This is a genomic window from Streptomyces sp. NPDC006610, assembly GCF_040611575.1.
In the GTDB taxonomy this organism is placed as follows: Bacteria; Actinomycetota; Actinomycetes; order Streptomycetales; family Streptomycetaceae; genus Streptomyces.
The window spans coordinates 1-41,106 of sequence record NZ_JBEXOP010000054.1; the positions used below are offsets into that span (position 1 = coordinate 1).

Annotated in this window: 34 protein-coding genes and 1 pseudogene; 20 read left to right on the plus strand and 15 right to left on the minus strand. The window is 73.3% G+C overall.

All coding sequences use genetic code 11. The features are described 5' to 3' along the window. Positions 1-134: 134 nt before the first annotated feature. The 3 genes from ABZY13_RS30410 to ABZY13_RS30420 are packed head-to-tail and all read right to left on the minus strand — an operon-like array spanning position 135 to position 1,484. A complete protein-coding gene (locus ABZY13_RS30410) occupies positions 135-683 on the minus strand; it encodes a type 1 glutamine amidotransferase domain-containing protein (RefSeq protein ID WP_356636482.1) in 549 nt (182 codons plus the stop codon). An 8-nt stretch (positions 684-691) separates the two neighbouring features. Continuing rightward, positions 692-1,105 (minus strand): CBS domain-containing protein, encoded by a 414-nt coding sequence (locus ABZY13_RS30415; protein ID WP_356636415.1) that lies wholly within the window; start codon positions 1,103-1,105, stop codon positions 692-694. A gap of 10 nt (positions 1,106-1,115) precedes the next feature. Then, positions 1,116-1,484: a DUF2795 domain-containing protein gene (locus ABZY13_RS30420; RefSeq protein ID WP_356636417.1), complete on the minus strand. Its 369-nt coding sequence runs from the start codon at positions 1,482-1,484 to the stop codon at positions 1,116-1,118. A 145-nt stretch (positions 1,485-1,629) separates the two neighbouring features. Here ABZY13_RS30420 and ABZY13_RS30425 point away from each other — a divergent pair, with 145 nt between their 5' ends. Then, positions 1,630-1,767 carry a hypothetical protein gene (locus ABZY13_RS30425; RefSeq protein WP_356636419.1) on the plus strand — a complete coding sequence of 46 codons (138 nt, stop codon included), beginning with the start codon at positions 1,630-1,632 and terminating at the stop codon, positions 1,765-1,767. A 360-nt stretch (positions 1,768-2,127) separates the two neighbouring features. On the opposite strand, the gene ABZY13_RS30430 is transcribed toward ABZY13_RS30425, so the two are convergent. After that, a complete protein-coding gene (locus tag ABZY13_RS30430) occupies positions 2,128-3,939 on the minus strand; it encodes a thiamine pyrophosphate-requiring protein (protein WP_356636421.1) in 1,812 nt (603 codons plus the stop codon). A 253-nt stretch (positions 3,940-4,192) separates the two neighbouring features. Between ABZY13_RS30430 and ABZY13_RS30435 the strand changes: the two genes are divergently transcribed. From ABZY13_RS30435 to ABZY13_RS30450, 4 genes are all read left to right on the plus strand, one after another. Then, the gene (locus tag ABZY13_RS30435; protein WP_356636423.1) at positions 4,193-4,987 is read left to right on the plus strand and encodes an RNA polymerase sigma factor SigF; all 795 of its coding nucleotides are present in this window, start codon (positions 4,193-4,195) and stop codon (positions 4,985-4,987) included. A 156-nt stretch (positions 4,988-5,143) separates the two neighbouring features. Next, positions 5,144-5,743, plus strand: a complete 600-nt coding sequence (locus ABZY13_RS30440) for a hypothetical protein (protein WP_356636425.1) — start codon at positions 5,144-5,146, stop codon at positions 5,741-5,743. Positions 5,744-5,830: 87 nt separating this feature from the next. Next, positions 5,831-7,126: an aminotransferase class I/II-fold pyridoxal phosphate-dependent enzyme gene (locus tag ABZY13_RS30445; RefSeq protein ID WP_356636427.1), complete on the plus strand. Its 1,296-nt coding sequence runs from the start codon at positions 5,831-5,833 to the stop codon at positions 7,124-7,126. After that, positions 7,123-8,184, plus strand: a complete 1,062-nt coding sequence (locus ABZY13_RS30450; protein WP_356636429.1) for an MBL fold metallo-hydrolase — start codon at positions 7,123-7,125, stop codon at positions 8,182-8,184. The genes ABZY13_RS30445 and ABZY13_RS30450 overlap by 4 nt, the downstream gene beginning before the upstream one ends. A gap of 163 nt (positions 8,185-8,347) precedes the next feature. Here the strand turns inward: ABZY13_RS30450 and ABZY13_RS30455 are convergent, their stop codons facing one another. Then, positions 8,348-8,968, minus strand: coding sequence for a VTT domain-containing protein (locus ABZY13_RS30455; protein WP_356636431.1), 621 nt, complete (start codon positions 8,966-8,968; stop codon positions 8,348-8,350). Continuing rightward, positions 8,965-9,738 carry an MBL fold metallo-hydrolase gene (locus ABZY13_RS30460; RefSeq protein ID WP_356636433.1) on the minus strand — a complete coding sequence of 258 codons (774 nt, stop codon included), beginning with the start codon at positions 9,736-9,738 and terminating at the stop codon, positions 8,965-8,967. Before ABZY13_RS30460 ends, ABZY13_RS30455 begins: the two co-directional genes overlap by 4 nt. An 83-nt stretch (positions 9,739-9,821) precedes the next feature. On the opposite strand from ABZY13_RS30460, the gene ABZY13_RS30465 reads away from it, so the two are divergent. The 4 genes from ABZY13_RS30465 to ABZY13_RS30480 all read left to right on the plus strand — a co-directional run bounded on the left by ABZY13_RS30465 (position 9,822) and on the right by ABZY13_RS30480 (position 13,767). Beyond that, positions 9,822-10,235, plus strand: a complete 414-nt coding sequence (locus tag ABZY13_RS30465) for a hypothetical protein (protein ID WP_356636435.1) — start codon at positions 9,822-9,824, stop codon at positions 10,233-10,235. A 79-nt stretch (positions 10,236-10,314) separates the two neighbouring features. Beyond that, positions 10,315-12,414, plus strand: coding sequence for a phage holin family protein (locus ABZY13_RS30470; protein ID WP_356636437.1), 2,100 nt, complete (start codon positions 10,315-10,317; stop codon positions 12,412-12,414). Positions 12,415-12,523: 109 nt separating this feature from the next. Beyond that, positions 12,524-12,952: an OsmC family protein gene (locus tag ABZY13_RS30475; protein ID WP_356636439.1), complete on the plus strand. Its 429-nt coding sequence runs from the start codon at positions 12,524-12,526 to the stop codon at positions 12,950-12,952. A 65-nt stretch (positions 12,953-13,017) separates the two neighbouring features. Further along, on the plus strand, positions 13,018-13,767 hold the full coding sequence (locus ABZY13_RS30480; RefSeq protein WP_356636441.1) for a glycerophosphodiester phosphodiesterase family protein: 750 nt from the start codon (positions 13,018-13,020) through the stop codon (positions 13,765-13,767). A gap of 30 nt (positions 13,768-13,797) precedes the next feature. On the opposite strand, the gene ABZY13_RS30485 is transcribed toward ABZY13_RS30480, so the two are convergent. Together ABZY13_RS30485 and ABZY13_RS30490 are read right to left on the minus strand one after the other, a co-directional pair. Continuing rightward, on the minus strand, positions 13,798-14,616 hold the full coding sequence (locus ABZY13_RS30485; protein ID WP_356636443.1) for an SAM-dependent methyltransferase: 819 nt from the start codon (positions 14,614-14,616) through the stop codon (positions 13,798-13,800). Between the two features lie 59 nt (positions 14,617-14,675). After that, complete coding sequence (locus ABZY13_RS30490) at positions 14,676-15,539, minus strand: helix-turn-helix transcriptional regulator (protein WP_356636445.1); 864 nt, start codon at positions 15,537-15,539, stop codon at positions 14,676-14,678. Between the two features lie 167 nt (positions 15,540-15,706). Here ABZY13_RS30490 and ABZY13_RS30495 point away from each other — a divergent pair, with 167 nt between their 5' ends. Together ABZY13_RS30495 and ABZY13_RS30500 are read left to right on the plus strand one after the other, a co-directional pair. Further along, complete coding sequence (locus tag ABZY13_RS30495) at positions 15,707-16,012, plus strand: 4a-hydroxytetrahydrobiopterin dehydratase (RefSeq protein WP_356636447.1); 306 nt, start codon at positions 15,707-15,709, stop codon at positions 16,010-16,012. 8 nt (positions 16,013-16,020) lie between these two features. Beyond that, positions 16,021-16,761: a class I SAM-dependent methyltransferase gene (locus ABZY13_RS30500; RefSeq protein ID WP_356636449.1), complete on the plus strand. Its 741-nt coding sequence runs from the start codon at positions 16,021-16,023 to the stop codon at positions 16,759-16,761. Positions 16,762-17,046: 285 nt separating this feature from the next. On the opposite strand, the gene ABZY13_RS30505 is transcribed toward ABZY13_RS30500, so the two are convergent. Beyond that, the gene (locus ABZY13_RS30505) at positions 17,047-19,713 is read right to left on the minus strand and encodes a cellulose binding domain-containing protein (RefSeq protein ID WP_356636451.1); all 2,667 of its coding nucleotides are present in this window, start codon (positions 19,711-19,713) and stop codon (positions 17,047-17,049) included. A gap of 152 nt (positions 19,714-19,865) precedes the next feature. Continuing rightward, positions 19,866-22,781: a glycoside hydrolase family 48 protein gene (locus ABZY13_RS30510; protein ID WP_356636453.1), complete on the minus strand. Its 2,916-nt coding sequence runs from the start codon at positions 22,779-22,781 to the stop codon at positions 19,866-19,868. 358 nt (positions 22,782-23,139) lie between these two features. On the opposite strand from ABZY13_RS30510, the gene ABZY13_RS30515 reads away from it, so the two are divergent. Then, a complete protein-coding gene (locus ABZY13_RS30515) occupies positions 23,140-24,891 on the plus strand; it encodes a glycoside hydrolase family 6 protein (RefSeq protein ID WP_356636455.1) in 1,752 nt (583 codons plus the stop codon). A 138-nt stretch (positions 24,892-25,029) separates the two neighbouring features. After that, positions 25,030-25,965, plus strand: coding sequence for a class I SAM-dependent methyltransferase (locus tag ABZY13_RS30520; RefSeq protein WP_356636457.1), 936 nt, complete (start codon positions 25,030-25,032; stop codon positions 25,963-25,965). Here the strand turns inward: ABZY13_RS30520 and ABZY13_RS30525 are convergent. The 5 genes from ABZY13_RS30525 to fdhD all read right to left on the minus strand — a co-directional run bounded on the left by ABZY13_RS30525 (position 25,962) and on the right by fdhD (position 33,088). Then, positions 25,962-26,459 carry a hypothetical protein gene (locus ABZY13_RS30525; protein WP_356636459.1) on the minus strand — a complete coding sequence of 166 codons (498 nt, stop codon included), beginning with the start codon at positions 26,457-26,459 and terminating at the stop codon, positions 25,962-25,964. The genes ABZY13_RS30520 and ABZY13_RS30525 overlap by 4 nt on opposite strands. Before the next feature lie 479 nt (positions 26,460-26,938). Continuing rightward, a complete protein-coding gene (locus ABZY13_RS30530) occupies positions 26,939-27,775 on the minus strand; it encodes an aldo/keto reductase (protein WP_356636461.1) in 837 nt (278 codons plus the stop codon). 96 nt (positions 27,776-27,871) lie between these two features. Next, a complete protein-coding gene (locus tag ABZY13_RS30535; RefSeq protein WP_356636464.1) occupies positions 27,872-29,698 on the minus strand; it encodes an AMP-dependent synthetase/ligase in 1,827 nt (608 codons plus the stop codon). Positions 29,699-30,034: 336 nt separating this feature from the next. After that, on the minus strand, positions 30,035-31,906 hold the full coding sequence (locus tag ABZY13_RS30540) for a sialidase family protein (protein ID WP_356636466.1): 1,872 nt from the start codon (positions 31,904-31,906) through the stop codon (positions 30,035-30,037). A gap of 333 nt (positions 31,907-32,239) precedes the next feature. Further along, the gene (fdhD, locus tag ABZY13_RS30545; RefSeq protein WP_356636468.1) at positions 32,240-33,088 is read right to left on the minus strand and encodes a formate dehydrogenase accessory sulfurtransferase FdhD; all 849 of its coding nucleotides are present in this window, start codon (positions 33,086-33,088) and stop codon (positions 32,240-32,242) included. 339 nt (positions 33,089-33,427) lie between these two features. Between fdhD and ABZY13_RS30550 the strand changes: the two genes are divergently transcribed. The 7 genes and pseudogenes from ABZY13_RS30550 to ABZY13_RS30580 form a co-directional block, all read left to right on the plus strand. Then, positions 33,428-34,375: a beta-ketoacyl-ACP synthase III gene (locus tag ABZY13_RS30550; RefSeq protein WP_356636470.1), complete on the plus strand. Its 948-nt coding sequence runs from the start codon at positions 33,428-33,430 to the stop codon at positions 34,373-34,375. Positions 34,376-34,597: 222 nt separating this feature from the next. Then, entirely contained in the window at positions 34,598-35,779 is a 1,182-nt protein-coding gene (locus ABZY13_RS30555; RefSeq protein WP_356636472.1) for an ROK family transcriptional regulator, read from the plus strand. A 172-nt stretch (positions 35,780-35,951) separates the two neighbouring features. After that, positions 35,952-37,469, plus strand: coding sequence for a sugar ABC transporter ATP-binding protein (locus tag ABZY13_RS30560; RefSeq protein ID WP_356636474.1), 1,518 nt, complete (start codon positions 35,952-35,954; stop codon positions 37,467-37,469). After that, positions 37,466-38,488 carry an ABC transporter permease gene (locus ABZY13_RS30565; protein WP_356636476.1) on the plus strand — a complete coding sequence of 341 codons (1,023 nt, stop codon included), beginning with the start codon at positions 37,466-37,468 and terminating at the stop codon, positions 38,486-38,488. Before ABZY13_RS30560 ends, ABZY13_RS30565 begins: the two co-directional genes overlap by 4 nt. A 17-nt stretch (positions 38,489-38,505) precedes the next feature. After that, on the plus strand, positions 38,506-39,567 hold the full coding sequence (locus ABZY13_RS30570; protein WP_356636478.1) for a substrate-binding domain-containing protein: 1,062 nt from the start codon (positions 38,506-38,508) through the stop codon (positions 39,565-39,567). A 94-nt stretch (positions 39,568-39,661) separates the two neighbouring features. Next, complete coding sequence (locus tag ABZY13_RS30575; protein WP_356636480.1) at positions 39,662-40,891, plus strand: Gfo/Idh/MocA family oxidoreductase; 1,230 nt, start codon at positions 39,662-39,664, stop codon at positions 40,889-40,891. Between the two features lie 27 nt (positions 40,892-40,918). After that, positions 40,919-41,106, plus strand: a pseudogene (locus tag ABZY13_RS30580) (sugar phosphate isomerase/epimerase); the annotation flags it as partial.

Here is a 41,106-nt window from a genome sequence, read left to right on the forward strand (position 1 = left end):
GGGGGGGGGGGGGGGGGGGGGGGGGGGGGGGGGCGGGGGGGGGGCGCGCCCCGGGGGGCGCTGGGGGGCCGCCGGGGGGGGGGGGGCGGCCGGCCCCCCCCCGCCCCGCCCCCCCGCGGCTGTCCGCCCGGCCGCTACGCCGACGCCGTCTCCTGGGCGAACACCTCCAGGAACGTCTCGCAGAACGCCTTCAGGTCGTCCGGCTTGCGGCTGGTGACCAGCTTGTTCGTGCCGTGGTCGCAGACCTTGACCTGCTCGTCCACCCAGGTCCCGCCCGCGTTGCGGATGTCCGTGCGCAGACTGGGCCAGGAGGTCAGCACCCGGCCCCGCACGACGTCCGCCTCGACGAGTGTCCACGGGGCGTGGCAGATCGCCGCGACCGGCCTGCCCCGGGTGAAGAAGTCCCGCACGAAGCCGACCGCCTGTTCGTCGGTGCGCAGGAAGTCGGGGTTGGCGACGCCGCCGGGGAGCACCAGGGCGTCGAAGGAGTCGGCGGACGTCTCGCCGACCACCTCGTCCACGGGGAACGTGTCCGCCTTGTCGAGGTGGTGGAACGCCTGGACCTCGCCCGGCTGCGTCGACACGAGCACCGGCCGGTGACCGGCGTCGGCCGCCGCCTGCCACGGGTCGGTCAGCTCCACCTGCTCGACGCCCTCGGGTGCGGTCAGAAACGCGATGCGCATGGGGTCGTTCACCGTCCCTTCCTGCTGATGTCGGCGAGTGCGCTGTCCGGCTCCTGGGCCATCGCCAGGTCGCCGAGGGTGACGACGCCGACCGGGAGCCCGTCCTCGACCACCGGCAGCCGCCGTATGGCCTTCTCCCGCATCAGCGCCACCGCCGTCGAGACCGGGTCCTCCGGGCGGACCACCAGCGGCTCCGGGGTGCACACCTGCTGTGCGCTCACCGTCAGCGGGTCCAGCCCCTCGGCCACCGCCCGCACGGTGATGTCACGGTCGGTGAGCATGCCGACGACGCGCTGGCCGTCGGCCACCACCACGTCGCCGATGTCCTGGGTGCGCATCAGCTGCGCGGCCTCCACCAGCGACGCGTCCGGGCGGACGGCGACCACGCCCGGGGTCATCACTTCCCTCACGAACTCGGCCATGGCCGCCTCCTCAGCGCTCCTCGCGGGTCAGGTCCCGCGCCAGCTCCTGGACATTGGCATAGCGGGCCGAACGCGGCAGCCGCTTCAGCGGCTCGATCAGCGCGTCCGGCGCGTTCTTGCGGCGCAGTACGCCCATCAGCTCGCCCGGCCCGGCCGGAAACGCGCTGCGGCCGAGGATCCTGCCCAGCTCGAGCCGGACCTCCGGCAGGGAGCCCGGCATGGCCGGCCCGCCCGCGATGCGCGGGTCGTCGTCGGCGGCGGGCTCGGGGTCGTGCCACTCCTCGCTGCGGGTGGGATGGCCCGACCTGAGCAGCCCCTGCAGTTCGTGCTTCATCTCCTCGTCCCGGTGGACGCTCAGCCGGTCACTGCCTCGCTGCATGTTTCGCTCCAGATGTTCGGGGGTGCGCTCCGCGTACCCGAGCCCGGGGAGGCCGACACCGGGTTTGCGGGCCGGAAAGCCGGACACCCGACGCCGGAATCCCACCCCCACCCCCCACGCGGCGATCCGGGGAAGGACAGGCCACATGGCACTGCTGGCTGTGCTCATTCCGTTCCTGTTGCTCGGCGTGATGCTGGCGATGGGGCGTTACGAGGAAACGGTGCTTCCGGGCATCCACGGGACGGATGGGGGCGATCCGGAGATTCGATCGCTGGAGGGCTAGGCGTGGCCGCAGGGCGGACAGTCGGCTCCACCCCCCGCCCCCACCGCTCGTGGAGGCATGGCCTCCCACCCGGCGGTGCTGATCGCCGGCGCGGTGATCAACTGCCTGGGCACGGGCGTGCTGCTGCCCTCGCTGGTCACGGCGGCGATGTCCCGCCTCGACTACGCCGACCGCGGGCGCGGCACCGGGCTGTGGACGGCGGCGTTCCTCCTCGGCGAGTTCGTCTGCCCCGTCGCGCTGATCGGCGTGCCGCCGCCACCGGCAGCCTGGCCGGCGCGGTCGTCGTCCTGGGCGCGGCCTCGGCGGCGACGGCGGCCGGCCTGTGGCTCGCCCGCCGCCGGGCCGCCGCCCCCGCCGAGGTCAGTCCTGCGCGTCCGGGCCCTGCTCCGGCCGTTGGGTCAGAAACTCCTGCATCTTCGACTTGATGCCCTGCTTGAGCACCGAGCCCCGGTCCGCGTCACCGCGCAGCAGCGACGCGGCCGTGGCCTCCATCTGCTCCCAGGTGGCGTGCGGCGGGATCGGCGGCACCGCCGGATCGGTCAGGAACTCGATCACCGCCGGGCCGTCCGCCTCCAGTCCGGCCCGCCAGGCCGCCTCCACGTCCTGCGGCTTCTCCACCCGGATGCCGGTCAGGCCGAGGGAACGGGCGAACGCGGCGTACTGGACGTCCGGCAGCTCCTGCGACGGCAGGAACGACGGCGCCCCGCCCATGGCCCGCAGCTCCCACGTCACCTGGTTCAGGTCCCGGTTGTTCCACACGCCCACCACCAGACGCGGATCCTCCCAGGCGTCCCGGTACTTGGCCGCCGTGATCATCTCCGCGAGCCCGTTCATCTGCATCGCCCCGTCCCCGACCAGCGCCACCACCGGCCGGTCCGGATGGGCGAACTTCGCACCGATCGCGTACGGCACCGCGCAGCCCATCGTCGCCAGCGTCCCGGACAGCGAACCCCGCATCCCCGGCCGCATCGTCAGATGGCGCGCGTACCAGTTGGCGGTCGAACCGGAGTCGGAGGTGACGATCGCGTTCGCCGGCAGCAGCGGGTCCAGGGCGCGGGCCACGTACTCCGGGTTCACCGGGTCGGCCGACAGCTCCGCCCGGCGCTCCATCACCTGCCGCCAGTCCTTGACGTTGTCGCACACCGTCTCGAACCACTCGCGCCCGCGCCCCGACTCGATCATCGGGATCAGCCGCTGGAGCGTCTCGCGCGCGTCGCCGACCAGATTCACCTCGTACGGGTAGCGCATCCCCACCATGTGCGGGTCGAGGTCGATCTGCACGCCCCGCGCCTTGCCGAACTCCGGCAGGAACTGCGAGTACGGGAACGACGACCCGATCGTGAGCAGGGTGTCGCAGTCGCGCATCAGCTCGTACGAGGGACGGGTGCCCAGCAGCCCGATCGAGCCGGTGACGTACGGGAGTTCGTCGCTGAGCACGTCCTTGCCGAGCAGCGCCTTCGCCACGCCCGCGCCGAGCAGGTCGGCGATCGTCTCGACCTCGCGGCGCGCGCCGGCCGCGCCCTGGCCGACCAGGATCGCCACCTTGTCCCCGGTGTTGAGGACCTCCGCCGCCCGCCGCAGGGACTCCTCCGAGGGCACCGCCGTCCAGCCGCTGCGGTCCAGGCTGGAGGGGACCATCTTGAAGTCGTGCGTCGGCGGCGAGTAGTCCAGCTCCTGCACGTCGCCGGGGATGATCACCGCGGTCGGGCAGCGGCGGGCGTACGCCGTGCGGATCGCCCGGTCCAGGACGTTCGGCAGCTGCTCGGGAACCGTCACCGTCTCCAGGAAGTCGGAGGCGACGTCCTTGAACAGCGAGTGCAGGTCCACCTCCTGCTGGTACGAGCCGCCCATCGCCGTGCGGTGTGTCTGGCCGACGATCGCCAGCACCGGCACATGGTCCAGCTTGGCGTCGTACAGGCCGTTCAGCAGATGGATCGCGCCCGGACCCGACGTCGCCGCGCACACGCCGAGCCGGCCGCTGAACTTGGCGTAGCCGACCGCCTGGAGCGCGGACATCTCCTCGTGCCGGGACTGGATGAAGCGCGGCCGGTTCTCCGCGCGGCCCCATGCCGCGAGCAGACCGTTGATGCCGTCGCCGGGGTAGCCGAAGACATGTTCCACCCCCCAGTCGCGCAGCCGCTGCAGGACATGGTCGGAGACCTGGGTGCTCATGGACGTCCTCCCTCTCGGCGCCCGGTGGCGCGACCGTACGAGTCACCCCGCCCGCCGCCCGAAAACCTGCCGTGGAAAAGGCGTGGTTTGGCGCCCGGGGGGTTGGGCAGGCGCACCCCCGTGCTTCGGACCGGAGGCACGTCCGTGGGAAGACCCCCGCCGCGGGGGCCGCCCGCGCACGGCCGCCGGTCGCGCCCGCGCTCCCACGGTGACCGCCCGACCCAGAGCACCCAGCAGGGAGTTGCTGCGCATCATGCGTACCCCAGCGACCGCGAAGCACCACCCTCACGACGACGCCCCCGACACCGCGGACGCCTTCCGCGAACTCGCCGCCCTGCCTCCCGGCCCCCGCCGCGACGCCCTGCGCGCGGAGATCGTCGAGGCCTGGCTGCCCATGGCCGAACGGATCGCCGGACGGTTCCGCAGCCGCGGCGAGTCCTACGAGGACCTGCGCCAGGTCGCCGCCCTCGGCCTGGTCAAGGCCGTCGACCGCTACGACCCCGCCCTCGGCAACGCCTTCGAGAGCTACGCCGTCCCCACCGTCACCGGCGAGATCAAGCGCCACTTCCGCGACCACATGTGGACCCTGCACGTGCCCCGGCGCGTGCAGGAGCTGCGCAACCGGGTGCGGGCGGCCTGCCAGGAACTGGCCGCGACCACCTCCGGGCAGCGTCCGGGCGTGGCCGAGATCGCCGGGCACACCGGCCTGAGCGAGGAGGACGTGAAGGCCGGCCTGGAGGCGCTGGAGTCCTTCAGCGCCCTGTCCCTCGACGCGGAGCTGTCCGGCGCCGAGGGCGGCTCCTCGCTCGGCGACGTGCTCGGCTCTCCGGACCCCGCCCTGGACACGGTGGTGGACCGGGAGGCCGTGCGGCCCCGGCTCGCCGCGCTCTCCGAGCGCGAGCGGACCATTCTGTACCTGCGCTTCTTCGGGGACATGACGCAGAGCCGGATCGCCGAGCAGCTGGGGATCTCGCAGATGCACGTGTCCCGGCTGATCAACCGCTGCTGCGTCCGGCTGCGGGAGCAGGTGCTGCGCGACGCGACGTAACGCCGGTCTGGCGTCACCCGCACGGGGTCCCGGTTGCCGCCAATGGGTGCGGGCCGCGCGCGGGAGGCGCGGGGGAGGGCTGTGATGGCCGTGGGGGCACGGACGGCGTGCTCCCGCCGTCGTCACCGTCGTCCCCGTGCCCCGAGGAGCCCGCCCATGCGTCGCAGCGTCCGTGTCCTGTTCGTCGCCGCCCTGGCGGGTGGCTGCCTGGCCGGCGGTTCCCCGGCCGGCGCCGTCCCCGCGGCGCCTGCGCAACCGGCGGAGCGGGCCCGCCCCGCCGCGGTCTTCGCGGACGCAGGGCCGCCGGACGGGCCGTGTCCCAAGCCGGGGGAGCGGGACCACGGAGATCCCCTCGCGCCGGAGGGGGCGGGGGAGCACGAGGACCCCTTCGCGCCCGGGAAGCCCCATGAACCCCAAGAGCCCGTCGAGCCCGAGGATCCCTTCGAGCCCGACGCGCCGGAGAAGCACGACCCCCCGAAGAAGCACGACGAGCCCGGCGCCCCCCCAAAGCACGACGCCGGAAAGCACGAGCCCGGAGAACACCCCGCCCCGCACGACCCCTGCACCCCCGCCCCGGTCCCTCCCCCCGCCCACACCCGCACCCCCGCCCCCGTCCGGCACGGCGTCCGCGCCGGCACGGGCGGCGCCTTCGGCGGGTCGGCGACCGCCCTGGTGGCCGGCGGTGTGCTGATCGCCGGCGCCCTCGGCGGGGCGGCGTACCGGCTGCGCCGCACGCGTCCGCCCATGAACGGCTGACACCGGGGCAGTCTGGGTACGCAGAGGCACGACAGGCAACCAGCGGCGCCAGCGGCACGCGGCTCGAGCGGCACACCGGAGGTACCCATGCGGCGGACGGAGCCGGCCGGTCACGGACCCGTCCGCTACGGGCCGCCCCTCCCCGAGGACGGGCTCCCGGTCCTGCCCGAACTCTCCGAGGTCCTCGCCGCCGCGGCGACCCGGCCCGGCGGCGAGCCCGTCGGCGGCGGCGCCGCCCTGCTCACCGCGGCCTGCGGCTACTGGGACCGGCGCGGACTCCCGGTCCGCCCCGACCGCGTCGTCGCCGCCTCCGGCGCCCCCGCCCTGCTGCTCGCGCTCACCGCCGCGCTCGGCGGCGACGTCCTGGCGCCCCGGCCCTGCGCCGCCTGGTGGGCGCCGTACGCCCGGTTGCTCGGCAGACCCGTCTTCCACGTCCCGACGCCCGCCGAGTGCGGGGGCGTGCCCGATCCGTACGCCCTGCTGGAGACCGTGCGCCGGGTGCGCGCCGAGGGCGGCGACCCGCGGCTGCTGGTGCTGTCCGTCGCCGACGACCCGACCGCCACCGTCGCGCCCCCCGAGGTGCTGCACGAGGCCGTCGAGGCCGCTGCGGGGGAGGGCCTGCACCTGGTCAGCGACGAGACCTGGCGCGACACCCTGCACGCCCCGCGCGACACCGTGCTCGTCAGCCCCGCCGAGATGCTGCCCGACCGGGTCACCGTCGTCACCGACCTGGCCGGCGCGCTGCTGCCCGCCGGCTGGCCCGCCGCCGTCGCCCGCTTCGCGGTCGGCGAGGACGCCGAGGGGCTGCGCGCCCGTGTGCTGGACGTGCTCACCGCGCTCGACGCCCGCGTCGCCGCCCCGGTCGCCGCCGCTGCCGCGCACGCCCTGGACGAGCCCGAACCGGTGCGCCGCCGCGTCACCGCCACCGTCGCCCTGCACGCCCGCCTCGCCCGCGCCGTGCACGACACCGTGGTGGCCGCCGGCGCCCTGGCCGTGCCCCCGAGGGCGGGCCGCCACCTGTACGCCGACCTCGCCCCGTTCCGGTCCGCGCTCGCCGAGCGGGGCGTGGGGGACGCACAGGAACTGGAGGACTTCCTGGCCGGCCGGCTGGACATGCCCGCGCCCGGCGGCCACCGGTTCGGCGACGACCTGGGCGCGCTGCGCGTCCGCCTGTGCACGGGCCCGCTGCTCGGCACGGGCGACGCCGGGCGCACCACGGGTCTCGACGCGGAGCGCGCGACGGGTCCCGACGCGGAGCGCGCCGCCTGCCTCGACGCGCCCGATCCGCTGGAACTGCCGCGAGTGCGCGGCGCGTTGAGCAGACTCGGGTCGGTCCTCGACCATCTCAGCGACGACGCTCAGCGATGGGAGCCTCCTCGATGACGCAGCAGTCCGAGTCGACCGCGAGCACGTCCCCCCGGGACGCCGACGACCCCGCGGACCCGTCCCGGTCCCCGCTCGCGCCCCCCTTCCCGCCCCTCGCCGAACCGCGCCCGCTGGGGGAGCGCAGGGTGTGGCCGCGCACGTTCCACGACCGGCTCACCGCCCCCCTGCCCGGCCTGAAGGCCACCGCCCGCTTCGCCCGCGAGGGCGCGATACGGCCGGGCCGCGAGGGCCTCGCCGGGGTGCGGGACCTGCCCTTCGAGCCCCGCCCGCTGCCCCGCGTGGACGCCCGCGCCGTCGCCGTCACCTGGGCGGGACACGCCAGTTGGGTGCTGCGTGTCGGCGGCCTCACCGTCCTCACCGACCCGGTCTGGTCCCGCCGCATCCTCGGCACGCCCGCGCGGATCACGCCCGTCGGCGTGCCCTGGCGCGAACTGCCGCCCGTCGACGCGGTGGTGATCAGCCACAACCACTACGACCACCTGGACGCCCCCACCCTGCGCAGACTGCCGCGCGACACCCCGGTGTTCGTGCCGGCCGGCCTCGGCGGCTGGTTCCACCGCCGCCGCTTCACCCGCGTCACCGAGCTGGACTGGTGGGAGGCCGCCGAACTGAACGGCGTCCGCTTCGACTTCGTCCCCGCCCACCACTGGTCCAAGCGCACCCTGACCGACACCTGCCGCTCCCTGTGGGGAGGCTGGGTGCTCACCGACCCGCACGGCCGGCGCGTGTACTTCGCGGGCGACACCGGCTACGGCCACTGGTTCACGCGGATCGGCCGCCGCTACCCCGGCATCGACCTGGCCCTCATGCCCATCGGCGCCTACGACCCGCGCTGGTGGCTCAGCGACGTCCACTGCGACCCGGAGGAGGCGGTGCGGGCGGTGCGCGACCTGGGCGCCCGTCGGATGGCGCCCATGCACTGGGCGACGTTCGTCCTGTCCGCCGAGCCCGTGCTGGAGCCGCTCCGCCGAGTGCGGGCCGCGTGGCGGAAGGCGGGCCTGGACCGCGACGACCTGTGGGACCTGCCGGTGGGCGGCTCGCGCGTACTGGAGTGACCGCCGGCGCGCCGGGCCGGTGCACACCCGCGCCGCCCGGCCTGTCGCGCGCTGTCGGCCCATGATCGCCCGGCCTGTCGCGCACTCCGGCCCACGCCCGCGCGCCCGGCCCGCGCCCTCGACCCACGCCCGCCCCCCCCGGCCCACGCCTCCGCCGCCCGCCCTACGCCCGCGCCGCCCTCCGCAGCCGCCGCCACACCGCCGGGGCCGCGCTGATCAGCAGGGTGAGCGCGACCGCGGCGACCACGCCCTCCCACGGCTCGGGGAACAGCGAGCCGCCGAGGATGCCGATCAGCTGGTAGGTCACCGCCCACGCCAGACAGGCGGGCAGATTGCCGCGGGCGAAGCGGCGCAGCGGCCACTTCGCCAGCAGGCAGGCCAGCATCACCGGCAGCCGCCCCGCCGGCACCAGCCGGGACAGCACCAGCACCGCCACCCCGTGGTCGGCCAGCTTCTCCTGGGCCTGCGCCAGCCGGTCCTCCGGCGCCCGCGCCCGGATCGCCTCCAGCCAGCGCGAGCCGTTCCTCGACCGCATCCCGCGCCGCCCCAGCCAGTACAGCGTGCCGTCCCCGAGGAACGCCGCCAGTGACGCCGTCACGAACACCAGCGCCAGCGAGAACGGGGCGGTCTGGTGGAAGGCGACCACGGCCGCCGAGCTGACGAGGGCGCCGGTCGGCACCACCGGCACCAGCGCGCCGGCCAGCACCAGCAGGAACAGCGTCGGATAGCCGAACGCCTGCTGCGTCGTCTCCGGGTTCGTCGCGGCGGCCGCGAGCCAGGTCACCGGGCGACCTCCAGGCGTACGCCCTCGCCGTGGGCGAGCCGGTGCACCGCCACCTTCGGCGCGCGCACCGCGGCGAGCCGGGCGAACTCCTCGCCGGGCGTGTGGAACTCGTGGGGGCGCACGGCGTCCATCCCGATCGGCCAGTAGGTGCCGTAGTGCACCGGCACCGCGGCGGCCGGCGCCAGCCGCGCCAGCGCCTCGGCCGCCAGCCCGGGATCGAGGTGGCCCTCGCCGAGGTACGGCCCCCAGCCGCCGACCGGCAGCAGCGCCACGTCGACGGGTCCCACCTCGTCCGCCATCGTGTCGAACAGGCCCGTGTCCCCGGCGAAGTAGGTGCGCGCTCCGCCCTCGACGACATACCCGAGCGCGGGGGCGCGGCGCGGGCCGAACGGCAGCCGCCGGCCGTCGTGCAGCGCGGGCACCACCCGGACGTCCAGCGCCCCGATCCGCATCGCGTCCCCGGGGGCCACCTCGGTCACGTCCAGATGCGCGAGCCGGCGCAGCGCCGGCACCGCACGGCGTGCGCCCCGGGGCACGAGCAGGCGCGTGCCCGGCGCGAGCGGCGCGAGCGACGGCACATGCAGATGATCGGCGTGCAGATGCGAGATCAGCACGGCGTCCGCGCGCCGGGCGTCCGGCGGGGGCAACGCGCCCCGGCGGCGGCGCAGATGCGCGAGCCGGCGTGCGAACAGGGGATCGGTGAGCAGGCGTACGTCCGAGTCGGCGACGGTGCAGGTGGCGTGCCCCCACCAGGTGATCTCCACCGGCACTTCTTTGCCTCCTTCGCGCGACTCCCCGAAGCGTACGGGCAGGAGTAGGGTCTGCGGCGAAACCGTGAGGTGAGGGGGACGCCATGGGAGAAGGCGCCGGTCCGGTCCGCGTCACGGCCATCGCCAGCCTGACGCCGCTCGAGGAGCTCGACGCCGACCCCTTCCTGGTGGATTCGCGCAGCCAGCACGCCATGTGCGCCCGCTGGGCCGCCGAGCGCGGCTACGTCGTCACCCGCGAGCTGCTGGTGCGCGGCCTGCGGCCCGACCACGGCATGTTGTGGGAAGGGGTGCGGGCAGGCTCCGACGTGTTCGTCGCGCCCAGCCGCCGGGTGCTGGAACGCGCGCTCTCGTCGGTCGAGGAGTTCGCCGCGGAGTGCGCCCGCCGCGGGGTGCGGGTGGAGACGGTCGGGTGCGCGGAGCCGTCGTACGACGCGCAGATGAAGGCCCGGGTGCACCGCCGGCTGTCCATGCCGACCGCCGGCTACGACGGCCGGTAGCGGGGCCCGGCCGGCACGGTGTGACACGCTGGGTGCGGGCCCGGGCAGCCGGCGGGCCGGGACGTGAGGTGGGCAGGGCGTGCTGGGTGGGCGTGGACGGCGGATCGTCAGCCAGGTCGGGCGGAGCGTCGCGGTGTGGGCGGCGGGCACCGTCACCATGCTGGTGCTCGCCGGCGTCCTGCCGGATTTCCAACTGCGCTCGGCGGACGGCGACAGTGCCACGGACATCGCCGTCACGGCCGCGTTCGGGGCCGGCGCGTTCGGGCTGCTGTCCGCACTCGTGTGGCCGCTGCTGGTCCGCCTGCTGCTGCTGGTGCCCGCGCTGGTCCTCGGACTGCTGGTGTTCTTCCTCAACGGCGCGCTGCTGCTGCTCGCCCTCGATCTCAACCCGGCCGAACGCGGCGCGGCCGAGCCGGAGACGGCGGTCCTGGTCGCCGCCGCCATGTCCGCCGTCGCCTCGGCCACCGGCGGGGCGCTCGCCGTGCGCGACGACGACGCCTACCGGCGCCGGCTCTACCGCCTCGCCGACCGCCGCCGCAGACCCCTGCCGCCCGGCCCGGTCACCCACGGGATCGTGTTCCTCCAGCTCGACGGCGTCGGCCACGACGTGCTGACGTCCGCCGTGGCCAAGGGCCTGATGCCCACCGTCGCCCGCATGCTCGGCCGCGGGACGCCCGGGGACCCCGCCGCCCCCGGCGGCCCCACCCACCGGCTCACCCCCTGGCGCACCGACTGGTCCAGCCAGACCGGCGCCAGCCAGCTCGGCATCCTGCACGGCAGCACCTTCGACGTCCCCGCGTTCCGCTGGTACGAGAAGGACCGCCAGGAGGTGATGGTCAGCAACCGCCCGACCAGCGCCGCCCTGCTGCAGCGCCGCGCCGTGGAACGCACCGGCGACCCCGGACTGCTCGCCGTGGACGGCGCCAGCCGCGGCAACCTCTTCGGCGGCGGCGCCGACGAACAGGCCCTGGTGCTGTCCATCGCCACCCGGCGGCGCGGCACGGAGAACCGGTCCCGCGCGGGCTACTTCGCCTACTTCTCCGACCCCGCCAACGCCGTGCGCACCGCCCTGTCCTTCGTCGCCGAGGCCGGCCGGGAGATAGCCCAGTCCACCGCGGCCCGGCTGCGCGGCGACCGCCCGCGCGTCTCCCGCGGCGGGCTGTATCCCTTCGTCCGCGCCTTCGCCACCGTCGTCGAACGGGACGTCGTGGTCGCCGCCGTGGTGGGCGACCTGCTCGCCGGGCGCACCGCCGTCTACGCCGACCTGGTGGCCTACGACGAGGTGGCGCACCACTCCGGGCCGGCGAGCCGCGACGCCGAGAAGGTGCTCGCCCGGCTCGACCGCTCGCTGGCGCTGATCGAGAAGGTCGCCGAGCACGCCCCGCGCCCCTACCGGATCGTCCTGCTGTCCGACCACGGCCAGAGCCCCGGCGAGACGTTCCGCGCCCGCTACGGGCTCACCCTCGCCGACCTGGTGCGGGCCGGCTGCGGGCTGCCCGTGCCGCGCCGGGCGGGGCGCACCCGCAGCGGCGCGGAGGCCCGGGCGGCGGTCCGCGCGGCGCTGCGCCGGCCCGTGGAGGAGGACGCCGGGCAGGACCGCCCGGCGCGCGGCTCCGAGCCGATCGTGCTGGCCTCCGGCAACCTTGGGCTGATCTCGTTCCCGGACGTGCACCACCGCATGACCAAGGAGGAGATCGACGCCCGTCACCCGGCGCTGCTGCCGACCCTCGCCAACCATCCCGGCATCGGTTTCCTGCTGGTCGCCGACGAGCGGCACGGCGGCGTCGTGCTCGGCGCGTACGGAGCCGAGGCGCCGGTGGACGAGCTGGACGACGAACACCCCGGCCCCCTCGCAGGGTTCGGCCCCGGCGCGGCCGAGGCGGTGCGCCGTACGCACTCCTTCCCGCACGCCGCCGACATCATGGTCAACTCCTTCCACGACCCGGCCGACGGCGAAGTCCTCGCCTTCGAGGAGCAGATCGGCTCGCACGGCGGCCTCGGCGGCGCCCAGTCCAAGCCGTTCCTGATGTCGCCGCTCGCCCTGTCCGCGCCCGCCGCGGAGGGGACGGAGCCGGTCGGCGCCGAACAGGTGCACCGGGTGCTGCGGCGCTGGCTGCGCGAGTGCGCGGGACACCGGGCGCCGCTGCCCGCCCGGCCGGACCGGGAGACGGCGGCCTGACCGACGCCGGCCATCCGCCGTTGGCCGCCCGGCGCGCCGTAATGTGATCGGATAGGGCCCAAGACCCCGGTCCCACGGGGGCCGTCCGCAGCATGCGAAAGGAACAACCGTGGCAACCACCCGCTCCGCGCACACCGTCTGGGAAGGCGACCTGCTCCAGGGCAACGGCGTCGTCACCTTCGACTCCTCCGGCGCCATCGGCGAGCAGCCGGTGACCTGGGCCTCCCGCGCCCAGGAGGCCAACGGCAGGACCAGCCCGGAGGAGCTGATCGCCGCCGCCCACTCCAGCTGCTACTCCATGGCCTTCTCCAACGGCCTCGCCAAGGCGGGCACCCCGCCCACCAAGCTGGTCACCTCCGCCGACGTGACCTTCCAGCCGGGCGAGGGCATCACCGGCATCCACCTCACCGTCGAGGCCACCATCCCCGGCATCGACAACGAGGCGTTCCAGGCGGCCGCCGAGGACGCCAAGGTGAACTGCCCGGTCAGCCAGGCCCTCAAGGCCGTGCCGATCACGCTCGACGCCAAGCTCGTCTGACGCTCGTGACACCCGCTGCGGGCCGTCCCTCCGGGCGGCCCGCGACACCCCCGGAGCCGACCGCCATGCCGCGACGCCCCGCCGTCTCCGCCCACCGCGGCGGGACGGAACGTTTCCCCGCCGCCTCCCGGGAGGCGTACGAGGACGCGCCCCACTCGGGCGCGCGGTACGCCGAGTTCGACGTCCGACGCACCGCCGACGGCGTCTTCGTCGTGCACCACGACGCCCGGGCGGGCCACACCGGACCCCTGGTGTCGGCGATCACCCACGCCGAGCTGAACGCCCGCGCCGGCCGCCCGGTGCCGGTGGTGGACGAGGTCCTGGAGCTGATCGCCGGCCGCATGCTCGGCCACCTGGATCTGAAGGAGACCGGCTACGAACGCGAGCTGACCGCGCGGGCCGTCGCGCTGCTCGGCGCGGACGGATTCGTCGCCACCACCCTCGAGGACCGTTCCGTCGCCGAGATCAAGCGGGCCTTCCCCGGCGTGCGCACCCTGCTGTCGCTGGGCAGGGACCGCAAGGAGATCCCGGCCGGGCGGGTCGCCGCGGTCCGCGCGAGCGAGCTGTTCCCGCTGCGCCGGGTGCGCGCCTGCGGCGCGGACGGCGTCGCCGTGCACCACCGCCTGGCCCGCGCCCACGTGCTGCGCGAGACGGCCCGGCACCGCCTGTTCGCCATGGTGTGGACGGTCAACGACGACGCCGGACTGCGCACCTTCCTCGGCGACCCCCGGGTGGACGTCGTGGTCACCGACCGCCCCCGGCGCGCGACCGCCCTCGCGGGCCCCGCCCCCGCGCCGGCGCCCCGCCGCGACTGACGCCGGGGCGGGGCCGTCCTTCCGTGCGGATCAGCCCTTGACGGCGACCCCGCAGTACACCGGCACCTCGCCCTCCGCCGCTGCCGCCACGTCCTCCTCCTGCGGCCGCCACTCGGTCACCGGCACGATCCCCGGCTCCAGCAGCTCCAGACCGTCGAAGAAGCGGGTGAACTCCTCGCGGGTGCGCGGGAAGAACGGCGTGCCGCTGCGCTCGAACAGCCGCGCCGCCTGCGCCACGCCCTCCGGGGCGATGTCCGGCGTCACCTGCGACAGCACCAGCAGGCTGCCCGACGGCAGCGCGTCGACGTACGTCCTGAGCAGGTCGTACACATTGCCCTGTCCGGCCGCCTCGCCCAGGTAGTGGGTGAGCGCGACCAGCGACAGCGACACCGGCCGGGTCAGGTCCAGCGTCTCGGCGGCCAGCCGCAGGATGGTGTCCGGGTCCCGCACGTCGGCGTGCACGTAGTCCGTACTGCCCTCCGGCGAGCCGTGCAGCAGCGCCTCCGCGTGCCGCAGCACGATCGGGTCGTTGTCCGCGTACACGACCCGCGCCTGCGGAGCGACCTCCTGGGCGACCTGGTGCAGGTTGGGCCGGGTCGGGATGCCCGTGCCGATGTCCAGGAACTGCCGGATTCCCGACTGCGCCGCCGCCCGGGTCGCCCGGTGCATGAACCGGCGGTTCGCGCGGGCGCCGCGCACGGCGGTGCTGTCCGCGGCGAGGATCTTGCGCGCCAGTTCCTCGTCGACGGGATAGTTGTCCTTGCCGCCCAGCCACCAGTCGTACACCCGCGCCGGATGCGGCCGGCTGGTGTCGATGCGGACGGCGGGCTCGGCGTCGGAAGCGGTCATGCGGATTGCTCTCCTCGGATGGACGGACAGGAGTCGGGGCGTCCGGAAACGGGCCGGCCTCAGAAGTCCCCGCGGAACTCCTGCAGGATCTTCTTCGTGCGCTGCGCCGACGCGGCCTGCGCCGTCATGTGGTCGAGCACCTCCAGATGCGCGGAGACCTCGGTACGCGAGTCGAGGTACAGCGCGCCGGTGAGGTACTCGGTGAACACCATGTCCGGCAACTCCGGCTCGGCGAACCGGAACAGCGCGAACGGCGCGTACGTGCCCGGGTGCGGGCCGTTGGCGAACTCCGCGACCTGCAGCGTGACATGGTCCAGCTCGGCCGCCTCCAGCAGCCGGTCCAACTGGCCGCGCATCACCTCGGGCCGGGTGCTCACCGGCCGCCGCAGCACCGTCTCGTCCATGATCACCCACAGGTGGGGCGGGTCCGGCCGGTGCAGCAGCTTCTGCCGGGCCAGCCGCAGCGACACATGCCGCTCGATCGTCTCCGCGCCCTCCTGCCCGATCGTCCCGGCCTCCAGCACGGCACGCGCGTACTCCTCGGTCTGCAGCAGACCGGGCACGAAGTGCGGCTCGTAGGAGCGGATCATCCGCGCCGCGCCCTCCAGGCTGACGAACAGGCTGAACCAGTCCGGCAGCACATCGTGGAACCGCTGCCACCAGCCCGGCTGGTTGGCCTCCTCGGCGAGGGACACGAACGCGGCCACCTCGTCCTCCGGGACGCCGTACGCGGGCAGCAGGATCTGCAGATACGGGATTCTCAGGGTGACCTCGGCCATCTCCATGCGCCGCACGGTCGCCGGCGCCACCCGCAGCACGCGGGCCGCCTCCTCGCGCCTGAGCCCCGCCGCCTCGCGCAGCTCCTGGAGCCGTTTGCCGAGCACCACCTGCCCGACCGTCGGCGCGGGCCGCCGTTCACTCACGCGCCACGCCTCCCCTACGCGCCGGAAGTCCGTCTGCAGTGTGTCATGTTCACCCACCCGTCTCACAGACCAGCCCCGTCACGCCCCGCCTGTGGCACGCTGAACAGGCACCGGTTCCACCCGTACGACCCCCCCCACCCCCATGTCATGTACCGAGGGAGCGCGCCATGGCCGTCGAACCGCTGTCGCCGCAGGAGATCGAGGACCGGCTCGCCGAACTGCCCGGCTGGACCGCCGACGGGAACCGGCTCGCCCGCACCTACCGGCTCCCCTCGCACGTCGCGGCGGCGGCCCTCGTGATGCACGTCGCCGCCGTGCAGGACGAGCTGAACCACCACTCCGACCTCACGCTCGGCTACGACACGGTCGCCCTGACCGTCAGCACCCACAGCGTCGGCGGCAGGCTCACCGCGCTCGACTTCGAACTGGCCCGCCGGGTCGAGTCCCTGGCCCCGGCGCACGGCGCCGGCTGAGGCCCGCCGTGCTGGACTACAGCGCGGAGGCCGAGCGGTACGACGGCCTGCGCGGCGGCGAGCCCAGGGCGCAGGCCGCCGCCGAAGCCGTCCTCGGCCTCATACCCGGCGACGCGCGCAGCCTGCTCGACGTGGCCTGCGGCACCGGCATCGTCACCCGGCGCCTCGCCCGCCCCGGGCTGCGCGTCCTCGGCGCCGATCTCACCGAGGCCATGGCCCGGCGCGCCGCCGCCCGCCTCCCCGGCGCCGTCGTTCTCGCCGACAGCCGCCGACTCCCCTTCCCGGACGGCCGGTTCGACGCGGTGAGCAGCGTCTGGCTGCTCCATCTGCTGTCCGGCCCGGCGGACGTCCGAGCGGTCGTCGGCGAGTGCGCCCGCGTGCTGCGTCCCGGCGGGGTGTACGTCACCACCGTCGACAAGGCCGCGGCCCACAACGTCGGCAGCGACATCGACGCCGTCCTCGCCGACCGGCCCCGTCTGCCCGCCGTGGACGAGGCGGCCGCCGTCGCGTCGTACGCCGCCGCACACGGGCTGCTGCCCGCCGGGCGGACCCGCTTCCGGGGCGCCGGCCAGGGACGCAGCCCTCGGCGCACCATCGCCGACCTGCGCCGCGGCTGGTTCATGACGCTGCCGCCCGGCGACCCGCGCGCCGACCGTTTCGCCGCCCGCCTCGCGGCCCTCCCCGACCAGGACCGGCCGCGCCCCGATCCCTGGTTCACCGTCCTGGCGTTCCGCAGGAACGAACGGTGAAGGTCTTCGCGGCGCACGGCAGCCCGACGGCGGTCGGCGACCACTGAGGGAAGGGAGGCTCCCCGCACGGGACCGGCACGCGGATCACCACGCTGCTGCACGACACGACGTGCCGCACGGGCGTCGCCCGGCAGAACACCGGCTGCAACCGCCACCGCACCGGAGCTTCTTCATCGGGGCATGCCGACGGCCCCCCGGCCGACGGTCCACACACCGTGGCCGGCGGGCCGCCGGCGCAGGAGGAGAGGGCGCGTGCCGCATCCGGCACGCGCCCTCGGCCCTGGTTCAGCTCACCGTGCAGCTCTGGCCGCCGACCTTGAACGCGGCCGGTTTCGTGTTCGTGCCCGGCGCAGTGCCGGTGAAGCCGAAGCCCACCGACGAACCCGGCGCCACGTTGGCGTTCCAGCCGACGTTCTTCACCGTCACCGCCGTGCCCGACTGGGTGAACTCGGCGTTCCACATCTGGCCGACCTTCTGCCCGTCGGCGAAGGTGAAGCCCAGCGTCCAGCCGGACCACGCGCTCGTGCCCGTGTTGGTGACCTGGACGTCCGCCTGGAAGCCGCCGGACCACTGGTTGGTGACCTTGTACGTCACCGCGCAGGCGCCGGCCGGCGGATCCGGGTCCGGCTCGGGATCCGGAACGGTGCCGGAGTCCGACGAGTCGCCGTAGATGATCCCCCGCCCGTTGGTGGCGATGTACACCCGGCCGTACACCCGCGGGTCGCCCGTGATCGCCGCGCCCGTCCAGCCCCACTGGTGGGCGTCGTCGTTGATCCGGGTCCAGGTCGCGCCCTTGTCGGTGGAGCGGAAGATGCCGCGCACCCCGCCGATCTTCGCGCTGGTGTACAGCGTCTGGTACGAGGAGCCGGCCGCCGCCTTGCCGAAGCCGATGGTGTCGGCCTGCTCGACGTTGGACAGCTTGGTGAACGTCCTGCCGCCGTCCGTCGAGTGCCACAGCCCGTACGCCCCGTCCGGCGCGCCGCCCGCGAGCCACACGTCGCCCTTGACGCCGGGCAGCGCCTTGAAGCGGACGCTGTCGCCGGAGGGCAGGCCGGTCGCCGCGGACGCGGTGAAGGTCGCGCCGCCGTCCGTGCTGACGTAGAACCTGCCGGACTTGAAGCCGTAGAAGGTCATCGGGTCGACCCGGTCCGACTCCACGATCGCGCCCGCCGGGATGCCCGACGACGCGGTCCACGAGGTGCCGAATCCGGTCGCGTAGTGCACGCCCGCGCCCTGCGGGCTCCACACGAACCGGCTGCCGTTCGCCGCCGCCGCGACGGTGCCGCCGCCGGTCACGCCGGAGGGGTCGGTGCCGGCGAACCAGTTGGCGCCGTTGTCCGTGGAGAACGCGACGTGCGGGCCGGAGTCGACGTTGCCGGCGCGGACCACCGTGCCGGGGTTGGACTCGGCGTAGTCGAGGCTGGTCGTGGACGTGAAGTTCGGCTGGGTGAACATCATCGACGGGACCTTGGTCAGGTCCGTGTGGCGGAAGCCGCCGATGTCGCCGAGGGCGCTGAGCAGCGGGGCGCCGGACGGGGGAGCGGCGAGGTCGTTGACCGCGGTCTCCTCCAGGCCCTGCACCATCGGCTTGATGGTGAACTTGGCCCCGGTGTCCCAGTTCTTCAGGTTCTCGGTGCCGTAGATCGTCGCGCCGGTGCCGTACATCATGCGGTTGGAGTCGAACGGGTCGATCTCCAGCGCCTCGGTCATCCAGCCGAGCTTCGGCGTCTGCTCGGGCGGCGACGGGTTGGCGCCCCAGGTCAGCCAGGGGGAGGACGAGACGTCCATGGTGTAGCGGTTCTCGCGGTTCGGGTACGACGTGTAGTCCCACGCCTTGGTCCAGGTCCCGCCGCTGTTCGTGGAGCGGAAGATCTGGGTGTCCGGCCACCAGGAGCTGTACGCGGTCGCCATCACCGTGCCCGGGTTCTGCCGGTCGACGGTCAGGCCGCTGTAGCCGAAGTAGGTGTCGGCGTCGGCGACCGGGCTGATGTCGGTCCAGGCGCCGGTGGCGGTGGCGTACCGGTACAGCTTGCCCTTGCCGCCGTCGTACGGGCCGCCCGTGTCGCTGTAGGCCAGGTACAGGTAGCCGTTCTTCGCGTCGAGGACGCCCTTGTGCGCGAGGTACCCGGTGGGCTGCCCGGCGAGCCGGGACCAGGTGGCGCCCGCGTCCGTCGAGCGGTAGACGGCGTTCTCCTTGTCGGCGACGCCGACGTAGACGGTCCTGGTGGCGTTGCCGGCGCTGCCGGTGGACTCGTCGAAGGTGACCCAGACGATGCCCTGGTTGTCGCTGGCGTATCCGGAGGTGTCGCTCGGGTCCTGGGCGTAGTTGCCGACGTTCGGGAAGTTCGCCACCTGCGACCAGGTGGCGCCCGAGTCCGTCGACCGCCACAGGCCCTTGCCGCTGGGCGCGCCGAGGTAGAGCACGCTGTTGCGGTTCGGGTCGACGGCGAGGCGTTCGCCCATGCCGCGGCCGGGCATGTTGCCGCCCAGCTTGAACGGCAGGTCGGCCTTTCGCCAGCTGGCGCCCCGGTCGGTGGAGCGCAGCACGGCTCCGTTGCCCGGGTCCCAGCTGTTGGTGTAGGTGCCGACCGCCGCGTAGACGCGGTTCGGGTCGACGGAGTCGGAGGCGATGCTGACCACGCCGGTGTGGCCCCAGTCGTCCCAGCCGACGTGGTCCAGCAGCGGCTTCCAGGTCTTGGTCGACTCCTGCCAGCGGTAGGCGCCGCCGATGTCGGTGCGGGCGTAGGCGAGGTCCGGCTCGCTGCGGTTGAAGACGATGCCGGGGACGAAGCCGCCGCCGTCGATGCGGGCGTTCTTCCAGGTGTAGGTGTCGGCCGCGATCGACACCTCGGCCCTGCCGGCGTCGGCCTCGGCCGCCATCGCCGGCGGCGCGCCGGCGATCAGACCGGCCGCGAGCGCGAGCACGGTCGTGAGAATGCGCTTTCTTCGCACGGTGTGGGGATCCCTTCTTGGGGGAGAAGGACAGGAAAGGTGCGGTGCATGTGCCTGAGGCATGCCATCGGCATGCCGGGACGGACGACCGGGCGGCCCCCTGTGCGCTTGGGGGACCGCCCGGCGCCCGACGCGGAGCTTTCAGCGGGGACTTATTCGAGGAGCTCCGCGTAGGAACCCAGGGCGGTGGCTATGTCCGCCTGGGCCCAGAACCGGTGGTACGTGAAGGTGGGCGCGGCGCCGCCCGCCAGGTAGCTCTCGATCTTCGACCAGGACGGGTCGTTCTTGTAGAACGACCGGATGGACAGGAAGGTCGAGGAGTTGTTGATCGTGTCGCCGTTCGGCATGGTGCCGGTCCAGCCGCTGGGGACGTAGACCGGGTCGTCGAAGCGGTTGTAGTCGGCGCGGGTCTCCGGGACGGCGATGCCGAGCGCGTCCTGGTTGTGCTCCCACATGCCGTCCAGCAGCGCCTTCGCGGTGCTGGCCGCCTCCGTGTCGCCGGAGCGGTCCGCGTAGTACGTCAGGGTCTTGGCGTACGCGGCGGCCACGCCGACGTCGTTGGTGTAGTCGACGACGGTGACGTGCAGGTTGTTGTTGGCGCCCGGGCTCGCGGCGTTCCAGGTGTCCGGCTGGCCCGACCACCGCAGGGTCGACGGGATCCGGAAGGAGCCGTCGGGGTTGACGGTGGTGTGCTTCAGCGCCCAGTCGACCCACTTGTCGAGGACCGACTTGGCCAGCGCGTTGCCGGTCTGCTGGTACACCTCGGCGACGCGCTCCATGGACCACGCCTGGAAGCCGAACCACTGGTTGGACGGCGGGTCGTGGTACACGGGCTTCTCGTCGTAGTACATGCCGTAGAACGTCGACGTCCCGGCCGGCGGGGTCGCGTAGCGGCCCGCCCAGCTGTTGGTCGCGCCGCCCGCGATCGCGCCCTCGGACGACTGCAGCCAGCGGTAGAACTCCAGCTGACGGTCGTACGACTTCGCCCAGTCGGCCGCGCCGGTCGGCGACTTCGGCTTCAGCGGGGCGTAGTTGGCGAGCGCGTAGGCCGCCAGCGGGTTCTGGTAGCCGCCGTGGGCGTGGCTGGAGCCGATGCGCCAGGCCCAGCCGGCCGAGCTGTCGGTCGCGCCGCCCCAGGCGTAGTACCAGGAGAGCAGGTAGTGCGAGGAGTCCTTGCCGGTGCCCGCCGGGCAGGCGGCCGGACCCACGCAGTTGCCGATCTTCTTGAAGTACTTGTCGAACATCGCGTAGCGCAGGTAGTCGCCCATCTTGGCCGCCTTGGCGACCGTTCCGGCGACCTCGGAGCCCTTGCCCTGCTCCTTGGCCCACTTGTCCGCCCAGTACGCGGCCTGCACGGCGCGTGCGTCGGCGTCGGGGGCGTTGGTGAACTTCCACTGCTTGGCGTAGGACGCGTCGCCGGTGAACAGGTCCAGGAACCCGTTCTTGCCGCCGTACTTGAAGGCGTCGCAGGTGGGCTGCGGCACCGTCTCGAACACCGACTCCTGCGGACCGCGCTGGAAGGTGTTGATGTACGAGGGACCGGTGTCCGTCGGGCCCGCCTCGCACTTGCCGGGCGAGTTGCCGAAGCCGTAGACGTTGTCCACGTCCTGCAGCCAGTGCATGCCGTAGACGTCGTCCGTGCCGTACGCGCTCTTCAGCTCGGCCGCGATCGGGTCGGGGCCGACCGAGACGCCGGTGTCGAGCTTCGACGGGTACTGGTTGGGCGTGTCGTACTCCGGCGCGTAGGTGGCCGGCTTGGACGCGTTGTAGAACGAGTTGGTCGACTGGTCGGCGTGCGTCGGGATCATGTACTTCTCCATGATCTCCCACGCGTTGTTGAACTTCGTCCAGTCACCGGTGATCCGGCCGTAGGTGGCCTGGAGCCACAGCAGGTAGCTGTACGCCTCGGAGGTCGTCTCGTGACCGTGGTCGGGCGCCTCCACGAGCAGCGTCTCGACCGAGTGGTACGGGATGCCCTCCGGGGAGAAGTAGCCGTTCGCCGGGTTGGTGATCTTCCCGTACAGCTCCAGGAAGCGGGCGTCGTACTCCTTCGCCCCGGCGATCTGCGTGGCGGTGACCGTCGCCTTGGCGTGTCCCGTCGCGGTCGACTCGAAGGTCGCCGCGCCGCTGCCGGAGGAGTCGGCGGTGATCGTCACCTTCTGCGCCGTGTTCCAGTTCTGCGGCGTGAAGGTGAGCGAGGCGCCGCCGGTGACGGACAGGCCGGTGTTGCCGCCGGTGCGGGTGGTGGTGACGGTGACGTTCGAGGACGGCTGCGTGGACAGCTTGACCTCGTACGTGCCCGATTCGCCCTGCCGGATGGGCAGTTGGGCCGGAGTCGCGACCACGGACGGGCCCGACGCGACCGTGATGCCGACCGGGGCCGACGACGCCGACGCGCCGAGGCTGTCGTACGCCTTGGCCACCAGGGAATGACTGCCCACGGTCAAGCCAGAGGCGGAGAACGTGTAGGGCGAGGTGGTGTCGGTGCCGAGCAGGGTCGTGTCGTCGTAGAACTCGACCTTGGTGACGGTCGCGCTGTCGGCCGCCGCGGCGGTCGCCGCGAGCGGGACCGCGTCGCCCTGGGTGTAGACGGCGCCCGGCGCGGGGCTGGTCAGCACCGCGATGGGCGGCTGGTGGGCGCCCCGGCAGGGGGTGCCGTTGATCGAGAAGGTGGTCGGCGCGGTGTTCGTCCCGCTGTAGCTGAACTGCGCACCGGTCGTCACGGCCGCGCCGGCGGCGATCCGGCCGTTGTACGAGGCGTTCTTCACGGTGATCGCCGAACCGGACTGGGACCAGCTGCCGTTCCAGCCGTTGCTCAGGCGCTGGTTGCCCGAGTACGAGTAGGTCAGCGTCCAGCCGTCGATGACGTCCGTACCGCGGTTGGTGATCGTCAGGTCGGCGGTGAAGCCGGAACCCCAGTCATTGGCTTTGTAGTCGACGCTGCACGCGACGGCGGCGGCATGCGCCGGCGAGGGGTTCGCGGCGAGCATGGACAACGGCACCGCGAATGCCGCCACGACGGCGGTCCATAACCGCCGCGCGCTGCGGCGTCTGGTTCTGGGGGGCATCGCTGCTCCCTCCTTGCGGCTCGGGGAGATGTCAAGGCTTGACCAGTGGGAGCGCTCCCATAGTGCGGATCGGGGTGTGGGGGGTCAAGACGCTTGAAGAGTCGAAAAGATTCGACGGGGATCGATTTGAAAAAGTCAAGCAACTCCCTGTCCTTCACAGGAACTTGGCGCTACCTTCGCTTCACCAGTGGGAGCGGTTCCATCAGTCGACGCGTCCGTCACGGCACGTCCGGTCTGCGAGGAGTCGCTCATGCGACACCCCCGTGTTCAGCACCAAGGCACCCGGGGACTCCCTTCCTCGCACCGGTCGCAGCGGACGGACCGACCGCTTCCGGAGCGAGAAGAGGACCCCACACTCATGAGCCCCACCCGCACGAGGACGGCGCTGCTCGCCGCCCTGGCACTCATGGCCGCCGGCACCGGCACCGCGATCGCCGCGGCGCCGGGTGACGTCGGCGCCGCCGCCGTGCCCTGCACCGTGGACTACAAGATCCAGAACCAGTGGAACACCGGCTTCACCGCACAGGTGACGCTGACCAACAACGGCGCCGCCAAGACCGGTTGGTCGCTGAAGTGGTCGTACGCCGGCAGCGAGAAGGTCACCAGCGCGTGGAACGCGAAGGTGTCCCAGAGCGGCAGCGCCGTCACCGCCACCAACGAGAGCTACAACGGCGCGCTCGCCACCGGCGGTTCGACCAGCTTCGGCTTCCAGGGCACGTTCAGCGGCACCAACGCCGTCCCGGCGACCTTCACCCTGGACGGGGTGACCTGCAACGTCGACGACGGCGGCGGCACCGGCACGCCCGACCCCGACCCGACCACGCCCGGCCCCACCGACCCGCCGCCGAACCCCGGCACCAAGGTCGACAACCCGTACGCCGGCGCCAAGGTGTACGTCAACCCGAACTGGTCGGCGAAGGCCGCGGCCGAGCCGGGCGGCAGCCGCGTGGCGAACCAGCCCACCTACGTGTGGATGGACCGCATCGCCGCCATCGCGGGTTCCAGCGAGTCCATGGGCCTGCGCGCGCACCTCGACGAGGCGCTGAAGCAGAAGGGCAGCGGCGAACTGGTCTTCCAGGTCGTCATCTACGACCTGCCCGGCCGCGACTGCGCCGCGCTCGCCTCCAACGGCGAGCTGGGCCCGACGGAGATCGACAAGTACAAGACGCAGTACATCGACCCGATCGCGGCGATCCTGTCCGACCCGAAGTACGCGGGTCTGCGCATCGCCACCGTCATCGAGCCCGACTCGCTGCCCAACCTGGTCACCAACGCCGGCGGCACCAACACCACCACCGACGCCTGCGTGACCATGAAGAACAACGGCAACTACGAGAAGGGCGTCAGCTACGCCCTGGACAAGCTCGGGGCCATCCCGAACGTCTACAACTACATCGACGCCGCGCACCACGGCTGGCTCGGCTGGGACACCAACCTGGACCCGTCCGTCCAGCTGTTCAAGAAGGTGGCCACCACCAACGGCGCCAGCCTGAGCGACGTCCACGGCTTCGTCACCAACACGGCCAACTACAGCGCCACGGTGGAGCCCTACTTCAAGATCACCGACTCGGTCAACGGCCAGACGGTGCGTCAGTCCAAGTGGCTCGACTGGAACAACTACACGGACGAGCAGACCTTCGCGCAGGCGCTGCGCAACAAGCTCGTCGCGGCCGGCTTCCCGTCCGGCCTCGGCATGATGATCGACACCTCCCGCAACGGCTGGGGCGGCACGGCCCGGCCCGCCGGCCCGGGTCCGATGACCTCCGTCGACGCCTACGTCAACGGCAGCCGCATCGACCGGCGCATCCACGCCGGCAACTGGTGCAACCAGAGCGGTGCCGGCATCGGTGAACGTCCCAAGGCCGCTCCCGCCGCCGGGATCGACGCCTACGTCTGGGTCAAGCCGCCGGGGGAGTCCGACGGTGCGAGCGAGGAGATCCCGAACAACGAGGGCAAGCGCTTCGACCGCATGTGCGACCCGACGTACGGCGGCAACGCCCGCAACGGCAACAACCCGACCGGTGCGCTGGCGAACGCGCCGATCGCCGGTCAGTGGTTCTCGGCCCAGTTCCAGGAACTGGTGCGCAACGCGTACCCGCCCCTGTCCTGACCCGGTGAACTGAGCGGCACCGCCGGGGTCCGGCCGCGCGGCCCGGATCCCGGCGGGTTTGCCGTAACGGCAAGGCAGCTTGCTCTCCCGCGGTGTGCCGTCGCACGCTGGCGGCACACCGCAGGAGAGGCTGACCCCATGGCGCACGACCACATCCACCAGCAGGAACACGACCAGCGGCACGCACAGGACCACGACCATGCCCCCGGGCACCGGCACCACCACGACCACTCCCACCTCGACTGGGTCGAGATGGCCCCGTGGCTGGAGCAGGAGGCGGAGCTGTACACCCCCCTGTACGAGCGGGCGCTGGCCTGGCTGGGCAAGAAGCAGACCGAGCCGGGCCTGATCGTCGACGCGGGCAGCGGCCCCGGAGTCATCTCCTGCCTGCTGGCCGAGGCATTCCCCGGCGCCCGGGTCGTCGCGGCCGACTCCGCCGAGCCCCTGCTGGAACGGGCCCGCGACCGCGCCCGCCGCCTCGGTGTGGACGACCGCTTCACCACCCTGTCCGGCGAACTCCCGGCCGTCCTGGACGACCTGGACTACCCGGCCGACCTGATCTGGGCCGCCAACAGCCTCCACCACCTCGGCGACCAGCGCGCCGCCCTGACCGCGTTCGCCGAGCGCCTCGCCCCCGGCGGCACCCTGGCGCTGGTGGAGGGCGGACTGCCGGTACGGTTCCTGCCCCGGGACATCGGCATCGGCCGCCCCGGCCTCCAGGCCCGCATCGACGCGGTGACGGCCGACTGGTTCGCCGAGATGCGCGCGTCCCTGCCCGGCAGCGTCGACGAGCCCGAGGACTGGCAGGCCCTCCTGGCCGCGGCCGGCCTGCGCCCCACCGGCACCCGCAGCTTCCTGCTCGACCTGCCCGCCCCGACCACCGACCGCGCCCGCGCCACCCTGGTGGCGACCCTCACCCGCACCCGCGAGGCCTGTGCCGACCGCCTCGACGCCACCGACCTCGCCACCCTCGACCGCCTGCTCGACCCCGACGACAAGGCGAGCCTGCACCACCGCAGGGACGTCTTCTATCTGACGGCGAAGACGGTCCACACGGCGGCACGCCTCCCCTAGTGCTCCGCCGAGCCCGCCGCCTCACCCGTCGCCCGGCGCTCCGCGGCCGGCCGCACCGCCAGGCCCTTCGTCGAGGTGAGCCCGTCGACCGGGTGGGCGCGGAACGCCGCCGTCCAGACGGTGGGCGGGCACGAGCTGCCGTTCGGGTGCTCCTCCCGCAGCCGCGCCCGCGTACGGTCGGCGACGACGACCTCGCCGTCCTTCCCGGACGTCACGGTCAGCTCCACCGGCACCGTGCCCGGACCGGCGCCGTCCGGCAGCCGCACCGACACCCCCGCCAGGTGCTCGTCCGGGCCGCCCGACACCCGCTCCTCACAGGCGTCCTCGACGCACAGCCGCACCGTCACGGCGTCCCGCCCGCCGAAGTCGCCGGGCCGCCACACCGCGGACACCTGGGAGTCCACGTCCATCAGGGTGCAGGGACGGTCCTCGGCGAGGAACGAGCAGCCGGTCAGGGCCCCGGCCGTGACCAGCGCGAGAAAGGTGCGCCGCATGATCGCGGACTGTACCGGAGGGGACGTCGGGGGCAGTGCCCGGGACGGGCGTGGAGCGTGAGGCGGGCGCCCCCGACGTGCCAGGTCCGGCACGGTGCGAAGTACGCGGCGAGCAGCCGGCGTTTGGCCCGCTCCCCGGCCGTGCGCTCCGGGGGCCGACCCTCCGGGGCGCCGAGCACGAGGATGCGGCGCGCCGCCGGCATCCGGGCGGGGAGGGCCGGAGAACTCCACCTGGTGCGCGCCGGTCGGCGTCGGCTGCCGGGTGCGTCCCCGGCCGGCCTCGAAGTCGCCCGCCGCGGCCTTCGAGTAGGTGCGCGTGTGCGGGCGGCGGACCGGGCCCGGCCGAGTGGCGCCGGTATCTGCCGTCCGTGCCCCACCGGGACGTCTGCCGCTCCTGACGGCGCGTACGCGGCACGCGCGTGCCCCGGAACCCGTGTGGGGTTCCGGGGCACGCGCGGGGAGGGGTGTCGTGCGCCGGCTCAGGCCATGCTGAACACGGCCGGGTCCGGGCCGATGCGCCGGTCCTCGTTCAGGGCGCTGATCGCCGCCAGGTCCTCGTCGTCGAGGCTGAAGTCGAACACGTCGATGTTCTCCTTGATCCGCGACGGCGTCACGGACTTCGGGATCACGACGTTGCCCAGCTGCAGGTGCCAGCGCAGGACGATCTGGGCCGGGGTGCGGTCGTGCTTGCGGGCGATGGCCACGATCGCCGGGACCTCCAGCAGGCCCTTGCCCTGGCCGAGCGGCGACCAGGCCTCGGTGGCGATGCCGTGCTGGGCGTGGTAGTCGCGGGAGGCCTGCTGCTGGAGGTGCGGGTGCAGCTCGATCTGGTTGACCGCCGGCACGACCGACGTCTCGCCGATCAGCCGCTCCAGGTGCTCGGGCAGGAAGTTGGAGACGCCGATGGCCTTGATCCGGCCGTCGGCGTGCAGCTTCTCGAACGCCTTGTACGTGTCGACGTACAGGCCCTTCGACGGCAGCGGCCAGTGGATCAGGTACAGGTCGACGTACTCCAGGCCGAGCTTGGCGAGGGACTCGTCGAAGGCGCGCAGGGTGGAGTCGTAGCCCTGCTCGCTGTTCCACAGCTTGGTGGTGACGAAAAGCTCCTCGCGGGGGATGCCGGAGGCCGCGATCGCCTTGCCGGTGCCCTCTTCGTTGCCGTAGATCGCCGCTGTGTCGATGCTGCGGTACCCGGCCTCCAGCGCCACGCCGACCGCGCTCTCGGCCTCGTCGTCCGGCACCTGCCAGACGCCGTAACCCAGCTGGGGCATCTCGACGCCGTTGTTGAGGATGATCGGGGGGACCTTGCTGCTCACGAGCTCTTGATCCTTCGGTTGTCGTCAGATGGTACTCGGGTACTCCCATCGTCAACGATCACGGGGCTCCGCGCATTCCTGACCGGGAAAATCAGGTCACGTCGCGTACAGGGCGTCCACTTCCTTCGCGTACGCCCGCTCGATCGCCCGGCGCTTCAGCTTCAGCGACGGCGTCAGCAGCCCGTGCTCCTCGGTGAACGGCTGGGCGAGGATGCGGAAGGTGCGGATCGACTCCGCCTGGGAGACCAGCGTGTTCGCGGCGACCACCGCGCGCCGCACCTCGTTCTCCAGGTCCGGGTCGCGCACCAGGTCGGCGGGGGAGGGCCGGGACGCGCCGCGCATCTGCAGCCAGTGGTCGACGGCCTCCTGGTCGAGGGTGACCAGGGCGGCGATGTACGGGCGGTCGTTGCCCACGACGACGCACTGGGCGATCAGCGGATGGTCCCGGACGCGCTCCTCCAGCACGCCCGGCGCCACCGTCTTGCCGCTCGACGTGACGAGGATCTCCTTCTTGCGGCCGGTGATGGTCAGGAAGCCGTCCTCGTCCAGCGCACCGAGGTCGCCGGTGGCCAGCCAGCCGTCCCGGAGGGCCTCGTCGGTGGCCTTGGGGTTGTTGAGGTAGCCCTGGAAGACGGTGGGGCCGCGCAGCCAGACCTCGCCGTCGTCCGCGATGTGCACGCTCACCCCGGGCACGGGCTGCCCCACCGTGCCGTACCGGGTGCGGCCGGGCGGGTTTGCGGTCGCCGCCGCCGTGGACTCGGTCAGCCCGTACCCCTCGTAGATCGGCACGCCCGCGCCCGCGAAGAACAGCCCGAGCCGCCGGTCCATCCCCGAGCCGCCCGACATGGCGTTGCGCACCCGCCCGCCGAGCGCCTGGCGCACCTTGGCGTAGACGAGCTTGTCGAAGAACTGGTGCTGCATCCGCAGCCCCGCCGAAGGACCGGGCCCGAGGCCCCACTCCTTCGCCTCCACCGCCTCGGCGTAGCGCACCGCCACCTCGACCGCCTTCTCGAACGGCCCCGCCCTGCGCTCCCGCTCCGCCTTGCGGCGGGCCGCGTGGAACACCTTCTCGAAGACGTACGGCACGGCCAGGACGAACGTCGGCCGGAAGGCGGCCAGGTCGGGCAGGAGTGCGGCGGCGTCGAGCCGCGGCTGGTGGCCGAGGCGCACCCGCCCGCGGATCGCCGCGACCTCCACCATCCGGCCGAATACATGAGCGAGCGGAAGGAACAGCAGGGTCGCCGCCTCGTCGCCCTTCTTCGAGTGGAACACCGGCTCCCAGCGGGCGACGACGTTGTCCGCCTCGGCCATGAAGTTGCCGTGCGAGAGCACACAGCCCTTGGGCCGGCCGGTCGTGCCCGAGGTGTAGACGACGGTCGCCACGGAGTCCGGCGTGACGGCACCGCGGTGCCGGTGGACCACCTCGTCGCCCAGATGGGCGCCGGCGTCGTACAGCTCGCGCACCGCGCCCGCGTCGAGCTGCCACAGCCGCTTCAGGCGCGGCAGCCGGTCGATGACGGTGGCGATCGTCATCGCGTGGTCCTCGTGCTCGACGACCGCGGCCGTCACCTCGGCGTCGTAGAGCATCCAGAAGCACTGCTCCGCCGAGGACGTCGGGTACAGCGGCACGACCTGCGCGCCGATCGTCCACAGGGCGAAGTCGAACAGGGTCCACTCGTAGCGGGTGCGGGACATGATCCCGACCCGGTCGCCGAAGCGGACGCCCTCCGCGAGCAGCCCCTTGGCCAGGGCCAGCACCTCGTCGCGGAACCCGGCGGACGTCACGTCCCGCCACAGCCCGGCCGCGTCCTTGCGGCCCAGGGCGACGCGGTCCGGGTCCTCCTCGGCGTACTGGAAGACGGCGTCGGCCAGACCGCCCGCCCGGGGCGCCGACGCCGACGGAGGGGTGGTGAACTCGCGCAAACCCGGCTCCCCTCTCCCTGCGACACTCGCCAATACAGGGCGTGAAAGCTACCCCAAGGGTCGGGTTCCTGACGACGGAGTAAGTTTCGCTTCCGCAATCTCCACGGAATCTGTACGAGTCCGGACGATCGCCTTCGTATGGTCTTCAGCCCGGGTCGGGGTCGGATCCCTCGCCGTGTCCGGTCCCGGCTCGGTCCCGTGTCCGTGTCCGGTCCCGGGTCGGTCCGTGTCCCGTGTCCGGTCCCGGGTCGGTCCGTGTCCCGTGTCCGGTCCCGGTCGGGCCAGTCCCCGGTCCGGAGCGGTCCGCCCCCGGTCGGAGCGGTCCGCGGCGGGGCGTCAGGGCCTCACCTCGTCCAGGGGCAGCCAGGCGACGGTGTGGGAGAGCGGGCCGCTGTTCCGCTCGCGCACGGCGGCTAGCTCCGCGTCGGTCAGCGCCCGGTCCCAGACGCGGACCTCGTCCAGGGCGCCGGCGAAGTGGGCCCGGCCGTCCACGCGCTGCCCGATGTGCACGCCGAACGGCGAGTTGCGGCTGACCGAGCCGGACACGTCCGGGGTGCTCAGCGGCCGGCCGTCGACGAACAGCGTCAGCCGGCCCCCGCCGCGGCGCAGCGCCGCGTGGTGCCACTTGCCGTCGTTGTACGCGCCGGCCGTGGCCACCTCGACCGTACGCACCGTCCGCGCGCCCTCCCGCGTGGTGATCCGGCCGCGCAGCCGCCCGCTGCCGGGCTCGCCGCGCAGCCACACCTGCGGCTGGCTGGTGCCGACCCCGCCCATCCACAGCATCGGCTGCTCCCCGGAGCGCGCGGTGTACCGGAACCACAGGGACGCGGTGAAGTCCTTCGTCCCGAGCGGGAGTTCGGGGCGGTAGGGCAGCCGTACGGCGTCGTCGGCGCCGTCGAGGGCGAGCGCGCCGCCGAAGACCCCGTCGATGCGCGCGGGACCGCCGAGGACGGTGGCACGACGGGCGAACACGGCGTGGTCGGCGGTGGTCGGGTCGGCGGCGCGGCGCGGGCCGAGCCAGTCCTCGGTGAAGCGGGCGAAGCGGATCTCGTCGCGGGCGTCGGCCGTGCCGCCCTCGTACATCAGCCCCACGGTGCCGCCGCCGATGTCCACCAGATCGGAGTAGCCCGACCAGTCCTCGGTGACCACCGCGCCCCGGTCCACGCTCTCCCAGGTGCCGCCGCCGTCGTAGGAGGAGCGGATCATCATGGTCCGGCGGCGGTCCGGGTCGGCCGGCGCGGACAGCAGCATCCGGTCGCCGAGGCGCAGGAGCGCGCCCTGCACCTGCGGGGTGTACAGGTCCGGGAGGGCCTTGAAGGGGGCCTCGAAGCTGTCGCCGCCGTCGCGGCTGACGGTCTGGGTGCGGTGGCCGAGGTCGGTGCCCTCCTGTTCCCGGCCGCTGACCAGGATGGCGCCGTCGGCGCGTTCGGCGAGGGTCACCTCGGAGGGCTTCTGCCGGAAGCTGCCGTCGTGGGCGAGGGGCCAGGTGTCGGTGGCGCCGATCCGCCAGGTGGCGCCGCCGTCGTCGCTGACGACGAGGGCGGCGTGGTTGCGGGTGACGCGGGCGCCGTCCCACGTCTCGGCGTTGACGCCGAAGACCAGCCGGCCGGCGCGGCCGCCGCGGGTGAGCTGGATGCCGTGCACGGGGCCGGTGGCGTACCAGGAGTTCCAGTGCGCGGGCCGGATCTGCGGGCTGAGGTCGCGCGGCGCGGACCAGGTGCGGCCGTCGTCGTCGCTGTACTGGAGGTGGGGCCTGCGGTCGCAGGGGATGTCGCAGCTCTCGCTGTCCGTACGGCCCGTGTTGTACGTCTCGGCCAGCAGGATCCGCCCGGTCCTGCGGTCGACCAGGGGCGCCGGGTTGCCGTGGGTGTCGCCGTCGCCGTGGGTGACGACCTGGAGGGGGCCCCAGGTCCGGCCGCCGTCGGTGGAGCGCTTGACGACGATGTCGATGTCGGCCGCGTCACCGCAGTTGAGGACGCGGCCCTCGGCGAAGGCCAGCAGGGTGCCCTGGACGGTGCGGACGATCGCCGGGATGCGGAAGCAGGCGTATCCCGGGTCCTGGGACGCCTTGAAGACGACCTGCTGCTGGAACGCCGGTGCGGCCGTGAGGGCCCGGGCCTGTGCGGGGCCCGGCAGGGCGGCCGCGGCCGCCATGACGACGCCCGCGGTGAGGGTGGCTCTCAGACGTGCGCGAGGCATGGACGGCATAAGTGACCCTTCATTTGTCAGAACATATGGACATCCGTTTCCAACGTATGCACGCCGGAAGGCGGTTGGCGGCAACGACACACCCCGGACGGCTGTGCGGAGTGACGGAGGGTCAGGATGCTGTCTGACGAAGCGTCAGCGAAAGAGCGTAAATCGGCTCATAGGGAAGTAGGCGAAGGCGCGCCCGGGTGCGCCCCGGTGCGTCCGCGGGTGACCCGGGGCGTGCGTTCGGAGGTGCGCCCCCCCGGGGCGCGTTCGAGTGAGCGTTCCAGGGTGAGCCCGGGCGTGCGTTCGGAGGTGCGCCCGGGGGTGCGCCTGGGGCTGCGCCGACCGTCAGCCGTGCGTGGTGGCCGGGCGCAGGGCGATGCGCCCCTCGCCCGCGTAGACGTTCATGGAGCCGCCGCGCAGGAAGCCCACCAGGGTCAGCCCCGTCTCCACGGCCAGGTCTACGGCGAGCGACGAGGGCGCCGACACCGCCGCGAGCACCGGGACGCCGGCCATCACGGCCTTCTGCGCCAGCTCGAACGACGCACGCCCCGACACCAGCAGAATCGTGCGGGACAACGGCAGCGCGTCCTCGCGCAGGGCACGGCCCACCAGCTTGTCCACGGCGTTGTGCCGGCCGACGTCCTCGCGGACGTCCAGCAGCTCGCCGTCCTCCGTGAACAGGGCCGCCGCGTGCAGTCCGCCGGTGCGGTCGAAGACGCGCTGGGCCGACCTGAGCCGGTCGGGCAGGCTCGCGAGCAGTTCGGGGGAGACACGCAGCGGCGGCGTGTCGGCGATCGGCCAGCGGGCCGTCGTGCGCACCGCGTCCAGGCTCGCCTTGCCGCACAGACCGCAGGAGGAGGTGGTGTAGACGTTGCGCTCCAGCGTGATGTCCGGGACGACGACCTCGGGGGCGGTGCGCACGTCCACGACGTTGTACGTGTTCGAGCCGTCCGCCGTGGCGCCCGCGCAGTACACGACCGAGCGCAGGTCGGCGCCCTCGGCGAGGACGCCCTCGCTGACGAGGAAACCGGCGGCCAGCGCGAAGTCGTCGCCGGGCGTGCGCATGGTGATCGCCAAGGGCCTGCCGTTCAGCCGGATCTCCAGGGGCTCCTCGGCGACGAGGGTGTCCGGGCGGCTGGTGACCGCGCCGTCCCGGATGCGGAGCACCTTGCGTCGTTCCGTGACTCGTCCCATGTCCCTGCGTCCCTCGCTCCGGTCGGCGCCGGTTCCGCTGCGCGGTCTCATTGTCCCGCACGGCCGGGGTGCCGTGGGGTGCGGTGCGCGACCGTGGTCGCCGAGGGCTCATCGTGCGGTCCGAGGCCCTCGAATGGGAGTCAGGGGGCCCGGCTGCCGGATTCCGGGGCCCCGACCGCCGGAGTCCGGGTGGCCCGGCGCGGGGGTCCCGGCGCCCCGACTGCGGGAAGCCGACAACGCGGATGCCGGTTTCCTGTCGTCCCGGCTGCCGTTGTACCCGTGAGTCACTGCTCAGACTGATGATCCCCACGACTCACCGCAAGGAGGGGACCACCCTTGATGAACGGCTCGCGGATCGCCGCGGTGGGCCACTACCAGCCCGCCCGTGTGCTCACCAACGAGGACCTGGCCGGCCTGGTCGACACCAGCGACGCCTGGATCAGGAGCCGCGTCGGCATCCGGACCCGGCACATCGCCGGCGCCGACGAGCCGGTCGACGAGCTCGCCGCGCACGCCGCCGCCAAGGCCCTCGCGGCGGCCGGGCTGACCCCGGCCGACATCGACCTGGTGCTCGTCGCCACCTCGACGGCCGTCGACCGCTCCCCGAACACGGCCGCCCGCGTCGCCGCCCGGCTCGGCGTCCCCGCGCCCGCCGTCATCGACCTGAACGTGGTCTGCGCCGGTTTCACCCACGCCCTCGCCACCGCCGACCACACCGTGCGCGCCGGGGGAGCCGTCCGCGCCCTCGTCGTCGGCGCCGACAAGATGTCCGCCGTCACCGACTGGACCGACCGCACCACCTGCGTGCTGGTCGGCGACGGGGCGGGGGCCGTCGTCGTGGAGGCGTGTCCCGAGGGGGCCCCGCCCGGCATCGGGCCCGTGCTGTGGGGGTCGGTGCCCGAAATGGGGCACGCCGTGCGCATCGAGGGCGAGCCGGCGCGGTTCGCGCAGGAGGGGCAGAGCGTGTACCGCTGGGCGACCACCCGGCTGCCGCCGCTCGCCCGGCAGGCCTGCGAACGCGCCGGGCTCGCCCCGGCCGACCTCGCCGCCGTGGTCCTGCACCAGGCCAACCTGCGCATCATCGAACCCCTCGCGGAGAGGATCGGCGCGGTCAACGCGGTCGTCGCCCGTGACGTGGTCGACTCCGGCAACACCTCGGCGGCCAGCATCCCGCTCGCCCTGTCCAAGCTGATCGAGCAGGGCGCGATCACGACGGGCGATCCGGTGCTGCTGTTCGGCTTCGGCGGGAATCTGTCGTATGCGGGGCAGGTGGTCCGCTGCCCTTGAGGGGCGGCCCCGTCCTCCGCGGGCCGCTCCGTCGCCGACCGGGGCGCCGGGCCCGCACGGCGCTCGTAAAGGCGCCAAGCGTCGGCCTTTGTCCTGTCAGTGGAAAAAGTCGGCGGTAATTCCTGCGCGACTTCTTCCCACTCCCGGCAGCCGCTGCTACTTTCCCCCTCGAAAGCCGGACAGCGACGGCCGATACGAGGCGGGGAGGGGATCGTGAGACGCATGACGGCGCGACCCGCGAACGCCCACCAGGCCAGGCTGCTCAAACTGCTGCGCGACGGAGGTCCCAACTCCCGCGCGCAGCTCGGCGATCAGGTCGACCTCTCGCGGTCCAAGCTGGCCGTCGAGGTGGACCGGCTGCTGGAGACGGGCCTGGTGGTGGCCGACGGACTCGCCGCCTCGCGCGGCGGACGCCGGTCGCACAACATCCGGCTCGCCCCCAACCTCCGGTTCCTCGGTGTCGACATCGGTGCGACCTCCATAGACGTCGCGGTCACCAACGCCGAGTTGGAGATCCTGGGGCACATCACCCAGCCGATGGAGGTGCGCGAGGGCCCGGTCGCGGTCTTCGAACAGGTCCTGGCCATGGCCGCCAAACTGCGGGCCTCGGGGCTCGCGGAGGGCTTCGACGGCGCCGGCATCGGCGTCCCGGGGCCGGTCCGCTTCCCCGAGGGCGTCCCCGTGGCGCCGCCGATCATGCCGGGGTGGGACGGCTTCCCCGTGCGGGAGGCGCTCAGCCAGGAACTCGGCTGCCCGGTCATGGTCGACAACGACGTGAACCTGATGGCGATGGGGGAGATGCACGCGGGCGTCGCACGCTCCGTGGGCGACTTCCTCTGCGTCAAGATCGGTACCGGCATCGGCTGCGGCATCGTCGTCGGCGGCGGCGTCCACCGCGGCGCGACCGGCTCGGCGGGCGACATCGGGCACATCCAGGCCGTGCCCGACGGGCGCCCGTGCGCCTGCGGCAACCGCGGCTGCCTCGAAGCCCACTTCAGCGGCGCGGCGCTGGCCCGCGACGCACTGGAGGCGGCCCAGCAGGGGCTTTCGGTCGAACTGGCGTCCCGGCTGGACACGGCCGGCACGCTCACCTCGGCCGACGTCGCCGCCGCTGCCGCCGCGGGCGACCCGACCGCCCTCGACCTGATCCGCGAGGGCGGCAACCGCACCGGCCAGGTCATCGCCGGCCTGGTCAGCTTCTTCAACCCCGGCCTGGTGGTGATCGGCGGCGGGGTGACCGGCCTCGGCCACACCCTGCTCGCCGCGATCCGCACCCAGGTCTACCGCCAGTCCCTGCCGCTGGCGACGGGCAACCTGCCCATCGTCCTGGGGGAGCTTGGCCCCACCGCCGGTGTCATCGGCGCGGCCCGGCTCATCAGCGACCACCTGTTCTCCCCCGCGTAGCCCCACGAGCGCGACCCCTCGCGCCTCGCCCTCCGGTACCGCACCTCGCACAGCACAGCTCCGCCCTGCCCAGCCCCACCCGCCCCACCAGCCACACCCAGCCCGGGCTCCGCCCCCCCGCTGCCCCGTCCTGCCCTGAAACGGCCCCGCACGTCTGCCAAGGGGAACCCACATGGCATCAGACACACCCCTGCTCAGCATGTCCGGCATCACCAAGTCGTTCCCCGGCGTCCGCGCCCTGGACGGCGTCGACCTCGACGTCCAGGCCGGTGAAGTGCACTGCCTGCTCGGCCAGAACGGCGCCGGGAAGTCCACGCTCATCAAGGTCCTCGCGGGCGCCCACCAGCCCGACGGCGGCACCATCCGCTGGCGCGGCGAACCCGTCGTCCTGCGCTCGCCCATCGCCGCGATGCGTCTCGGCATCGCCACCATCTACCAGGAACTCGACCTGGTGGAGCACCTGTCGGTGGCCGAGAACGTCCACCTCGGCCACGAGCCCACCGCCGCCGGCTTCGTCGTACGGCGGCGGACGGCTCAGGCGTCCACCGCTCAGCTCCTCGAACGCCTCGGGCATCCGGAGATCGACCCCGGCCGGCTGGTCGGCGAACTCTCCGCCGCCCAGCAGCAGATCGTCTCCATGGCGCGGGCCCTGTCCCACGACGTGCGGCTGATCGTGATGGACGAGCCCTCCGCCGCGCTCGACCCGGACGAGGTCGACAACCTCTTCCGCATCGTCGGCGACCTGACCGCGGACGGCGTCGCCGTCGTCTACATCTCGCACCGGCTGGAGGAGATCCGGCGCATCGGCGACCGGGTGACGGTGCTCAAGGACGGCCGGGCCGTGGCGGGCGGGCTGCCCGCCGAGTCGACCCCGACCCGCGAGGTCGTGGCGCTGATGACGGGCCGCAACGTCGAGTACGTCTTCCCCGAGCGGCCCGCCGAACCGGCTCGCGGCGAACCGCTGCTGGAAGTGCGGGGCCTGGCCCGCGAGGGCGAGTTCGAGGCGTTCGACCTGACCGTGCGGCCCGGAGAGATCGTCGGCCTGGCGGGACTGGTCGGCTCGGGGCGCTCGGAGATCCTGGAGACCATCTACGGGGCCAGGAAGCCGACGGCCGGTCAGGTCGTCGTCGCGGGAGAGGCGTTGCGGCCCGGCAGTGTGCGCGCGGCCGTGCGCGCCGGCCTCGGGCTCGCCCCCGAAGAGCGCAAGGCGCAGGCGCTGCTGATGCTGGAGTCCGTCACCCGCAACGTCTCGGTCTCCTCCCTGTCCCGCTTCTCCCGGGCCGGCTGGATCGACGGGGGCGCCGAACTGCGTGCCGCGCGGGAGGCGACCCGCGAACTGTCCCTGCGGCCCGACAACCCCTCCGTGCCCGTCCGCACGCTCTCCGGCGGCAATCAGCAGAAGGCGGTCCTGGCCCGCTGGCTGCTGCGCGGCTGCCGGGTCCTGCTGCTCGACGAGCCGACCCGGGGCGTCGACGTGGGGGCCCGCGCCGAGCTGTACGCGGTCGTCCGGCGCCTCGCGGACGAGGGCCTCGCCGTGCTGCTGGTCTCCAGCGAGGTGCCCGAGGTGCTCGGCCTCGCCGACCGCGTGCTGGTGCTGCGCGAGGGCCGTGTCGTGCACACCGCCCCCGCCCGTGAGCTCGACGAACACCGCGTACTCGACCTTGTGATGGAAGGAAGCCCGGCGTCATGACGCAGCCCGTCTCCCCGCCGCGGGGCGGCACCGGCAAGGTGCGGCCGGCCGGCGGCCAGTCCCCGGCCTGGCGTGAGAAGTTGTTCCGCGCCGACGTGCGCACCCTGTCCCTGCTGGGCGTGCTCGCCGCGCTGATCGTGATCGGCGGCATCACCAAGCCGGACGAGTTCCTGGACACCCGCAACCTCCAACTCGTCCTCACCCAGGCGTCGGTGATCGGCGTGGTCACCGTCGGCATGACCTTCGTCATCACCTCCGGCGGCATCGACCTGTCCGTCGGCGCCATCGTCGCCCTCGCCTCCGTGTGGGCCACCACCGTCGCCACCCAGGAGTACGGCTTCGGCGGCATCCTCTTCACCGCCGTGGTCGTCGGCCTCGGGTGCGGACTGGTCAACGGACTGCTCATCGCCTACGGCGGGATGGTGCCGTTCATCGCCACCCTCGCCATGCTGGCCTCGGCGCGCGGCCTCTCCCTGCAGATCACCGACGGCAAGACGCAGATCGTCACCGTCGGCTCCGTCCTCGACCTCGGCGAGCGCGATGCGTACGTGCTCGGCGTCCCGCCGCTGGTCCTGGTCTTCGCCGTGGTCACCGTCATCGGCTGGCTGGTGCTCAACCGCACGACCTTCGGACGCCGCACGGTCGCCGTCGGCGGCAACGCGGAGGCGGCCCGGCTGGCCGGCATCGACGTCCGCCGCCAGCGGCTCTACCTGTACCTGCTGTCCGGCCTGTGCTGCGGCATCGCCGCCTTCCTGCTGATCATCCTGTCCGGCTCCGGCCAGAACACCAACGGCAACCTCTACGAACTCGACGCCATCGCCGCCGCGATCATCGGCGGCACCCTGCTCAGCGGCGGGCGCGGCACCATCACCGGCTCCGTGCTCGGCGTCCTGATCTTCACCACGATCACCAACATCTTCGCCCTGAACAACCTGCAGAGCGACGTCCAGCAGATCGCCAAGGGCGCGATCATCGTCGCCGCCGTGCTGGTCCAGCGCCGTACCGCGAGCACGACCTGAGGAAAGGGTTCACCGCCATGACACAACTCCCCACGCGACTCACCTCGCGCAGAGGCATGCTCTTCGGGACCGCCGCCGTCTCGGCCGGCGTCCTCCTGTCGGGCTGCACGAGCAACGAGCCCTCCGACTCGGGCGACGGCGACAAGGCCGCCGACAACCAGCCCGCCGCCGAGGACAAGCCGGGCAAGCCGGTCACCATCGGCTTCGCCGGCCCGCAGGCCGACCACGGCTGGCTCAACGCCATCAACGACAACGCCAAGAGCCGCGCCGAGAAGTACCAGGACGTCACGCTGGAGATCACCGAGGGCTCCAACGACACCGCCCAGCAGATCGGCCAGATCGAGACCCTCATCAACAAGAAGGTCGACGTGCTGGTGGTCCTGCCCGCCGACGGCAAGGCCCTCACCCAGGTCGGGCTTAAGGCCATGCGGGCCGGCATCCCGGTCGTCAACCTGGACCGCATCTTCAACACCCCGCAGGCGTACCGCTGCTGGATCGGCGGCGACAACTACGGCATGGGTCTGAATGCCGGGCACTACATCGGCGAGAAGCTCAAGGACAAGCCCGACGCCCGGGTCATCGAGCTGGCCGGCCTGGACAACCTGGAGCTGACCCAGCAGCGCACGCAGGGCTTCGACGACGCGCTGAAGAACTACCCCAACATCAAGAAGGTCGCCCGCCAGGCCGCCGAGTTCACCGTCGAGTCCGGGCAGGCCAAGATGGCCCAGCTGCTGCAGGCGCAGTCGAAGTTCGACGCCCTGTGGAACCACGACGACGACCAGGGCGTCGGCGCCCTGCGCGCCATCGAGCAGGCCGGGCGCGACGACTTCCTCATGGTCGGCGGGGCGGGCTCGCTCGCCGCCTTCCAGGCCATCAAGGCCGACAGCGGCGTCCTCAAGGCGACCGTCCTGTACCCGCCCACCATGGCCGCCTCCGCGATCGACCTCGCCCGCGCCCTCGGCCAGGGCAAGGGCGTCGGCGGCATGGCCGAGTACGAGATCCCGGCGTCCATCACCCTCTACTCGGCCGTCGTCGACAAGACCAACGTCGACCAGTACATGTCCACCGGCTTCCAGTGAGGCGTCCCGTACGACGGCCCGGCACGGCGGCGCGGACAGGCCCGCCGGCCGGGCCCCACCCCCATCGCGCCACGACGACGAGGAGGACATCCCCATGGGACAGCCGCAGCAGGCAGCAGAAGCGGAGAGCGAAAACGCGGCGCGCGCGCCCGAACGGCCGCCACTGCGCGTCGGCATGGTCGGCTACGCCTTCATGGGCGCCGCCCACTCCCAGGGCTGGCGCACCGCGGGCCGCGTCTTCGACCTGCCCCTGAGCCCGGTGCTGGCCGTGATCTGCGGACGGGACGCGGACGCGGTGCGCGCCGCCGCCGACCGGCACGGCTGGGCGGCGGCCGAGACCGACTGGCGGGCCCTGGTCGAACGGGACGACGTCGACCTGGTCGACATCTGCACCCCCGGCGACAGCCACGCCGAGATCGCCCTCGCCGCGCTCGCCGCGGGCAAGCACGTGCTGTGCGAGAAGCCGCTGGCGAACACCGTCGAGGAGGCCGAGACCATGACGGCCGCCGCCGAAGAAGCCTACGCACGCGGCCAGGTGGCGATGGTCGGCTTCAACTACCGCCGGCTGCCCGCCACCGCGCTGGCCCGGCGGATGGTGGCCGAGGGTCGCGTCGGCGCCCTGCGGCACGTCAGGGTGTCGTACCTCCAGGACTGGCTGGTCGACCCGCAGGCCCCGCTGACCTGGCGGCTGCGCAGGGAACTCGCCGGCTCCGGCTCGCTCGGCGACCTCGGGGCGCACATCGTCGACCTCGCCCAGTACCTGGTCGGGGAGCGGCTCGCCGGGGTGTCCGCGGTCACCGAGACGTTCGTCCGGGAGCGCCCGCTGCCCGACGGCGCCGCCCGCGGGCTGTCGGCGGGCTCGGCCGGCGGCACCGGGCAGGTCACCGTGGACGACGCCGCCCTGTTCACCGCCCGCTTCCCGTCCGGCGCGCTCGCCTCCTTCGAGGCCACCCGGTACGCCACCGGCCGCAAGAACGCCCTGCGCATCGAGCTCAACGGGGAACGCGGCTCGCTCGCCTTCGACCTGGAGCGCCTCAACGAGCTCTGGTACCACGACGGCACCGAGCCCGGCGCCCACGCCGGCTTCCGCCGCATCCAGGTCACCGAGCCCGACCACCCCTACCTGGAGGGCTGGTGGCCGCCGGGCCACGGACTCGGCTACGAGCACACCTTCGTCCACCAGGCCCGCGACCTGGTGCACGCCGTCGCCGAGGGCAGCCGCCCCGAACCGTCCTTCGCCGACGGACTCCAGGTGCAGCGGGTGCTCGCGGCGGTGGAGGAGAGCGCCGAGAAGAACTCCGTCTACACGCCGATCGCGGTCTGAACCACCGTCCTGACGAGGAGCTTTCCCATGCCGCGCACCTTCACGCTGTTCACCGGCCAGTGGGCGGACCTTCCCCTGGAGGAGGTCTGCCGGCTCGCCCGGGACTTCGGCTACGACGGTCTCGAACTGGCCTGCTGGGGCGATCACTTCGAGGTCGACAAGGCCCTCGCCGACCCCTCGTACGTCAAGGGCCGCCACCAGCTGCTGGAGAAGTA

Excerpts from the sequence above, each read along its gene's own strand:
- ABZY13_RS30555 (WP_356636472.1), top strand. The coding sequence starts at position 34,598 with ATGACGGCGCGACCCGCGAACGCCCACCAGGCCAGGCTGCTCAAACTG.
- ABZY13_RS30410 (WP_356636482.1), bottom strand. The coding sequence starts at position 683 with ATGCGCATCGCGTTTCTGACCGCACCCGAGGGCGTCGAGCAGGTGGAG.
- ABZY13_RS30445 (WP_356636427.1), top strand. The coding sequence starts at position 5,831 with ATGCGGCGGACGGAGCCGGCCGGTCACGGACCCGTCCGCTACGGGCCG.
- ABZY13_RS30465 (WP_356636435.1), top strand. The coding sequence starts at position 9,822 with ATGGGAGAAGGCGCCGGTCCGGTCCGCGTCACGGCCATCGCCAGCCTG.
- ABZY13_RS30550 (WP_356636470.1), top strand. The coding sequence starts at position 33,428 with ATGAACGGCTCGCGGATCGCCGCGGTGGGCCACTACCAGCCCGCCCGT.
- ABZY13_RS30480 (WP_356636441.1), top strand. The coding sequence starts at position 13,018 with ATGCCGCGACGCCCCGCCGTCTCCGCCCACCGCGGCGGGACGGAACGT.
- ABZY13_RS30570 (WP_356636478.1), top strand. The coding sequence starts at position 38,506 with ATGACACAACTCCCCACGCGACTCACCTCGCGCAGAGGCATGCTCTTC.
- ABZY13_RS30560 (WP_356636474.1), top strand. The coding sequence starts at position 35,952 with ATGGCATCAGACACACCCCTGCTCAGCATGTCCGGCATCACCAAGTCG.
- fdhD (WP_356636468.1), bottom strand. The coding sequence starts at position 33,088 with ATGGGACGAGTCACGGAACGACGCAAGGTGCTCCGCATCCGGGACGGC.
- ABZY13_RS30415 (WP_356636415.1), bottom strand. The coding sequence starts at position 1,105 with ATGGCCGAGTTCGTGAGGGAAGTGATGACCCCGGGCGTGGTCGCCGTC.
- ABZY13_RS30435 (WP_356636423.1), top strand. The coding sequence starts at position 4,193 with ATGCGTACCCCAGCGACCGCGAAGCACCACCCTCACGACGACGCCCCC.
- ABZY13_RS30520 (WP_356636457.1), top strand. The coding sequence starts at position 25,030 with ATGGCGCACGACCACATCCACCAGCAGGAACACGACCAGCGGCACGCA.
- ABZY13_RS30495 (WP_356636447.1), top strand. The coding sequence starts at position 15,707 with ATGGCCGTCGAACCGCTGTCGCCGCAGGAGATCGAGGACCGGCTCGCC.
- ABZY13_RS30540 (WP_356636466.1), bottom strand. The coding sequence starts at position 31,906 with ATGCCGTCCATGCCTCGCGCACGTCTGAGAGCCACCCTCACCGCGGGC.
- ABZY13_RS30425 (WP_356636419.1), top strand. The coding sequence starts at position 1,630 with ATGGCACTGCTGGCTGTGCTCATTCCGTTCCTGTTGCTCGGCGTGATG.
- ABZY13_RS30430 (WP_356636421.1), bottom strand. The coding sequence starts at position 3,939 with ATGAGCACCCAGGTCTCCGACCATGTCCTGCAGCGGCTGCGCGACTGG.
- ABZY13_RS30420 (WP_356636417.1), bottom strand. The coding sequence starts at position 1,484 with ATGCAGCGAGGCAGTGACCGGCTGAGCGTCCACCGGGACGAGGAGATG.
- ABZY13_RS30565 (WP_356636476.1), top strand. The coding sequence starts at position 37,466 with ATGACGCAGCCCGTCTCCCCGCCGCGGGGCGGCACCGGCAAGGTGCGG.
- ABZY13_RS30510 (WP_356636453.1), bottom strand. The coding sequence starts at position 22,781 with ATGCCCCCCAGAACCAGACGCCGCAGCGCGCGGCGGTTATGGACCGCC.
- ABZY13_RS30440 (WP_356636425.1), top strand. The coding sequence starts at position 5,144 with ATGCGTCGCAGCGTCCGTGTCCTGTTCGTCGCCGCCCTGGCGGGTGGC.
- ABZY13_RS30515 (WP_356636455.1), top strand. The coding sequence starts at position 23,140 with ATGAGCCCCACCCGCACGAGGACGGCGCTGCTCGCCGCCCTGGCACTC.
- ABZY13_RS30485 (WP_356636443.1), bottom strand. The coding sequence starts at position 14,616 with ATGACCGCTTCCGACGCCGAGCCCGCCGTCCGCATCGACACCAGCCGG.
- ABZY13_RS30525 (WP_356636459.1), bottom strand. The coding sequence starts at position 26,459 with ATGCGGCGCACCTTTCTCGCGCTGGTCACGGCCGGGGCCCTGACCGGC.
- ABZY13_RS30575 (WP_356636480.1), top strand. The coding sequence starts at position 39,662 with ATGGGACAGCCGCAGCAGGCAGCAGAAGCGGAGAGCGAAAACGCGGCG.
- ABZY13_RS30450 (WP_356636429.1), top strand. The coding sequence starts at position 7,123 with ATGACGCAGCAGTCCGAGTCGACCGCGAGCACGTCCCCCCGGGACGCC.